Here is a 57,671-nt window from a genome sequence, read left to right as displayed (position 1 = left end):
CCTTCGTCAAGGAATACGGACAGGTCGAACGGGCCTTCGCCGAGGCCGCACATGTGGTGCGCGGTGAGTTCCGGATCGGGCGGCACAGCGGTATCCCGATGGAGACGCGCGGCTGTGTCGTCGAGCCCGTGCCGGGGCGTGACCAACTGTGGGTATGGGGGACTGTCCACGTCCACGACTGCCGTCGCATCATGGCCCGCATGCTCGGGATGCCGCTGACGAGCATCCGGATGCGGCACACCGACATCGGCGGCAACTTCGGCGTCCGCGGTGGGGTCTTTGCCGAGTACCTTCTCGTCGCCCACGCCGCCCGCAAGCTGGGCCGTCCCGTGAAGTGGATCGAGGACCGCGTCGAGCACATGGTGGCGATCGCGCATGCCCGCGAGCAGGTGCACCGGATGGAGGGCGCTTTCGACGCCGAAGGGCGCCTGCTGGCACTGCGCGACGAGATCTGGCACAACCACGGCGCCTTTCTGCGTCAGGCCGAGCCGCTGGTCAGTGACATCACCGCGGGCATGGTCGTGGGTCCGTACCGCATCCCGGCCTACCGGGCGGAACTGCATGCCGTGATCACCAACAAGACACCCCTGGCCGCCTACCGTGCGCCGGGGCGCTACGAGGGCACCTTCGCGCGCGAGCGGCTGTTCGACCTCGCTGCACGAGAGATCGGCATCGACCCCGTCGAACTGCGGCTGAGGAATGTACTCACTGCCTCTGACCTGCCCTGGGAACCGGGGCTTGAGATCGCCTTCGAGCCCTATCTGTTCAACTCCGGGGATGTCCTCGACCACATGCGCAAGGCGCTCGACGCGGCTGACTACGAGGCGTGGCGGGAGGAGGCCCGTCGGCTCAGGGAGGAGGGACGGATCGTCGGCAACGGGATCGGCCTCCTCATGGACAAGGCGGGCCTCGGCCTGTACGAAACCGCCGACGTGGAGGTAGACGGCACCGGGCGGGTCCGGGTCCTGACGGGAGCGTCCTCGGTGGGCCAGGGCATCGAGACAGTCCTGGCCCAGATCGTGGCCGACGAGCTCGGCGTCCAACCGCAGGACATCGACGTCATGCACGGCGACACGGATCTGGTGCCCGACGGGGTCGGCTCCTGGTCCAGCCGCTCCACCGTCCTCGCCGGAGGCGCGGCTCGCGCCGCCGCCCAGAAAACCCTGGCCAAGGCTGTGCGCGTGGCCAGCCGGCTGCTGGAGGTGGACACCGCGGAGCTTCAGGCGACGGGTGGCCGGATCGAGGTTGTCGGCAAGCCGGACCAGTACCTCACGCTCGCCCAGATCGCAGAGCGCTGGGACGGCTGGAGTGCCCGCGCCGTCGGAGACGAACCCGGTCTGCATGCCTCGGCGGTCTACCTCGACGAGCACATGAACTACCCCTACGGCATCACCCTCGTCCAGCTGGAGATCGACCCGACGACCGGCGGGCACACCATTCGCCGGTTCTTCGTGAGTACCGAAGCGGGAAAGATGATCAATCCGCTCACCACTGAGGGACAGATCATCGGTGCTGCGGCTCAGGGCATCGGCGGCGCGCTGTTCGAGGAGTTCCAGTACGACGAACAGGGGCAGCCGCTGTCGACCTCGTTCATGGACTACCTGCTGCCGGGAGCCGGAGAGGTGCCGGCCGTGGAGTTCTTCGTCACGGAGGACGCCCCCACTCCGGACAACCCGCTGGGCGCCAAGGGTCTCGGAGAGGTGGGGCTGATCGCGGTGGGAGCCGCCGTGGCCGGGGCCATCGACGACGCGCTGGGCGGCGAGTTCCGCGTGCGGCGCATTCCGGTCCACCCCCAGGACTTGTTCGAGCTCGGCCGTGAGGCCGGGAAGCGGTGAACGGCGAGGCGCCCGGTCTCCGGGAGGGCAACTGCCCCGGGGACGTCCCCGCCGTGGTGGCGGATGACCCGAGGGTGGTCACCTTCTGGTCCGACATCGGCTGTCCCTGGGCCTCGCTGGCTCTGCATGTGCTTCGTTCCAGGGCGGTCGACATGGGCGTGCCGCTCTTCATCGACCACCGCGCGTTCCCACTGGAACTGTTCAACCGGCGCCCGACACCGAAACCGGTCCTCGACATGGAGGTCGTCGCGATCGCGGGCCTCGTCCCCGAAGTCGGCTGGCGGCTGTGGCAGGAGCACGAGGCCACCTATGCCGTCACCACCCTCCCGGCCATGGCCGCGGTCCAGGCGGCCAAGGACCCCGGAGTGGGAGGACTGCGGGCAAGCGACGAGCTGGACGCGGCGCTCCGCGAGGCGTTCTACCGGGAGAACCGGTGCATCAGTGTCCACGCCGAGATCCTGGCCGCGGCCGACCGGTGTCCCTCCGTCGACCTTGCGGCGCTCGAGCGGGCCTTGGAGAAGGGCGCGGGGCAACGGGCCGTTTTCGAGCACTGGAGGACCGCCCAGGGCCCTTCTGTGCAAGGCAGTCCCCACCTCTTCGTGAAACACCGGTACTCCGCGCACAACCCGGGGGTCGACTACCACTGGACGGGACGGCCGGGACATGGCTTTCCACGGTTCGAGCGCTACGACCCGGGCTGGGCGGACGACGTACTGGAATTCGTCGCTGCCGGACCGCAGGCCGGCTGATCAACGACGTCCGGCCCAGACCTCTCGGGGCAATACACCTAGGGCGCCTTGGGCCCGTCGAACGGCACCGCACACCAGATCGTCTTGCCGCTCGGGCCGTATCGGGTTCCCCAGCGTTCCGTGAGCTGGGCGACGAGGAACAGTCCGCGTCCGCCCTCCTCCTCGTACCCGACCCGCCTCAGGTGGGGCGAGGTATGGCTGCCGTCCGACACTTCGCAGATCAGGCCCAGAGCCTGGTCCACGATGAGTCGCAGCCTCACGGGAGCTCCGCCGTACCGGAGCGCGTTGGTCACCAGCTCGCTCACCACCAGTTCTACGACGAACGCCGTCTCCTCCAGGTCCCACGCGGCCACCTTCTCCATTGCCAAGGCACGGCACCGCGCAACTTCCGCGGGATCGTCAGGTACGTCCCAGCCGGCCACCCGGCTGTCGCTGAGCCGGTGCACGTGGGCCAGCAGGAGGGCTGCGTCGTCCCGTGAGGAACCCGGCACCACAGGAGACACCGCCCTGTCGCAGGTTTCCTCCAGCGTGCGGGCAGATGCGCTGAGCGCATCGCGCAGTCCGCGCAGACCGACCTCGATGTCCTGGTTGTAGGCCTCCACCAGGCCGTCGGTGAAGAGGGCCAGGAGGCTGCCTTCGGCAAGGTCGAACTCGAAGCATTCGAATGGCAGCCCGCCCAGTCCCAGGGGCGGCCCTGCGGGTACGTCGACGATGTCCGCCCGGCCGTCGGGTGTCACCACTAGCGGTGGCAGATGTCCGGCACGAGCGACGGCGCAGCGCCCCGAGGTCTGGTCGTAGACGGCGTACAGACACGTCGTCGCCACGGCTTGGTCCTTCTCGTCGCCCAGGGACTGGGCGACCACGAGGTCGTCGAGCCGTGCGAGAAGCTCGTCCGGGGGCAGGTCCAGAGCCGCGAGCGCGGCCACTGTGGTCCGTATACGTCCCATGGTGGCCGCGGCGTGTATGCCGTGCCCGACGACGTCACCCACGACCAGTCCGACACGCGCCCCGGAGAGAGGGATGACGTCGTACCAGTCCCCACCCACCCCGACCTGCCCGGGCGCGGGCAGGTAGCGGTGGGCGATGGCCACGGCCGGAGTCTGCGGGAAGCGGAGCGGGAAAAGGGCACGCTGGAGCGTCAGCGCGGCGTCGTGCTCACGGGCATAGCGGCGTCCGTTGTCCACGCAGACAGCCGTACGGGACACCAGTTCATCGGCGACCTCGAGATCGTCATGACCGAAGGGGTCCTCCGGTGGACGCCTCTCGAACATCACCAGACCGAGCACGGCCCCGCGCGCTCGCATCGGTACGGCGAGCACGTGATCACACGCTTCTGGACGGCCCTCGCTCAAGCAGCGTGCCTGCAGAGAGTCCGGCGGATACTCCACCCGACGCGGCAGGGTGACCCCGGCTCTGCTGTCGTCATGTGCCCGTTCTGCCACGCGTCGCAGGTCGAAGGCCGCGCCGCCGCCCCACTTGCCGGGTTCCCCGCCGGCGAGCACCGGTGCGACCAAGTCCACTGTGACCGCGTTGGCGAACTCCGGAACGACCAGATCGGCCAGGTCACTCGCCGTACGGACGATGTCCAGACTCTGTCCGATGCTGCCTCCGGCACGGCTCAGCATGGCGAGGCGTCGGCGCATCACGTAGCGGTCGGTGACGTCGACGGTCGTCTCGCACACCCCGAGGATCTTGCCGTCGGGGTCCTGCATCCGGAAGTACGAGCAGGACCAGAAGTGCTCGTGATGGGGGTCGATACGGGTGGAGCTGCGATAACTGACGTCGACGACGGGCGTCCCGGTCCGCAGCACCTGCTCGATGATCTTCTCCAGGGGCGATATGGACTGCCCGTCCTCGTCGATGACCTCGCCCTGCGGAAGCAGATCCCTGATGTACCGTCCGCTGATTTCATCCACCGTCCAGCCGAAGTGCTTCTCCACGGCCGTGTTGAACCATGTCACCCGAGCCTGAGTGTCGTACACGGCGATCATGACGGGTGACTGTGCGGTCAGTCCGGCCAGTAGCGCCTGCCCGGTGGCCCACTGACTGAGCTCTGGTGTCTTCGCCGCGGAGAGCAGCCAGGCGGGTCCCTGTGCGCCGGAGTCCAACGGAGTGAGCGTGATGCCGATGCGGACAGCCTCACCGTCCCGACGCGACGCGCACCGGACCACGTACGTCTCCTGCGACTCCTCACTGCCGACGAGCCGCAGGCCGTCGCCGAGGAGGACTCCGACATCGCGTCCCAGAGCCTCGTCCGACCTATAGCCGAACAGTTCCTCGGCCGCCGGACTCCATCCGATGATTCTCCGCTGTGCGTCCAGGACCAGTGTCGCCACCGCAACCATCCCCAGGGGACCCTGTGTCGTTGGGAATCCGACATTCGAGCGCATACTGTAACGATATGACTTAACTGACGGCGGGGTTCCGTTTGGCGAGGTCGTGCGACGCGACCTCGCCAAACCGTTTCCGCTCGGAGTGTCAGTGGTCCTGCCGCTTCCCCAGGATCTCCTCCACCACCCGGTCGGCGGTTTCAAGCGCCCCCTCGATATAGCCCGGGAAGCGCAGGGAGACATCGGAGCCGGCGAAGTGCACGGAGCCGTAGGCCTCGCCGAGGGCCTTGTGCACCTTGCTGAACTGCCCCACCTTCGGTGATACCCACGCCCCGAGGAACAGCGGGTCGCTCGACCAGTCGTGGCAGTCGACGCCGACGACTGTCGCCTCCGGCAGGTAGTGGTGGACGGCGGCCTCGACCGCCTCCCGGTCGGTGGGGTCGAAGGAACTGGAATCCGTGAAGGCGACCAGGATGCGCCCGCCGTCCTCGGCGGGCATGTAGTCGTAAAGGGTGGGGAAGACGCCGTCGCCGGTGCAGGAGATGCCTTCTGGCACACCCGTGACCTGGACGAGGATCTTCAGCCCTCGGCAACCGTGCCCCTCCGCCACCACCGAGGCGCGGTCCGGCGGGAGCGGTGGATCGAATCGGATGGTGCGCCAGGTGTTCAGGGGGGTGGCGATGACCACGTCGCGGGCGACCAGCACCTCTCCGCCGCGGACGACGACCTCGGCACTCCGGGCACCCTGGTGGACGCTTTCGACTACGGCTTGCATCCGTATGTCCGGCACCTCGGCGGCCATTGCCTCGACCAGCGCCGTGGTCCCGTCGCTGATGACCTCGTCGAGGGACAGAACCACACCCAGCACGCTGTATCCATGTGCGGCGACAAACTGCAGGGCCCAGAGCGCCGACGCCTCGGTGACCGGCTGGCCCATCATGTTCCAGCCCCAGGAGAGGATGAGCTGGCGCGTGACCGGAGGGAGCTTCAGGGAGTCGATGTACGTCAGGAGGGGGACGTCGAGGTCCTCCAGCCCCTGAGTGTCAAGGCCTGCCTCGACATCGATCCGGTGCGCGTCGGACAGCAGGCGGTACAGGCCGGCCTCGGCCTCCGCGGCCTCCTCGACGGGGATGGGGAACGCCGAATCGTGACTGCCGGGACCCAGACGGTTACGGAAGACCGTCGCCCCGGGGGCAGGCTCCGTCCTGACGCCGTACTGGTCGAGTTCCGCCGCCAGCCGGGGGTGGTGGTGACGGTGGATGTACGCGCCGCCGATCTCCACCTCCAGGCTGGGGGACGTGGCCGAGCGGCGGCGGTACGCGCGGCCGCCCAGACGGTCACCGCCCTCCAGCAGGAGCACCGACTGGCCTGCTGCAGTGAGGGCCCGGGCACACCTGAGGCCGGCGAAGCCCCCTCCGACGACGATGGTGTCGTAGGTCATCGGCCCTCCTCGGCCTGTTCGCCGGAGCGCGACACCAGGCGCCGCGCTCCCATGATGATCATCATGGCCACGATCGATACAGGCGCTACCCATGTCATGTCGTCCAGTGTCGTCCCCGTGGGATTGACGATCGAGTTGAGGTAGAGCCAGCCCGTGGCGGCCGCCCCGATGAGACACGCGATCGTCTTGACCACGGTCAGTTCGCCGTTGCGCCGGAGGACGACGATCGCTCCAGCGCAGATGAGGATGTAGGGAATGACCCAGAGGTAGGGGAAGAGGGTGGCCAGGTACTGGTACATCTCCAGCGGGCTGGCGTCTGTTATCGCGATCAGAGCGACGGGAAAGGCCAGGGCCGGGACGCACATGACGGCGATGGCAGTACCGGGGGTCTGGGTGCGTGGGGCCACGCGGCCGATGGCCTTGGGCAGGAGACCGTCATTGGCCATGGTCGCCCACACGCGCGGGGCGTAGTTCATGAAACCGACTAGAACGGAGAACGAGGTGACGACGAGCGCGATGTCAGAGGCCTCAGCGAGGAAGCCGAGACCCGAGTGACGGGCCATGGCGGCGATCGGCGACTCCCCGGCGGCAACCTGGTCTCCGATGGCGCCCAGGGAGGGAACCGTGAGCAGGGTCCCGAGTACGGCTATACCGCCGACGAGGAGGGGCACCAGGATGATGATGCGGGGCACCGTGCGGATCGGGTCCTTCGTCTCCAGCGCGGTCGCCGCGCTGCTCTCGAAGCCGACGAGGAACGTCGTGCTCAGCACGAGGCCCAAGGTGAATCCACTGAACGAGAAGTCACTGAAGGTGAACTGTCCCGCGAAGTCGAACCCGTCGGAGAAGAGGTTTCCGATCAGGACGGCCAGGACCACCGGACACGAGAGGAACAGCAGCCCGATGCTCAGCTTCGCCGAGGCGTCGAGACTCCGGTAGGCGAGAACTCCCGCGGTTGCGATGGCGACCGTATAGATGATCACCTGCCCTGTGAATCCGTTGGCACCGGACACCCCGAACACGGAGGAGAGCATGCTCCCGACGTAGAGTCCGAGAACGCCCAGCATGACCATCAGGCCGACCACGTATCCGACGGCGAGGGAAGCCCCTGCCACGAACTTGGCGCCGCCGCCGAAGACGTGACCGATGTAGGAGTACAAAGCCCCGGAGACCACGTGGCGCTGGGCGAAGGGCACGATGGCCACTCCGATGCAGACCATCACCAGTGCTCCGGCCGCGGCGGACAGCCAGCCCGAACTGCCGGCGACACCCCCCATGAAGACACCGACCGTCGCCGCGGTCAGAACGGGGCTGAAGACCACCACGGCGAGGCCGAGGGCCTGGTTCATCGTGAGGGTGGCCGACCTGAGGCCGTCAAGTCCGTCCTGCGGAGTCTCCGGGTGCACGGTTCCGGGCGATCCCGGTTCCGCCTCGTTCATTACCATGACTTCTCCTGGTGGACGCTCGTGCGATTGTTGCCCGCACCACATGTGTGATGCGGGTAAATATCGGGGGCATCCGGCCGCATGGCATTTACGCCATCCGTATAGATCCGGCCATCGGTTTGTGGTTCTCGACACAATGGAGAGCACACCGGGTGTCGCTCCTCGACATGTGGACGGCGGGTCAGCCTGGGTCCCAGGGCGCGAGCGTTTTCGTCCGGTGGGCGTCATGGGCTAATGAGATTGGGAGGCACCCGGCCGCAGCTCAGTCGTGACGGGCGAGCTTGACCGCTGCGACGAGCAGGATCACGGCCAGCGCGGGGATGAGCACGAGGTCCGGGAACACACCGAGGAGCAGTCCGCCCAGCACGGCCCCGGCAACCGAGCCGACGGCCATGACCGCCGTGAAGCGGAGGTTGGCGCCGAGGACGGCGAAGCTGCCGTCACGGCTGTAGCGGGCGAACGCGACCAGCATGGTCGGCAGGGACACCAACAGAGAGAGACTTCCGGCCGTCTTGATGTCCTCGCCGAACAGCAACACGGTCGTCGGGATCAGCAGCTCGCCGCCAGCCACTCCCATGATCGCGGCGACGACACCGATCTCGAACCCGGCCGCGACTCCGGCGGGGATCTGGGCCCACAGCGGCAGCGCGAGGGTGTCCAGGGTGGTGGTGTGGGTGACCACGAGCGCGCCGGCCATGAGGATCATCAGGGCCGCCAGCACCTTGTAGAGGGTGATGCTGCGCATGCGGACCGCCCAGGACGCGCCGGCCCAGGCGCCCAGCAGGCTGCCGGCCAAGAGGTTGGCCGCAACGGGCCAGCGGGTGGCGACCTCGGAGGCCGGGACCGCGGCCAGCCGGGCAGGCAGCGCCACCAGCACCACGACCAGGCTCATCGCCTTGTTCAGGATGACGGCCGAGAGCGCGGCGAATCCGAAGAGGCTGATCAGCAGCGGCAGGCGGAACTCGGCACCGCCCAACCCGATCATTCCGCCCAGCACGCCGATGGCCGCTCCCGCACCGAACACCGCAGGTGCTGAGTGCGTCGGCCGGAGGAGACGGAGGGTCTGGTCCGTGCTCATGTCAGGCATCCTCGCTGGTGGCTGCCTCTGCTGTTACGGCGCGCTCCGACCTTCGGGGCAAGCCACCGGGCGTCCGCTCTTGATTCGTCGGACCTCCGAAAACCGGCTGCGTTTGGCGATGTCCGGTGCTGTCGAAACTCGTGAGCATCTGGTGCCTGTCGCTGCGCTCGAACCCCTTCCAATCCGCTGTCAGAGCGGTATGCCGCGCGTGAGTCCGCGTCGGTGACGCAGGCCGGGGCCGACTCCGGCGACGAAGCGGGTCATCGCGGCGAGCGTGCCCGCCAGGGTTCACCGTGTGACGATCGGCCAGGGCGGGCCGCAAACAGAGAAATACCGGTGACCCTCAATGATGAGCCAGCCTGACAGCCGGGGTGCACCGCCGAGAGATGCCGCCTGCCCGGTCGGTCTGCTGCAAGGTCGCCTCGGCGGGGCCTCGAGCGGTGCGGGCACGGCGCTCGGACGCGAGGATGATGCCGGTGGTGGGGGAGATGCTGGCTGCGAACGCTCAGACCCAGCTGGTCGGGTCGAGGCGACTGAGGGTGCGGGCGAGCGGATTGGGAGTGCGGCCTGCATTCTCGGCCGCTTCGATGCGCAGCAGCGCGGACTTGACGAGTTGACCTCCCAGGAACCGGAACGGCTCCGGAGGGAGCCAGCCCTGGGGTGGCCGCACGAGTCCGCACTGGCTCCAGGCGTCCTGCTCGCGTAGAACCAGACTCGCGAGGATCTTGCCGCCCAACCGCGCGGGTCCCACTCCGTCGCCCGAGTAGCCGGCGCCGTAGAAGACACGCTGATGCCCGGGAAGCGCCTCGAAGAAGGGCAGCGAGGTCAACGAATACTCGACGGGAGCCCGCCAGGTGTCCTGCACCCCGGCACTCGTCGCCATGGGGAGGATGCGGCTGAGCTCCTGGCTCAGCGGCGTCCCCTTCGGCGCCGGTCCGAACATACTGTCGGCGCCGCGGGCACCAAAGCCCAGGCCGACGCCGCCCTTCCCGAACAGCAGACCGCCGTCTCCGGTGGTGCGCCAGTAATTGAGGAGACGAGTGGAGTCGGACACTCCGATGCCCTCCAGGCCGGCCTGTTCGAGGAGCGCGCCGGAAAGCGCCCGGGTGACCAGGTTGTCGCTGGCCGTGACGACCATTCGCTTGCGGACGGCCGGGAAGCCGGCCATCCACGCGTTGATCGCCAGGACCACTCCGTCCGCACGGACTTCTCCGGTGTCCGTGTGCACCGCGGCGGAACCGGGTTCTTCGGACACCATGCGCACGGGCGTGTCCTCGAAGACCTGCACACCCAGGTCGAGGGCTGCTCGGCGCAGGCCCCGGGCGAGCAGGGCCGGCTGGAGAGTGGCCGCGGTCGGATCGAACACTCCTCCCCGTGCGCCGATGCCTCCCAGGCGGAGAGCCTCTGCAGGACCTACCTCCCTGAGTGGGCTCTCGGACACGCCGTCCAGGGCCGCCAGCGTGTCCGTCCAGGCGCCGTCCTGCGCCGGTGACGTGGACGTCCACAGCCACCCTTCGCGGCGGATTCCGGCGTCGATGCCCTTGGCTTGGCAGAACTCGATGATCTCGTCGACGGCGTCGGAGGACGCTTGTGCCAGCCGGAGTGCCTCCTGCCGCCCGACGAGGGCATCGAGGAAGAAGTACTTCGGCCAGAGATTCATCAGGTAACCGGCGTTGGCGCCACTGGCGCCACCGCCACAGAGCTGCCCCTCGATGACCGCCACCTCGACGCCGGGCTCCCGGGTCTTCAGTTCGATGGCGGTCCACAGCCCTGTATAGCCACCACCGACGACGCAGACGTCGACGGCGTGCCTGCCGCGCAGAGTTTCGCGGGCTCCGGGGCGCTCATCGGCGAGGGCCTCACGCATCCAGTACGACTGCCACGGCCCCCGCCGATAACTCATGCGCACGGCCTCATCCTCCGGAACCGGAAGCGGACATCGCGTCCAGCACCTGCTCGGGTGTCGCCGGCAGTGCGTACAACGACGTGCCGAAGCAGGAAAGGGCGTCGTTGACCGCGTTCAGAACGGCCGCCGGTGCGGCGATGAGGCCCGACTCTCCCATGCCCTTGATACCGGCGGGCGTGTGAGAGGACGGGGTTTCCAGGTGGTGGATCTCGAATGGCGGCGCCACGTCGAGGGTGGGCACGTGGTAGTCGAGCAGCGTGGTGGTGGTGAGCTGACCGGCGCTGTCGTAGACCAGCCGTTCCAGCAGTGCCGCGCCGATTCCCTGGACCACGCCCCCGCGCAGCTGCCCTTCGACGATCTCGGGATTGATCATCTTTCCGCAGTCCTCGACGGAGAACACCTTCTCCACACGTGCGAAGCCGGTTTCCGGGTCGATCTCGACGATCACGGCATGTCCACCGTTGGAGAAGAGCGGCCGCGCCGGGTCGTAGGCGAGGGTCACCTCCAGCGTCGGATCGAACCCGTCGGGCCACACCGACTGATCGAAGTAGATGGACGCGGCCACATCGGCGATGTTCACCGCGGAGTCCGGCTCCCCCTTCACGGCGGCCTTGCCTTCGGCGAGCTCGATGTCCGCGGCGTCCGCCTTGAGCATCTCCGCGGCGACGCTGACGAGCTTGGAGCGGATCGCGTCGGCCGCGCGCAGTACGGCGCCGCCCGCGACGACCGCGCTGCGGCTGCCGACCGTGCCGCTGCCCCATGCGTACGAGGTCGAGTCCCCGGACCGTACAGTGATGTCCCGCACCGGAATGCCCAGGACGTCGGCCGCGACCTGCGCCATGGTCGTGCGGTGTCCCTGCCCTTGGGTGGTCAGGCCCGTGGAGACGGTGACGGTTCCGTTGGGCTCCATACGGACTGTCGCGGTGTCGTGGTAGATGTCGCCCATGCCGTGGGCCAGGCTCATGGCGGTGCTCTCACCGCTGCTCTCCACGAACACGCTCAGCCCGAGGCCGATGTAGCGGCCCTGCGCACGCAAGTCCGCCTGGCGCCGGCGGAACGCCTCGTAGTCGACCATCCGCTCCAGTTCGTCGATCGTGCGCAGCCAGCTGCCCTCGTCGTAGGTGATGCCCTGCGCGTTGACCCAGGGGAACTCCCGTACGACGTTGCGGCGGCGGATTTCGAACGGGGACAGCTCGTAGGCGCGGGCGGCCTCGTCCATCAGGCACTCGCGGGCGAGTGTGCCCGCCATGTAGCCGACACCGCGGTAGGCCCCGATCGGGCACTTGTTGGTAGCTGCCGCCTCATAGGTCAGGTCGGCGACGGGGATGTCGTAAGCGCCGGAGGGGGTGACCATGGCGGTGCACCAGGGTTCCACGGCCATGGACCACGGCGGCTGGTGGTAGGCGCCTCCGTCCCCCGTGGCCCGGATGCGTACAGCGGTGAGGCGGCCGTTCTCGTCGCCGGCGTAGGCAATGTCGACGAACTGCTCGTGCGCGTGGGTAGCCGTCATCAGGTTCTCGCGACGGTCCTCGACCCACACCACCGGGCGGTCCACCTCGCGGGCCAGCAGCGGAATCAGCATCTCCTCGGGGAAAAGGTGCGCCTTTTGCCCGAATCCGCCTCCGGTGTCCGGGGTGATCACCTCGCAGTGGTTCTCGGGAAAGCCCAGGTAGGCGGTCAGGCAGTACTTGACGTAGTGCGGCACCTGGGTGGAGGTCCACAGGCGCAGCTCCTGCGTCGTCCAGTCGTAGGTGGCGGCACAGCCCCGGGTTTCCATGGGCAAGGCTGCAAGTCGGCCGGTGTGGTACGTGGCGGACACCACCTTGTGGGCGTTCTCGAACGCCTTGTCGGCGTCCCCGTACACCGCGCCGCCCTTCAGCGCCACGTTGTCGGTGAGGCCTTCGTTGGCGACCGGGCCGCCCTCCAGGGCGGGGCGGGGGTCGAGCACGGGAGGCAGTTCGTCGTAGTCCACCGCGATCAGGTCGCAGGCGTCCTCGGCGATGTAACGGTCCTCGGCGACGACCACCGCGACCGCCTCGCCCACGAACCGCACGTACTCCTGTGCCAGCAGGGGCATGATCGTCGGCACGCAACCCGCGACGCTGAGTTCTCCGACGAGACCCTCACAGTGCGCAGCTGCGTCGGCGCCGGTCCACACGGCGAGGACTCCGGGCAGTGCGGTGGCCTCGGAGATGTCGATGCCGGTGATGCGGGCGTGCGCGAGGGAGCTGCGGACGAACGCGGCATGGACCTGCCCGGGCAGTCGTACGTCGGCCAGGTACTGCCCGCGACCGGTCAGCAGCTTGCGGTCCTCTTCCCGAGGAAGACGCGCGCCGATGTTGCGCGCCGTGACCGCTGGGGCCACGGTGTGCGCGAAGTTCTTGTCCGAGGTGGTCATGCCCGCCCCTTCTGCGCCGCTTCGTCCACGGCATCGACGATCGGCCCGTATCCCGTGCACCGGCAGATGTGTCCCGACAGGGTTTCGGCGATGTCCGTGCGGTCGGCGTCGGGTCGCTGCTCGAGCAACCCGGTCGCCGACATGAGGAAGCCCGCCGTGCAGAACCCGCACTGCAGCCCGTGGTGCTTCTGGAAGCACGCCTGGAGTGGGTTGAGCTCCCTCCCCTGGGACAGGCTCTCCACCGTGCGCACCTCGGTGCCCGTGGCCTGGGCCGCCAGCATCAGACAGGCCCGTACGGCTTCCCCGTCGACCAGCACGGTGCAGGCACCGCACACGCCCTGCTCACAGCCCAGCTTGGTACCCGTGAGGGACAGATCGTCGCGCAGGAAGTCGGCCAGCGTGCGCCGGGCCGGCACGGACCGGAGGTACCGGCTGCCGTTGACGGTCACGTCGACCGTGACCTGCTCTGTGGGTTGCGTCATCTCAGCCAGTCCTTTCGGCCAGTTCGCGCAGGCCCCGGCGCAACAGGTTCGTGGTGAGCGTCCTGCGGTATCCGGCGGAGCCGTGGATGTCCGCGCTGAAGGTGAGTTCCTGGGTCGCCGCCGCGACGGCCTGGTCCGTGGCCGCACCCGGCTCGGTGCCGTCCAGGAGCTCTTCGGCCGCCGTCGCCCGTGACACCGTGCCGGTCGCTCCGGCGACGACGATCCGGACGTCGCGCATGACGCCGGTGGACAGATCGCAGCTCAAAGCGGCGATCGAGAGTCCGTAGTCACCGGCGCGACGGGCGTGCTCGCCGAACCACCAGCCTCTCGGCGCCAGCGGTACGTGGAGGGCGGTGATGATGTCGTCCGGTTCCAGCACGGTCATGAACGGACCGACGAAGAAGCCGTCCGCCGGAACAACGCGGGTGCCGGCCGGGCCGGCCACCTCGACCGAGCCGCCCAGAGCAAGCAGCACAGTCGGCCACTCCGCCGCCGGATCCGCGTGGGCGACCGCACCGGCCATCGTGCCGCGCGCCCTGATCTGGGGGTGGGCGATGAGGCCGGCAGCCTGAGAGAGCATCGGAGCCTTACGCGCGACCAGTTCCGACGTCTCGATGTCCGCGTGTGTGGTCAGGGCGCCGATACGCAGGTAGTCACCCTCCGCTTCGATGCCGCGCAGCCCGGGCACCCGCCCGATGTCCACCAGCGTGGTCGGGGCGGCGAGCCGCAAAGCGAGCAGGGGCAGCAAGCTCTGGCCGCCGGCCAGGACCTTCGCGTCCTCGTCTGCCGCCAACAGGACGCAGGCCTCCGCCACGCTGGTGGGCGCAGCATAGGCCAGCACAGGGGGTTTCATGGCTGGACCTCCGTGGCAAATGGTGACCGCGTCGTGCACCGACGCTCGTCCGAACAGGGGAAGTGATGAAGACACGACGGCCTTCCGGATCCGTCCATCGCCACGGACCAGGTGCGGTTCCGCAAGGCTTCGTGCCTTCTTGTGAGCGGTGGCGGATGGCTGGCTGCGACCGACGTGCTGTCAGGCGCTGCCACGTCCCAGCAGCCAGCCGATCACCAGGCAGACCAGGGCGAGACCGGCGTAGGTGACAGGCTTCGGCACCCGGAGGATTCCCGCGCCGCGGGTGAGTGCGAGGACGTCGAGTACCTCGCCTTCAGACGATGCGGCATTTGTCGGCGCTTGCCGTAGGGCCGTGCTGCCCGCCACCGTGGCGGTTCCGGTCGTGCCCCGCTCGCTCGCGGCTGTCACCCCCTGAGCGGGAGTGATCGCTGTCTCCTGCGCCGCCTTGTCGGCCTCGAGCATCGCGGCCAGGCGCTCCGTGAACGTCTTCAGCAGCGCCGCACTGACGTCGTTGATCACACCGCGGCCGAACTGCGCGACCTTGCCGGACAGAGCCAGCTCGGTACTGACGTTGACCTGGGTCTCATCTCCCTTGTCGACGAGCACCGCGACGACGGTGGCCGAGGCGTTACCGCCGCCGCGCGCCTCTCGGCCCGAGGCGGTCAGCACCGCCCGGTGGCCGACTTCGTCCAGGTCGGTGAAGCGGGCGGTGCCCTTGTAGTTGGTGGTGATGGGACCCACCTTGATCTTCGCCTGGCCGAGGTAGTCGTCGCCCTCCCGGCCGGTGATCGAGGCGCCGGGCAGGCAGGGCCCCACCCGTTCGAGATCGGTGAGAAGCTTCCAGGCGTCCTCGATGGGCAGGGGCACCTTGAATTCGTTGTTCAACTGCACGGCATGGTCCTTTCTTGTGACGGGGTTCGGTCAGAGGCGCCCGGCGTCGGCCAATCCGAATCGGTTGGCCGGGTCACCCGGTGCGAACAGATCCCCGTTCTGCAGTACGCCGCCCATGCGGCGTACCTTCTTCAGGTAGGCCCGCCCGACGGCCAGTCGTCGCGCCTCCCACTCGGACAGCCCTGCCCACGGGTCGTCCGCGGATTGGGTCAGCGCCGTCGCCAGGTCCCAGGCGTCCCCGGCCGCCTTGGCAGCTCCTGCCGCCGCATGCGGCCGCGGGGTGATCGCCGCGTCTCCGATCAGCACGAACCGTCCGACCCTCATGGTGGGCACGTCGCTGTCGGCGATCACGGTGACGAACGGTTCCGCCGCCGCGTGCACCAGTTCCGCGAACGGCTCCATCAGCTCTTCCTTGGCGCGCTGGCGGAACTCGGCGAGGACCTCCGATCGCAGGCCCGCGTGGTGGACGGAGACCGGTCGGCGTATGCCATTGACGTCGGTCATCAGTTCGTCGAGCGCCGGGCCCTCATCGACGTTCCAGTACCACTGGAAATTGAGCCCGCGGGTCACCGAGCCGTCGGCACCCGTCACCGGGATGGGGTAGGCGATGAGATGCCCGTCGTCGAGCAGCCCGTAGGTGAACGCCTCGTCGAAGTAGGCCCACGTCTCGTCGGACACTTGGTCCCGGTCTGCTACTCCGCGCCATGTGACATAGCCGGAATACTCGGGCTGGAGCCCCAGCAGCCGCAGCCGCGCGGTGGAGAAGCCCCCGTCGGCGCACACCACGAGGTCGGCTTCGACCCGTTCCCCGGACGCGAACCGCAGCTCGGCGTGGTCGGCGTTCTGGTCGAGGCCGATCAGGGTCCGTCCGCAGTGGTAGCGCTCCCGCCCGAAGGACGACAGCAGCCCCTGGTAGAGGGAGTTGTACGAGGTGAAGCGCCAGTCGGCCGGCACTTCTCCCTGGAGCACTCCACTGTCGGCCCGGCGGTAGCGCATCACGTCCGACGACACGCTGATCTGCTCGAGGGTGGTGGGGGTCCGCTCCAGCAGATAGCGCACCAGCTCGGGCTGTACGACGATTCCGGTCCCCAGGCCCGACAAGGGCGCCAGTGACCGCTCGTACACGTCCACCTCGAAGTCGGCCTCGCGCAGCAGGGCCGCTGCGTGCAGCCCCGCCAGAGATCCGCCGACGACCGCGATCCTCATGACGTGCCGCCGTCCGCTGTGGAGGCGGGACGCAGCGGCAGCGCCAGCGGGCGCAGGGGAGCTCCGCTGGCGCCGCGGAGACGGATCGGCGCCGCGATCAGACAGAGCTCGGTGTGGCCGTCACGCGAGAGCTCCTCAAGGTTCAGCAGCTCGATCATCGGCACACCGGCCTCGGCGAGGAAGTGGCAATGACCGGGCAGCCAATTGTCCTCGTGTTCCGAGGGGCCGACCTCGATGCACTCCTGGTCCGCGCCCACAGCCGCGATCCCCTGAGCGGTGAGCCAGCGTGCGGCCTCCAGCCCGAGGCCGGGCGGGTTGCCGAGAACCTTGGACTTGTCGGGCCAGTACGCCATCCGGCCGGTGCGGATCAGGGCCACCTCACCCTGCTTGAGCTCGGTGCCGGCCGAGTCCAAGCAGGCGCGCAGGTCGTCCACGGTGATCGCGTAGGACGGAGGCAGACACTCCACGCCCTTGAGCCGGGCCACGTCGAAGAGGACGGCACGCGTGATGATCGGCGGAATCTGCTCGGCGCCGCCCTTGGTCCAGTGCCGGCTACCCAGGTGCTCCTCGGGGGTGAAGCCGTTGTAGATCTGGCCGTCCACACCGAAGTGGTTCAGCGCGTCGATGTGTGTTCCGGTGTGGGTGTACATGAACACCACGTCCCCGGAGTAACAGACGTGGCGGTTGGTCTCCTCGCCGACGCCGTTGAGATTGTCGACCGCCGTACCGGCCGGCGTGTGACTCATGTAGATCTGGTAGGCCGGGTCCCCGGCGGCCTGGAAGCTCGGCATGCCCACGAAGTAGTCGACGCTGAGGTCGTACACGTGGCGGCCGTCGGCCCGGGCCAGTACCTCGGCCTGTGCCAGGGGCGAGAGCAGGTTCAGTGCACCGAGCTGGTCGTCGGGGCCCCAGGGGCTCGACGCGACCCGGATTCCGGCGCGGGACGGCGAAGGAGTGGTGGTCATGCGGCCGGCTCCTTCTCGAAGTCGACGACGGCCCGTTCGGCGAGCTTGGGCAGCAGCTTGGCGACCACCTCGGCGTGCAGCGGGTCGACGGAGTAGTCCTCCAGGCCCTGCCAGTCGTCGAAGTCGTTGATGAGCACGCCGTCCCACGGGGTGCCGTTGTCGCCGGGGTCGCCGGTGTGCTTGCCCAGCTCCCAGCTCCGCAGGCTCGGCAGGCCCTTGAGCGTGTTCAGTAGGGCGACCACCTCTTCCGGGTCGTTGCCGTCGGCTACCTGCCACATGAAAACGTGCCTGATCACGAGTGTTCCTCCTTGGGCGGGGTGTCTCATTCCTTGGGCGGGATGCGATCAGTTTTCGGTCTGCAGGGCCGGTGACACAGTGCACCTCGGTACAAGAGGCGGCGCCGTTTTGTCGGAGTGCGGAAAGACGGAGGCATCACGTGTCTCAGCCCTTGTCGCTCGGCGGATGTGGACAGGAAACCGCTTCGCATTCGGTCCCGGCGGACTCGCCGGCCAGGGCGAGCTGTGCGGCCTCGACGATCTGCTGGTAACCCGTGCACCGGCAGAGGTTGCCGGATATGACCTCGCGTACCTCGTCGTCCGTGAGCTTGACGCCTTCGTCCACCACCGGTTGGAGCGTCATGAGGAAGCCGGGTGTGCAGAAGCCGCACTGCAGGCCGTGACAGGCACGGAACGCCTCCTGGAGGGGGCTGAGCTGCCCGCCCTCAGCCAGGTCCTCCACCGTGCGGACACTGTGCCCGTCGGCCTGGACGGCCAGCATCAGACAGGCTCGGACCGGCTCACCGTCGAGCAGGACGGTGCAAGCGCCGCACACGCCGTGCTCACAGCCGACGTGGGTTCCGGGCAGCCGCAGGTCGTGACGGATGAAGTCGGACAACAACAGTCTGGGCTCGACGCTGCGCGCGTACCGCTGCCCGTTGACCTCGACCTCGATGTGCCTGCTCATGCCAGCGCCTCCTTCGCGGTGTTCGTCGCGCCGCTCAGGGCACGCGTCGCCATCTCGGTGATCACGGTGGTGCGGTAACCGACGTCCCCGTGCAACGTGGGCGGGGGGCTGATGTCCGCAGTCGCCTCATGTGCCGCGGCGCGAACCGACTCAGCGGTGACCGGCGATCCGACCAGGGCGGCACGCGCTCCGGCGCCCGCCTCAACGGGAGTCCCCCCGGCACCGAGCAGACCGATCCGGACGTCGGTGCAGACACCGTCCGCGTCCAGTTCGACGATGGCTGCCGCACCCCCGATGGCGTAGTCGCCGTGCCGTCGTGCGAACTCGCGGAAAGAGCTCGCCCGGGCCCGATCGGGCCGCCGCGCACTGATCGGCAGGGATACCTCCGTGATGATCTCGTCCGGCTCCAGGGTCGTCGTGTAGATGGACAGGAAGAAGTCTCTGGCGGCGATCTCGCGCTCGCCGCGGATCGAGCGGGCCGTGAAGCGCGCGTCGGAGAGCAACATGACGAGGGGTACCTCGGCGGCGGGGTCCGCGTGCGCGACGGTGCCGCCGATGGTTCCGCGGTTACGCACTTGCGGGTGCGCGACGAAGCGCATGGCCTGGGCAAGGAGGGGGTGATGCTCCGCGACGTCAGGGCTGTGCTCCACCGTGCTGTGGCGGGTCAGTGCCCCGATGCGCAACGTGTCGCCGTCGACGCGTACGTATTCCAGATCAACGAGGCGATTCAGATCGACGAGCACCGCGGGGGAGGCGAAACGCAGGTTCAACAGCGGTATAAGGCTCTGGCCTCCGGCCAGTGGCTTGGCGTCGTCGCCCGCATCGGCGAGCACGGCGAGGGCGGAGTCGAGCGACTCCGGTGACTCGTATGCGAACGGTGGTGGCTTCACGGTTGCCTTTCCGATGGGGCTGAGAACGAGGCGCGTGGGGCGGCACGCGCACCCCACGCATGTCGGTTGCTGCCCCGAAGGTGAAGAGGGGCGGTGGATTCGCCCACGGTGCGGCATGCCGCCGGGGTCGGGGAACTTCGCTTTCCGTCAACGGCGGCATGCGGTTGTGCCGATTCCTGAGGGCTGTTACAGCAGCGGCCCTGGAATCGGCAGCTCGCCAGGTGCTTCCGGATCTGCATCACGCTGGGCCTCCAGGAGTTCGAAGAGCCGCAGCGCAACGGAGAGCTCGTCCCGACGCGCGGAGACCGACACGTCGAGCCATTTCTCGATGGAACGCAGTCGGTAGGCAACCGTGCGCTCGTGCACGCCGATGACCGTGGCGGTCGATGCCGCGTTCTGACCGCTGGCGAAATAGGCACGCAGAGTGGTACGCAGCACCCGGGCCCGCTCACCGGTCGCGTGCAACGGGCCCAGTTCCTGGAAGACGAAGTCGCGCGCTGCCGTGAGATCGCGCAGCACGAGAGCTTCCAGGGCGACATCGTGGTACCAGGTCACCTGCCGGGAGCACACCCGGGCGACCCGGTGCGCCTGTCGGGCCTGGCGATGACTGAGCCGGAAGCCCTCGACGTCATTGGCGTACTGGCCGCAGGCCACGTACGTGTCGGGACCAAGATCCACGTTGGACAGGTCCTCGTCACCGGTGGGCTTGGTGCCGGGGCGGCCGATCCAGCCCAGCACTGTGTCGTCGGAGCCCGCGACGGTGAGCACCTGCCAGCCGAACGCCGTCGCGATCCGCTTCACCGCGGCTTCCGGCGAACTGCCCCAAGCGATGAGGGCGAGGTGCCGTCCGCGCAGCTGATAGCCGAGCGACGCCGTCTCTACCGGAAGTCCGGCCAGGATGTCGCGAACCATGGCACGCCGTTTACGGTCGCGCCCCTGAAGGTAGAAGGCGTTGTATTCCTTCTGATAGGCGTCGATCACCGAGGCGGCGACCTTGTCGTTCCAGTCGAAGTGGAACTTGCTGACACGCCGGAGCACGGCGAGCCGCTCCTCGTCGTCCGGAATCTGCGCGTTGGCGACTTCCAGGAACACGTCCCAGAGGTACGCCTGTGCCACTCGGGAGGTGTGCAACAGCGCGTGGAGATCCAGGTTGGCCTGCGCGGCAAGCCGTGCCTCGCGCAGAGTGACCTCGGAGGCCTGGTCGGGAGGCTCGCGGTTCTCCGTGAGCCCGTCGAGGATGCTCCGGAGGGACGAAACGATCGTCTCGGTCTCGGAGGCCGCGATGCGCGGGTCGTCGTGTGCGTAGTACTCCGGCACCTCTTCCCTCAGACGGTGCTGGATCGCGTCAGCCACGGCGGGAAGACGCTCCCTTATGGCATCAGCCAGGTTACGCAGGTTGTCTTCCAGGGCCACTCCCGAAGCGTAGGCTCGTCGTCCTCATAGCGTCCACCGGTACATTTCGGCGAATCGCGCTCGGCGCAATCAGTCGCAGAGCACCCAGAATTCCTTGAACCTCGACTTGAAAGTCCAGGTGGAAAGGTGCCCCTTGGGCAGGAAGGCGCAGTCACCTGGCCCGACCTCGATGGCACTCCCATCATCGAGGACTATGCGTGCTTCTCCCTCAATGACGTAGATGATCTCGTTGTATTCGAGCGTGTACTCCGTGACGGCGGGGTCACACTCGAAGAAGCCGGTGCCTCGGGCGCCGTCGCTGTAGTCCTCGAACAACGTGAACCCACGGCCGGCGGGGTTTCCGGACCGGATCGTCACGCCTTCCGGTTGCCAGGTCTCCAAGGGTGTTGTTGCCGGCGCCGACATCGCACTGGGCTTCGACATGAACATCTGCTCCATTCACCGGGCGGAAGGTGCTGCCCGGTAAGGAATCCGGGCGTCATTCCGTCAGCATCGCTCACGACCGCTGGCGCCCGGATCTGCGGATTCCACCAAAGTGGGAGATGCAATTTATGAGGTTCAGTAAAGATGCCGACCTCGATGGTCACTCGCGTCAGGGTGCGGACGCGGACCACGGCGGCGTTCAGGGCATCTGGCCAAGCATGTCGCCGAACACCGGCGCCTCGCAGGACCGTGTGCTGCTGGACGTCATGCCTGCTGCGCCGGCCGAGAGTAGTCGCGGCGGGTTGACCACCGTGTCCGTCGCCGCCCACGCAGGGGCGTCAATTGCCACTCTGTACCGCCGCTGGTCCCCGAAGGGTGATTGCCGCCTCCGCGACCTCTGCCCCGGAGCTGCCCAGCACCGGCAGGCTGAAGGGTGACCTACGCGCCCTGCTCCCGGACATGGCCGTCGCTCTGACCGGCGAGGCCGAGCGGCTGATGCGGAGTCTGATCGGCGGGGCTGCGCACAACACCGTCCTGGCCGAGTCCCTCGCGACGGCGCCTTTGACGCCCGTACGCCGACGCGTCGACGGGATCGTGTGTCAACGGCCATTTGTAATCCCCGGTGGCGGCCAGATGTCCCTCGCACTCATGGCCGACTCGACGTCCCCGGTGGCGGCCAGATATCTCCCCGCCGTTCCGAGGGCTCGTTCACCTCAGTGGCATCACGCCCTTTCCGGTGGTGGCCTCGGTGAGCCGGAACGATTCACCCTGCGTGACCACGACGTGAGCGTGGTGGAGGAGGCGGTCGACTGTGGCGGTGGCCAGGGTCTTCGGCATGATCTCGTCGAAGCCTGACGGGTGGAGGTTCGAACTCACGGCTAGGGCCCGCCGTTCGTAGGCGGCATCGACCAGGCGGTAGAAGCCCTCGGCGGCGTCCGGTGAGACGGGCAGGAGCCCGATGTCGTCGACGATGATCAGGTCGGTGCGGATCAGCCGCATCATCGCCCGGGCCAGGGAGTCGTCGGCGCGATGACGGCGGACGAGGGCGCCGAGGTCTTCGATGGTGAACCAGGCGACGGTCAGGCCGGCTTCGACCGCGGTCTGCCCCAGCGCCTCCGTGAAGTGCGACTTTCCGGTGCCGCTCGGGCCGCAGATGCAGAGATTCTCCCGGCGGCCGACCCACTCCAAGGTTTTCAGCGAGTCCTGGACCTGGCGAGTTATGGACGACTTGGTCTCGTCCCAGTCGCCGAACGTCTTGCCCGCGGGGAACCCGGCCCGCTTGCGGCGGGTCCGCAGGTTCGCGGCGTCCCGTCCGGCGGCCTCCTCGGCCAGCAGAACGCGGACGACCTCGGCGGGATCCCAGCGTTGGGCCTTGGCGGTGGGGATCAGATCGCTCAACGCCCGCCGCAGGTGCGGGAGTTTGAGTCGCTTGGTCAGCTCGATGGCCTCGGCCAGCGGGTCGCCGTGGGCGCCGGAGATGGTGCGGATCGGGGTGGCCATCAGTGCTCGTCCTTGTCGTTCGTGATGCCGAAGCTGGACCAGGCGGCGGTGCCCGGCTGGAGGCTGTGCTGTTCGGTGGCCCGGCTGGGCTCGATGGATTCGAGTCCGGCCTGGTAGCTGAGGATGGAGATCAGGTCGTTCTCCGCGAACCGGCCGGCGATCGCCGCGGCCCCGAGCGCCCGGTCGACCTCGGCGACCGAGTGGAGCTTGGCCAGGGCGACGGCCTCGGCCATCTTCGGCTTGAGACGTCGGGCTCCCGCGGATGCCGCCTCGATCAGCCAGGAGGCGGCGCCGGGGCCGAGCGCGAGGAACGCGGCCTCCTCCGCGGTGGTGGCCCGCGGGGTGCGGTCGGCCTCCTTGTTCTCCCGCGGCGGGTAGTGCTCGGTCTTGATCGAGGGGTGGCCCGGGGCCGAGCGGTCGTGCCGGGCGACTTCGGCGGGACCGTCCTCGCCGACGGCGGTCACGATCAGTTCGTCGCCGTGGAAGCGGGCCCAGACGCGGGTGTCGACCAGCTGGTGCGGGACCGAATAGCGCACGCCCTCAACGGAGATGGTGGACTCCCAGTTCACCCGCCTCGTGGTGCCGAAGGCGACGGTGAAGGGCTCCTTGGGCAGCGGATGGAGCCGCTGTTGCTCCTCGAGCAGGGCCTCGGCGGGCTTGCGGCGGCTGGCCCGGTGGACCCGGTCGTTGACCGTGTCGCAGAACTCCCGGCAGGCCGCCTCCAGTTGGCCCATCGTCTTGTACTGCGGCAGCAGGTTCGCGGTCGTGGGCACCAGGTCCGCCTTCGCGATGCGGACGGTGGCCTCCGAGCCGCCCTTGGTCTCGGGATCGGCGGGCAGACAGGTGCGGATCGTCATGCCGTAGTGCCGTCCGACCTCGACGATCTCGGGGTTGCGGACCGCGATGTTCGCGATGTGCTCGGTGGTGACGGTCTTCTCGTTGTCGGTCAGCGCATAGGTCGGGACCCCGCCGATCCGCCGCAAAGTGGCATCCAGGCAGGCCACGATGGTCGGCAGCGTCTTGTCGAACACCGGGATGACGACCCTGAACCGCGACCAGGCCAGCCAGGCGCACCACAACGATGTACGTCTTCCGCCGATGCGCGGTCCTTCACCCCAGTCCCATTGCAGCCAGAGCGCCGGCTCGGTGATCCAGGGCCGATAGACCCGGTGATGCCCCGAGCGCAGCCGAGCTTTCACCTCGGCGACCGCTCGGCGGGTGGTGCGGTCCCCGCCGGTGAAGCCCATCGCAGTGATCCGCCGGTGCACGATGTCCGCGCGTATCCGCCCCTTCGAGGCGGCCACCAACTCCTCGATTTTGTCCATGAATTCGTCGATCGGGCGGGCCCGGTGCTGACGCTCGGCGGGTCGCTCGCCCGCCTCCCGCAGCTTCACATAACGGGCCACCGTGTGGTGGTCGACGCCGGCCAGCTCGGCCGCGGCGCGGTAACTCCCCGTGAGGTCGTACGCCTCCAGGATTTCCATGATCTCCCTGCTGTTCTTCACACCGGCCAGCTTCGCTGGCCAGTGTCCGTCCAGGTCCGGGGAGGTATCCGGCCGCCAGTGGGGAAGCTCGCGGCCACAAAATGCTAGATAAAAGACCGCCTACGGGGAGTATCCACAGGCCGCCGTCAATCGTGGAACGAGTCGTCCACCGCGGCGAGATCGCACCATGACCGCCTACTGCACTTCCGCTGCGCGCTGTTGGGAACCAGGGCGACCGCGGAAGGTCCTCCGGTGGCCGTGCGGCGTCGGCAACCATGACACGCAGCATGCGGGTGCTCGGGGGCGACCAGGCCGCGTCCACTCGCGCGCGGGGGTCCCTCGCCGGGGTGCTCGCAGGGGCGTGGCCCTCAGACTGCTGCCCGCTCCTGGTCCCCTTGCAGTACCGGACCCGGCGCCGTGTCCCGGGAGAACTCCAGCTCGCGGCGCAGCATCCGGAACCACATGAAGACCACGAAGCCGGCGAAGACGAACCACTCACCGGTGTAGCCGAGATTCTGGAACGCCTTCAGGTCCAGGCCCGTGTTGGCCGGAGCGGTCGCGGGCACTGCTTTCATCCCCGAGTCGGCCTTGTCGAGGGTGATCCAGGCGTCGTACAGCTTGTACGGCACGAGGTTCACCAGCGAGGCTGAGCTGATCGCCGCCGTCTGCCCGGCAGGCAGCCCGCTCTGGGCGCTGATCCCGTTGTCGCCCGGGGTCTCGGACGCCTCCAGCACGCCGGTGACGGAGACCTCACCGGCGGGTGGGGCGGGCGCCTTCGCCGCATCCGCCTTCCCCGGCAGCCATCCCCTGACCACCGGCAGAGCCTTGCCGGAGCCGGTGCGCAGCAGGGAGAGCACGTAGAAGCCGTGTTTGCCGTCCAGTTCCCGGCCGGGCACGAGGAACTGCTCGCCGTACCTGCCGCTCGCGGTGACGCGGCGGCGTCCCGCGGTGCTCCTGTCGACGGGCAGCATGCCGTCCAGCGGGCGTGCCGTCTCGTGCCTGTCGGAGGCCGCTTGTTCGGATGCGGTGCGACTGTCGTGCACCCGCCCCTCGAAGCGGCTCAGTTGCCACGACCCCATGAAGACGCAGAACGGGACGGCGAGCAGCACGAAGACGTTGATACCCCACCAGCGAGGTGTCAGCAGGAACCGGTACACGCCTTGACAGTACGGCTTCCGGTGCCGGGGCATGTGCGCGGGGTTCAGCGCGGGGTGGCCCGGCGTCCGGTCAGCCCTTGGTGGCGCTCAGCGAGTCCATGAGCGGCTGCGTGGGTGGTCCAAGGGGAAGCGATGGAGTCCGTCGCGCGCTCGAAGTTCCCGAGCCGGGCGCTGACGGACACGGCGCGCCCGAACAGCAAGGACGGGCGCTCATGAGGCAGTTGGCCTGGGCCTCGCCGACCTCGGCCGTCAGCGGCAGCGCGGCGAGGAACGCGCGTGCCTGACTGCAGGAGCAGCGGGCGGACTTGGCCGTCACCCCGCGTTCCCTAACGCAGGTAGGCGGCGTGATCCGCCGTCAGTTCCTCCAGTGCACCGCCGCCGGAAGGCCCAAGACTCTGGTGCTCGGCGTCGGCGATCAGAGCGCGGGGACTCCGCCAGGTGCGTCCGCGGCCGGCCAGCGGCGATCCCGTAGAACCGGGAACTGCGAGCGGACCGTGTCGACCACGTCAGCGTCGACTTCGCAGAACGTGAGCCCCTCCTCGGTTCCCGCCTCGGCGAGGACCGTCCCCCAGGGATCGACGACGCGGCTGTGACCGCCCAGCACAACCCCTCCTTCCTGCATTCCCACCGCATTGCAGGCGATCACCAGGACCTGCTCTTCCACCGCCCGGCAGGTCGTGAACAGCTGCCAGTGTTCGCGGCGGGCCGCGGGCCAGGCTGCTGGCACCACGACGGTCTTCGCCCCTAGATCGACGAGCCCCCGCCACAGTTCCGGGAAGCGCAGGTCATAGCACGTCGTGGCGCCCAGCGGGCCGAACGGTGTGCGGGCCACCTCGAGCGCGTCGCCCGGGGTGAGCAGCTCGGCCTCGCGTGAGGCGTAGCCGAAGACGTGCACCTTGCGGTAGGTGTGGGCGATCGTTCCATCCGGGGCGACGAGCACAGCCGTGTTGTACAGGCTTCCGTCAGGGCCGCGCTCCACGATGCTGCCCACATGCACATGGGCCCCCAGGTCCCGCGCCCATCTGCGACCGGCAGCGACGGTGGGGCCTTCCAGGGGCTCGGCGCGTTCCTCGTAGGACTCGAACGCGAAGTAGCCGGCGGCCCACAGTTCCGGCAGGACGACCATGTCGGCGCCGCGGGCCTCGGCGACCATCCGGCCGACCCGTGTGCGCCTGTCATCCGGTGACTCCTCAGCGGGGCTGGCCACCTGCAACAAAGCGATTCTCATGAGGGTCCTTCCGACTCGTCTCTGACAACCCGACCGGACAGGTCGGACAAGTGAAGGGAAGCCGGCGTGCTCGAAGGATGCGCAGCAGCTGCACGGGCCGTCTGCTCGACATCGCCACAGCTTCGAGCGATCCCTGGCTTCCTGCTCAGGCTGTTGCCTGCGCGACCGCCTTGTCGAACGCGGTGGGATCGAAGTAGACGTGCTCGGAGACGATCCTGCCGTCCAGGACCGTGTCCACGAGCGTGGCGTACCAGCTGACCGGGACGCCGCCTTCCGGCGCGCCGGGGCCGACGTACCGGGCCCGGCACAGCAGCTCCCCGACGACGTTGGTGCTGGTCGCGACCAGTGTTACGAACTCCACCTCGACCTGACCGTCGGCGAACAAGGCGTTGTAGCGCTGCACGTGCTCCCGGAAGGCCGCCTTGCCTCGGACCGGCTCGTTCGGGAACGGCATGTCCGTATAGACCATGTCGTCGGCGACGCAGTCGGTCAGGTCGTCGAGGTCGGTGCGCGCCCATGCGGAGATCAGGCGCCGGAAGAGGGCCTCATTGTCGCGCGCACGCTCCAGTGCCTGCTCGGCGTCCATCTCGGTCCGCGCTTCCCCGGACGGTCGCAGCTGCGCTGCGTGCTCCGCCAGAAACGCGTCGATGTCGCGTGGCGGACGACCGGTCACCCGCTCGACCTCACCCGTGACGGTGGCCGTCTCCCCCGCGATGATGCTCTCGGCGATTCGGGTCATGTAGGCGACGAAGCCCTCGTCGAGCCCGTCGGCGCGCATGCGTGTCTCGGCCTCACGGAGGCTCTCCTCGACACCCGTGACGGGGCTGTCGGCGGCCGCGGTGATGCGCTCGGCGAGCTGGTCGAGGGTAAGTGCATCAGGTCCGGTGAGGCTGAGCGCCTGCCCAGCCGCCCCGCCGTTGACCAGCACCTCCGCCGCGACCTCCGCGATGTCGCGAGCGTCGATCCACGCGGTGGCCGAGCCACCGGTGGTCATGACGATGATCCGGTCATTGCGGACCATGGGGCCGAAGAAGTACTCATCGACGATGTCCTGCATGAACCAGCTCGGGCGCAGGATCGTCCACTCCAGGTCGCTGGACTCCACCACCAGCTCCACTTGCCGCTCGGTGATGTCGTCGGGCCGGGTCTGGGCGGCGCACTCGGAGAGGAACACGAGGCGAGTGGCGCGGGCGGCCTTCATGGCGTCCAGGAACCTGCCCACCACCTCGACGACGTCCGCGGACGTGGGCTGCACGAGGTATACACCGTCCACGCCCTCGAGCGCGGGGCCCCACGTGGACTCGTCGTGCCAGTCGAACCGCGCGGGATCGGCCCCCTCGGTGTCGAGTTGCTCGGGGCTGCGCGAGGCGGCCCGGATTTCGGCGCCTCGGGAGACCAGGCCTGCAACGACGTGTCGCCCCGTCTTGCCACTGGCGCCGATGACCAGGATTCGGCTCATGGTGAGTCCTTACGTCGTGATGCACATGACCGCACGTCTCGGCGGCGAGTGCCCTGAGTTTGATCGGGGTCCTGCGGCTCGGGGCTGCCGGACGTCCCCGCATGACGATGCCGTACCTCAGGGCCGGGTGAGTTGTGCGATACCGCAGAGGGCTGAGGCGACTTTACGCATCCGTACAAGTCGGGCCCCAAGTCGGCTGGCGACGGGTGGGCGGCGTGGAAGACTCATGGCGGTCTTCGTCGCGCGGCCCTCCGCGTGGTCGGCAAGGACGAGGACATCGGGCATTCTCTCGGACGGGTCGCCGCCCGCCATGTCCGCGAGGTCGGTGGTGAGCGCATGCGGCTGAGTACGGCGTCACGGTCGGCTCCGGTGAGCCTGCGCAGGCCGCGGTCGAGGGAGGCGTCGGACGCGCTCGACGCCGACGCGGCCAGGCACCGGCACTGTTCCGCATGCCTTTCGCCCGCCGGCTCACGCCAGCTGAGGTGGGTGGGATGCACGCGCCTTGTGCCCCCGCACGAAGAACGCGGGACTGTTTGGCTCCTCGGCGCATTGAGCTGATTGGCGCCTGCGGCAGATCCTGAGACCTCCGTCAACCGGCCCTGCGGAGCGACGATCGGACACATGCGGCCACACGCCGCTCGTCGTGATCAACCCCGCCTGCACTGAGCAGGACTTCTGGCGGTACCGCTACTCCGACGACCTTGCCCGAAGCAGTCCGGCAGCGTCGGACTGCCATGACCGGATGAGCGAGAGGGAAGACTTCTCATGCACGACCACAGCCCTTCCATCACAGATCTGACCCTCTGGCACGACGAGGCGGATGGTGACTGGGGTCCCAAGGAAGTCCTTGACCGCGACCACGAGGTCGACGTGGCGATCGTGGGCGGGGGATACACCGGGCTGTGGACGGCCTACTATCTCGCCAAGACCGACCCCTCGCTCCGTATTGCGGTGCTGGAAAGCCACTTCGTCGGGTTCGGAGCCTCGGGCCGCAACGGCGGATGGTGCTCCGCCATCTTCCCCGCAAGCCTGCGGAAGGTCGCGGGCGTCAGTTCCCGTGACGCGGCCGTCCGTATGCAGCGGACCATGAACGACACCGTGCGAGAAATCCGGGACGTCGTCGCTGCGGAAGGCATCGATTGCGACTTCCAGGCCGGTGGCTATCTGTCCGTGGCAAGGAACCCGGCCCAGTGGGCACGGGCGCAGCGGGAGGTGGCCGGCTGGCGAGACTGGGGCTTCGGGGGCGATCACATGCGGCTCCTGAAGACCGAGGAGCTGAAGGACCGAGTGCGCATGTCCGACGCCCTCGGTGCGACCTTCACCCCGCACTGTGCGGCGTTGCAGCCGGCCAAGCTGGCCCGCGGCCTGGCCGACGTCGTCCGAGCCGCCGGGGTGCGGATCTACGAAGACACCCATGTGCGGACGATCACCCCCCGCAGGCTCGACACCAACCGTGGCCGGGTCACGGCAGACGTCGTCGTCAGGGCCACCGAGGGGTACACCGCCCAGCTCCCGGGCGCGCGGCGCGACGTGGTGCCGATGTATTCCTTGATGGTGGCGACGGAGCCTCTGCCTGACGCCGTCTGGGAGGAGATTGGATTGCATGATCGCGCCACCTTCAGCGACAAACGGCACCTGCGCATCTACGGGCAGCGCACGGCGGACGGCCGTCTCGCCTTCGGCGGGCGCGGCGCTCCGTACCACTTCGGCTCCCGGGTGGAATGCACCTTCGACAACGATCCCGCCGTCCACGCCATGCTCCGTCACATCCTGGTGGAGCTGTTCCCGGTTGTCCGTGGCGTGCGGTTCACTCATGCCTGGGGCGGCAACCTGGGAATCCCCCGGGACTGGCTCCCCTCCGTGACTTTCGACCGCAGGACGGGGCTCGCTCAGGCGGGCGGGTACGTCGGGGACGGTGTCGCCACCGCGAATCTCGCCGGTCGTACGCTGGCCGCCGAGATCCTCGACCTGGACAGTGACATCAGGTCGCTTCCCTGGGTCGGCCATCGCTCACCGAAGTGGGAACCGGAGCCCCTGCGCTGGCTGGGAGTGAACGCCGGTACACTGGCCTTCACCGTGGCCGACCGCACGGAACAGCGTTCGGGCCGCCCCTCCCGCCTCGCCACAGCCTTCTGGCGAGCTCTGGGCCACTGAACCCAGCGGGACACGGGTCGCGAACCTGACCGGTTGCCGGCAGAGCGACGAGCCGGCGGCGGTTCCCTCCTTCGCATGAGAACCCAGGTGCCTGATGAGCATCACGATCAAGGAGCTGGTTGCTCTTCCGTCTCTCCGGACCCGGTTTCTGGCTGGGCGTTCCGGAGAGGACCGGGCAGTGCAGTGGGCGCACACGTGCGAGCTGCCCGATCCGTGGAACTGGCTGGGTACGGGGGACCTGCTGCTGTGCGACGGGTACAGCTTTCCCGCCGAGGCCAAGGAGCAGGTCCGTTTCCTGGAGAACTTGGCGCAGGCAGCCCTGTCCGGCATAGCGTTCGCGGAGGGCCTGCACGCGCCCGCTCTCGCGCCCGAGGCAGCGGCCGCGGCGGACGCCCTGGAGTTCCCCGTGCTCGAGACGGCATACGCGGTCCCGTTCGTCACTGTCGCCCGCATGGTGGCCGACAGCAACAGCCAGGAAGCCGGCACCCGGCTCACCAGGATCATTCGCCTCTACGACGTCCTCCGCCGGGCTCACCAGGCCAACTTCCGCGGCAACGCTCTGCTCGACCAGCTCGGCAACGAAGCCGGCGCTCGCCTGTACGTCGTCGGCGTCCACACAGGGGAACCCCTGCTGCCGACCAGATACCCGTTTCCCGCACCGTATCGCCAGGCACTGTTCGAAGCGGTCAAGTCGCGGGGCGGGCCTTTGCCGACCTTCCTGCGCATGTCCGCCGCCGACGAGTCCCTCCTGGCGCTTCCCCTGGCAGCAGGCCATCGAGCCGTGCTGGTCGTCCAGCCAGTGACGCCCGGTGCTGCGCCCGACCTGGTGGTGCTGCAGCACGTCGCCACCATCGCCGACCTGGAGGTGGAGCGCCGAGCGGCGAGCACGCTCCGGCGCAGGGAGAGCGGCGCACGCCTGCTGGGCCAGCTGGTGGACGGAGCCATCGATCTGGAGGCGGCCGAGACACGGCTGTCGGCCATGGGGCTGGGAAACCGGCCCTGGCGGTTGGTATGCGTCGGCGGTGACACGTCGGTCTCAGTGGAAGACCTGCATGCCTGGCTCAGCGCCAAGGCAATCCATCATTTGGCGATGCAGCGCCACGATGAGCTGCTGATTCTGCTGGCGGACGCGCAGACTACCGAGGAACTCTTCGGCTTTGACCGTGATCGGGAAGTCCGGGCCGGCATCAGCCACGCCGTGCACAGCCTCAAGGGTGTGGGGGACGCGGCCCGTCAGGCCCGCTGGGCGATGGAGGCGGCGCGCGGCGAGGGACGCTGCGTCGTGATGTACGGGGACCAGTCCGCCGCGTTCCTGCCGAGGACGGTGGCCGAAGGAGAGGCGGTCGTCGCCCGGATACTCGGCCCGGTCATCGCCTACGACGCCGACAACGACTCCCGGCTCATGCACTCGCTCGAGGTGTTTCTGGACAGCAACCGCTCCTGGAAGGAGGGGGCCGACCGGCTGGGCATCCACCGCCAGACGCTGGCCTACCGGATGCACCGGGTGGAGGAGCTCACCGGACGGAAGTTGCACAGTCTGCAGGGCCAGACCGAGCTCTATTTGGCTCTGCAGACGATGCGGATGCTCAACGGCGGGTAGACGGGCGCCGGGCTCCGCGTGTGATGCGGGCGGCGGGCAGGAGCCGGCGGAGGAGTCTCTTCGGTTCCGTGGTGGCCAACTCGCCGTCCAGCAGAAGGGTTCAGCCTCGGCGACGCCCGGAGGAGCATGCCTTTTCGGACTTCTCCCTTTGTGACGGCTTCTGAATCAGGGCTCATGGCCCCATGCCGATCCACTCGGCGCCATCACCGGAGATCTCCTTCTTCCAGATCGGTACTTCTTCCTTGAGTAGTTCTATGCACGCACGAGCGGCCTCGAACGCCTCCGCCCGATGCGGAGCCGCTGCCGCGAGAACCACTGCAGTTTCACCGATCTCCAACCGTCCCGTGCGATGGGCGATCCCGACACGAACACCAGGGGCAATCGCCTCACACCGTCGAATGACGTCAGCCAGGACCTTTACCGCCATGCTCGGGTAGGCCTCGTACTCCAAGCGAGTCACCGAACGCCCCTGGTTGTGGTCGCGTACGGTACCGATGAACACCACCGTGCCACCGTGCCCCGGCCCCCGAACGGCGTTGAGTACCTCATCCACGCTCAACGGTTCACCGGTCAAGCGGCAATACGGATCCGCACCGCCCGCCACCGGTGGAATCAACGCCACCACATCACCATCGACCAGGACACGGCTGGACGCGGCGAAATCTTCGTTCACCGCCACCCGCACATGACCACGAAGTTGCGCCAACCCGGGGTACGACTCACACAGGTGATCGACAAGGCCTTCAGCCGTCGTGCCATCGTCCACGGTCACCTTCTCCTCGCGGACGGCGGCGAGCCGTTCCCGAAGCGCCCCGAAGTACTTCACCACGATCCGCACGTCACCCTCCGATCGCCGACATCGGCCTGGCCGGCTGGAGAAAGTCAGGGGCATCGATGCCGGCGCCGGCCTTTTTCGCCCACATCGCGGCCTTCCATCGTTCGGCGAGTTCGGCATCGGTGGCACCGGCACGCAGGGGTCCCCGGAGGTCGGACTCCTCCCGCGCGAACAGACAGTTGCGCACCTGGCCGTCCGCAGTCAGCCGGGTCCGGTCGCAGGAACCGCAGAAGGGCAGCGTCACCGCGGCGATGATGCCCACCCGGCCCGGGCCTCCGTCCACCAGCCAGGTCTCCGCTGGATCACTGCCGCGCTGCCGCTCGTCCTGGCTCAGATCGAACATCGGCGCCAGCAAGCCGAAAATCTCCGTCGCGGTGACCATGCGCTTACGCGTCCAGCCGTGCTGGGCGTCCAACGGCATCTGCTCGATGAACCGGAGCTCGTACCCTCGGTCGAGGCACCAGCGCAGCAGTTCCGGTGCCTCGTCGTCATTGACGCCTCGCATGAGAACCGCGTTCACCTTGACCGGCCGCAAGCCCGCCGCGTCGGCCGCTGCAAGCCCGGCGACCACGTCCGCGAGCCGATTCCGTCGTGCGAGTGTGCGGAACGTCTCGGGCCTCAACGTGTCCAGGGAAACGTTGACCCGGTCGAGGCCGGCTTCGCGCAGTGGCCCGGCAAGCCGCTGAAGCCCGATACCGTTGGTGGTCAACGACACATGCGGCCGCGGTTCCAGCGCTGCGACACGTCCCACCACCTCCAGCAGGTCGCGCCGCAGCAGTGGCTCGCCACCGGTGAAACGAATCTCCTGGATTCCCAGCTGCGTCACCGCGATGTGGATCAGCCGGACGATCTCATCCGCGGTGAGCAACTCCGGCTTGGAGAGCCAGTCCAGGCCTTCTTCAGGCATGCAATACGTGCAACGCAGGTTGCATCGGTCTGTCAGCGACACCCGAAGGTCTCGCGCTATCCGGCCATATGTGTCGATGAGCACCGGTTCTCCCTGGTCGTCACGCGCCATAGCAACTGGCCGAATACCTTGTACGGCCAGGGAAACTGCCGTAGAGCCGGCAGTCGGTCACCGCGCGCACCAGCAGCTCGACCACGATCGAACATCCCGTGCTGCGAGACTCCGTTGCCGCAATGACAGACATCCGTATCTCCTCGTGCAGTGGTTCCTCAACCAACCTCGCGGCCTCGGTCAATCTGGCGTCAGACCCGTCGGCCACTTCGTTCCTCCGATCCCGGGGGCGGGATTCGGGGGAGACGAGCGCTCTTCTCTCCGCTCTCACTCGGCCTCAGGACGGTCGGCGCAGCAGCGGTCAAGCGGGGCAATGAGTAAGACACGCGGCAACTCCGTCGGCGGCGCGATGGCCGCTGTCGACGGCGCCCTCCATCCAACCGTTCAGCGTGGCGAGGGAGACGTCACTACCGGCGAAGAAGACGCGTCCCTCAGGTTCGTTCATCGTCTTCGCGAACCGCCGCGCCCACCCCGGCGGATTGATGCGCCAGGTCCCGTCGCTGAATGGGTCGGCGTTGAAGTCGTGCGCATCGACCTCCAGCACACGGGCACCGTCCAGGACGGGATCCAACGCCTTCTGCACCTGCTCGCGGTCGGTCGGGTCGAGCGGATACAGCCCTTCCGCGCCGAACGCCGACATCAGGGCCAGGTTGCGGTCGATCTGGTACTCAGTGACCACCATCTGCAGTCCGGCACGCCACCCGAGGGCGAAGAACCCTTCGGGTGCCCCCTCCACCAGGAAGTTGACGCGGTAACCGCGACCCGGGTGGTTGGCCGCGAGGGCATCGACCTTCGCGTCGCTCAGGGCCGGTGAGAGATCGATCTGCCGGATCGTGTTCGTAGGGACCGCCACCACACAAGCGCGAGCCGAGAAGGTGTCACCCTCGACGGAGGTGACCAGGACCCCACTGTCGTCCTGCCGCACGGAGCGGACGGGTGTGGAGAGACGCAGGTCGATCCCCGCCTCGTCCACCATCCGGTGCAGCAGGTCCGCCGTCCCGTTCGCGAACTTGTCCACCAGCACGCCATGAAAGGCGTTGTAGGGGCTCTTTCCCAGCGTGGCGATGCAGCCGAGGGTGTGAAGGGCCGAGAAGTCGTGGGGGTGCCCACCGACGTAGGTCGACAGCGCCGCGGTGTAGAACTCGTAGGTTGCCGGCGGCAGCTCCAGCGGACCGAGGAACTCGGCCCACGACACGTCGAGGTCTGCCAAGGGCTGCATGTGCAGCGGCAGATGGGTCGAGATCCGTTCAGCGGCGCCGGCGATCGCCAGCCACCCTCGTTCGAGCGCGGTGATCTCGTCCGGCGGGACGGGGAACATGCTGAGCCGGTCCCCGACGAGGAAACGGTAGTGGGTCAGGTCCGGGCTCTGCATGAGCGGTACGTCGTACCGCTGCACCTCGCGGGCGATGTTCGGCATGTAGTCGGTGGCGATCCAAGCGCCACCGAACTCCATGAGCTCCTCACGGTTCTTGAACTTCCGCGAGTAGGTCCGGCCACCCACGCGGTCGCGTGCCTCGAGAAGGGTCACCGAGAAGCCTCGGTCCCTCAAGTCGCGCGCTGCGGTCACTCCCGCGTACCCCGCACCGATGACGACAACATCGTTCTCGTTCGTCATGTTGCTGCGTTTCCTCTCGACATGTGCCCAGGCGCTGCCGACCAGCACCAGCACACGACCACCGACTCACACCAGCCCCGTGACCAGCCACTTCAAGCTGGCGGGGGATGCCCGCTTCCTCGACTGTGCGGCTCACCGGCATCACGGCTCTTCAGCGGCGGAAAACCACTGTCTTGCCGCCGTTGATCACGACACGGTGCTCCGCATGCGCGGTCACCGCCCGCGCAAGCGCCATCGCCTCCAGATCACGGCCGATCTCGGTCAGGTCCGTCGCGGAGTGACTGTGATCGACACGGACGAAGTCCTGTTCGATGATCGGCCCCTCGTCGAGGTCCCCGGTCACATAGTGCGCGGTGGCCCCCACGACCTTGACACCCCGGGCATGGGCCTGGAAGTAGGGGCGGGCTCCCTTGAAGCTGGGGAGCAGACTGTGGTGGATGTTGATCGCTCGCCCGTGCAGTTCCCGGCACAGAGGGTCGGACAGGATCTGCATGTACCGGGCCAGGACAACCGTCTCCGCAGAGTAGGCCGTGACGAGTTTGCGCAGCTCGTCCTCGGCCCACGGCTTGGTGTCCGGGGTGACGGGCACGTGGTGGAAGGGGATCCTGTGCCACTCGACGAGCTCCCGTAGATCGTCGTGGTTGGAAACGATCGCGACGATCTCCGCGCTGAGCGAGCCGGTGCGGACCCTGTGCAACAGGTCGTTGAGGCAGTGCCCTTGCTTCGACACCATGACGAGCAGGCGGTGCCGATGGCCCGGATCGTGAAGCGCTGCCTTCATGCCCAGCGGTTCCGCAACGCGCTGGAACTGCGAGCGGAGTTCTGAAAGGTCCGCTGAGCGGTCGGCGACGGCGTGGACCCGCATGAAGAACAGACCGGTCTCCTGGTCCCCGAACTGCTGGCTTTCGCGAATGCTGAAACCGCGCTCGGCGAGGAAGCCGGCAACCGCCGCGACAATGCCCGGCCTGTCCGCACAGGACAGCGTCAAGACAATTTCGTTCATCAGGACTTCGGCCTTTCGGACTTCGGGTCGTACAGGGGGCGCAGGGATGCGGCTGCCGGCACCCGCCGGCCCGCGACCTCGATCTCGTAGGAACCCTCTTGGAACCAGTGCCGGTGGACGGCCTCGGGAGCGCTCACCCAGCCGAGGGCGACCGCTGCGCCTAGCGTGTGGCCGTACTGGGCGGAGGCGACCCGGCCCACGAGGGCTCCGTCCCGGAAGATCGGTTCGTCGTGGAAGATGAGGGGGTCGGGCTCGCTCAGCAGGAACTGGACGAGCCTGCGCGAAATCCCTGCGTCTTTCGCCTTGAGCAGTGCGTCCCGGCCGATGAAGCCGCCCGGCTTGTCCCACTTGACGGTGAACCCCAGCCCGGCCTCCAGCGGATTGTCCCCGGAGGAGATGTCGTGTCCCCAGCTTCGGTAGGCCTTCTCCATGCGCAGTGAGTTCATCGCGTGGTAGCCGACCGGCTTGATGCCGAGGTCCTGGCCGGCGTCGAACAATACGTCCCACACGTGCTGCGCGATGTCGGCCGGAATCAGCAGCTCCCAGCCGAGTTCGCCCACATAGGTCACGCGAGTGGCGCGTACGAAGCCGAAGCCGAGGTCGATCTCGGCCGAGGTGCCGAAGGCGAATGCGCCGGTGGACAGATCCGCGTCGGTGAGCGGCTGCAGGAGCCGACGGGCTTCAGGGCCCATGACCGCGAGCATCGCCATGGTGCCGCTGACATCGGCGACGGTGCAGAAGTCGTCGTCACCGATGGCGCGCTCCAGGTGCGCCAGATCACGATTGACCGTCGCCGGGCCGGACAGGACGAGGAACCGGTCCTCCGCGAGCCGCGTGATCGTCACGTCCGACTCGATCCCACCGTGCTCGTTGAGCCACTGGGTGTACGTGATGCGGCCCGCTTCGGTGTCCACGTCGTTGACCGACACCCGCTGAAGCACCCGCACCGCGTCGCGGCCCTGGACGAGCAGCTTGCCGAAGGACGAGGTGTCGATGACCCCGACGCCCTCACGGACGGCGCGATGCTCCGCCGCCGAATACTCGAACCAGTTCGGCCGGTCGAAGGAGTACTCGTAGCGCCGCTCCACACCGGGAGGGGCATACCAGTTCGCCCGCTCCCAGCCGGCCAGTTCACCGAAGACCGCACCGGTTTCCTCGGTCCGGCGGTGCAGTGGGCTGATCCTGAGGGGCCGAGCGGTGGTGCGCTGCTGGAACGGCCAGTGGACCTCGTACGACTCGTCCAACGTCTCCAGCACCCGCCGCTCGAGGAACCTGCGGTTCGTCTCGTGCCGCTGCACCCGGCCGAGGTCGGTCTCGGGCATGTCCAGGGGACTGCGTCCGTCGATGATCCAGTCGGCCAGCACCGACCCCGCTCCCGGCCCGGACAGGAAGCCCACCGAGTTGAATCCCGCCGCGACGAAGTAGTTACGCAGCCGAGGGGCCTCTCCCAGGTGGTACTGGCCGTCCGGGGTGAAGCTCTCGGGCCCACAGAAGTGCAGGCGGATGCGGGCATCCTCCAGGGCGGGCATCCGGTGCATGATCTTCTCGTAGAAGGGACCGAGATGGTCCCAGTCCTCCGGGAGCTGCACGAAACCCTTGTTCTCCGGGATCCCGCGCGAGCCCCAGACGTAACTGCCGGGCTCGAAGAAGCCGACCATCAAGGCTCCGGCTTCGTCCTTGATGTAGGCGTACTCGTCGCCGCTCTTGACCGTGGGCAGGTTACGCGGGAGGTCCGCGATCGCCTCGGTGACGACGTAATAGTGGGCGAGGGCCTGCAGGGGTACGTCGACACCCGCCTTCGCGCCGAATTCCCGGCCCCACATTCCCGTCGCGTTGACCACGTACTCCGCCTCGATGTCGCCCTGGGCGGTACGCACGCCCGTGACCCGACCCTGCGCGATCGTCACGTCGAGAGCTTCGACGCCCTCGAGCACCTGCACGCGGCGCTGCCGCGCGCCCCGGATCAATGAGATGGTCGTGTCGGTCGCGCTTCCCCGGCCGTCTCCGGGGAAAAGGAGGCTCCCGTGCAGTCCGTCCGGGTTCAGCAACGGATGGAGCTCCAGCGTCTGCTCGACATCGAGGAGTCGGGCCTCGATCCCGTTTCCGCGGACGACACTGGCCTGATGCCGCAGTTCCTGCAGCCGTTCGGGAGACGTGGCCAGGTTCATGGTGCCGGTCTGCACGAAGCCGGTGGAAAAGCCGGTGTCCCGCTCGAGAGACTTGAAGATCGCGAGGCTGCGCTGCACCACCTCGCGGGTTGCGTGGGTGCCTCGCGCCTGCGTCACCAGGCCGGCGGCGTGCCAGGTCGTGCCCGATGTCAGCTGGTTCTTCTCCAGCAGGACAACATCGGTCCAACCACGGCACGCGAGGTGGTAGGCGGTACTCGCGCCGATGATTCCACCGCCGACGATGACAACCTGCGCCCGTTTCGGCAACTTCACGTCCATGACCGCCCTCCATTCGAAGATCCCAATGTGAATGTCTCCGCTCCCGGCCGCCATGTGTCGGTTGGCCAAACACACTGCCTTCGGTTGTTCGATTGCGTAGTACCGCCACCCACCCGCCTTGGGCACAGTCGAGCCCGCACGAGGGTGCGCAGGCGACGAGTGATGGGGAGCGGAACAGCCGGTGAACAGCACAGCAGGCGTCATCGACGGCAACCTCGCTGCAAAAGAGATCAAGGAGGAGCTGAGGAGCCGCATCGAACGCCTGGCAACAGCAGGTGAGCCGCCCGGTCTCGGCACCATCCTGGTCGGTGACGATCCGGCGTCCCGCTCCTACGTCGCCGGAAAGCACCGCGACTGCGCGGACGTGGGGATCAGGTCCCTTCGCGTGGAACTGCCGGCGAGCGCGTCTCAGCGGCAGGTGCTCACCGAGGTGGAACGCCTCAACGAAGACCCGCGGTGCTCCGGATTCATCGTGCAGCTGCCGCTTCCCGCCCAGATTGACATGCACGCGGTGCTGCAGGCCATCGATCCCGACAAGGACGCCGACGGCCTCCACCCCGCGAATCTCGGCCGGCTGGTCCTCGGCCGCCCCGGCACGCTGCCCTGCACACCCCGGGGAATCCTTGAACTGCTCCGGCGTGAAACCGTCCCCATCACCGGAGCGCAGTTCTGTGTGATCGGTTGTGGGACGACGGTGGGGCGCCCGCTCGCGCTCATGTTGACCCGGCCCACCGAACACGCGACGGTCACCCTGTGCCACGAAGCCACGATCGACGTGGCTGCGCACACCAGGGTCGCCGACGTGGTGATCGCCGCCGCCGGCGTCGCCCACCTGGTCAAGCCGTCCTGGATCAGACCGGGGGCGACCGTACTGTCGGTCGGCATCACCCGCACCATCGAGGGCATCCTCGGGGATGTCCATCCCGACGTCGAGCAAGTGGCCGGCAAGTGGACGCGGGCGACGGGCGGAGTGGGCCCTATGACGCGGGCCATGCTGCTGAAGAACGTCGTGGAGCTGGCTGAGCGGCGCGGAGACTGACCGCAGCCAAGGCGAGGACAAGCATCGGCCACTGTGTCCCTCCCTTCGTAGCGTGAAGACCGTGACTGCAGGGGAAGTTGGGAGTGACCTTCCCCTCGTAGCGTAGAGGCCCCGACTGCAGGGGAAGTTGAGGGTCGTGGCAGGCAAGAGGCGGAAGTTCGCTGCGGAGTTCCGTGAGGGGGCTGTGCGGATCGTCGCCGAGACCGGCAAGCCGATCGTGCAGGTCGCGCAGGATCTCGGGATCAACGAGACCACGCTGGCGAGTTGGGTGTCGCGGGCTCGCAGGGCCGGCGGGGCCACGGCGACGGGTGAGAGCGAGGAGCTCGCACGCGGCTGCGGCGGGAGAACGCCCAGCTGAAGAAGGACAACAAGGAGCTGGCCATGGAGCGTGATGTGCTCAAACGCTGCATGGTCTTGTGGGTGAAGTAGCTGTGGCGAACCCGGCGTTGCTCGTCGGGGTGATCAGAGACCAGAAGACCGTGCACAGCATTTCGCACCGCACCTCCTGTCGAGCCCTGGGCGTGTCGGAGGCGTGGTTCTACAAGTGGCGCCGCAGGCCGTCCGAGCCGACAAAACGCGAGACCAGGCGAGCCGTGCTGGCCGAGCGGATCCGCTACTTCTTCGACTGCTCCGGCCGGACGTACGGCTCGCCGAGGATCACGCTGGATTTGTGGGAGGAGGGCTGGCAGGTGTCGCAGAACACCGTCGCCGAGATCATGGCCGAACTCGGTCTGCAGGGCCGCAAGCCGCCTCGCCGGCGCCGCTCGCTCACCCGCCCCGGCAAGCGGAAGACCGCTCCTGACCTGGTGCGACGCAAGTTCGACGCCATCGCTCCCAACGTCTTGTGGTGGGGTGACATGACGGAGATCGAGACCGGCGAGGGCAAGCTCAACTTCCCCTGCAGTCGGGGTCTCTACGCTACGAGGGGAAGGTCACATCCCGGGCGGGGGAGAGATCGTGGCCGGAGACTGCTCCGATGCGACCGGATCAGCGAACACCCGCTGCGCGGTTGGGCGCGTCATCCGCCGGCCCCTTCCCGGCCGCAGCCGGACCGTGCTCCCTCCCTGCGCCAACCACGGTTCGACGGATCCACGCGGGCCGGAGGTGACTCCGGCCCGCGTCACAGCCTCAGCGGCACATGGGGGAACACCACCGGGCCGCGCCGTTCGACACCGCGCTAGGCACGGCAGGTAATGTCCTTGCTGGGCAGGCGGCCCGTGACCAGGTAGGTGTTGACCGCCTTGGTGGCGCAGGCGGGGGTGCCGGGGATGCCGTACACGCCGTGATCCCGTCCGCCCTGGACCATGACGAGGCGTGAGCCGCGCAGGGCGCGGTGCATGGCCCGGCCGCTCGCCGCCGGTGTCTGGGAATCCCACTGGTTCTGCAGGACGAGCGCGCCCACCGTGTTGTTGACGCGCGTGGCCGGTTCGGCGCCGCGCGGCCAGAAGGCGCAGGGAGTGATGTTGGAGGTGAAGTCCCCGTAGAGGGGGAGGCGGGCACCGTCGCGGAGGGCGTCGTGCCGGTAGCGGGCCGGGTCACGCGGCCAGGAGGCGGAGTTGTCGGCGCACATGATCGCCCAGTGTTGCGCCACGAAGTTGGCCTCGACGGAGTCCGCAGGGCCGTCGGCCGGCTGCGGATCCGGGCGGGTGGTCCGGGCCTTGCGGAGACTGACGACGTCGCGTGCGGCCTGGTAGGGCTTGTCGAAGAACATCAGCCGCAGTGACTCGCGGATGTCGGCACCGGTGACGGCCCGGTCTGCGTAATCGACGTCGCTGCCGTTGTACTTGAGCGGCGTGCGGTCCGCGCGAGTGACCAGCCGGAAGAACGCGGTGCGGACCTCCGCGGGAGTGTCACCGAGGTGGTACGTACGGTCCCGACGGGCGACCAGACGGGTCCAGTCCCGGAACGCGGGCTCGACGCTCTCGGCCAAAGCCTGGTACGTGCCCCGGCCGAAGCGGTTCGGGTCCACAGAGCTGTCGAGGACTATTCGGTCGCTGCGGGCCGGGAAGAGCTGGGTGTAGACGGCGCCGAGGTAGGTGCCGTAGGACAGGCCGAAGTACGAGATCCGCTTCTCACCCAGGACGGCGCGGATGACGTCCATGTCCCGTGCGGTGTTACGGGTGGTCAGATGCGGCAGCCGGGCGCGGTCCCGGGCGACGCACTTCGCCGCGAAGTCGCGGGCGAGAGCGGTGTTCTTGCGGAAGGACGCCGGCCGGTACACGCGCGGCCAGGTCAGCTCGTTCTTGGTGAGACCGCATTTCAGGGGACTGCTGGCGCCCATACCGCGCGGATCGAAGCCCACGAGGTCGTACCGGTCCCGGACGCTCTTGGGCACGACCTGTTTCAACGACACGGGATTCTCCAGACTCTCACCCCCCGGCCCTCCCGGGTTGGACAGCAGCACACCACGCCGTTTGCCGGGCACGCTCGTGCGCAGCCGGGAGATCTCCATGCGCAGCGTGGGTCCGGCGGGCCGCGTGTAGTCCAGGGGCACCTTGACGGTCGCGCACCGGAGATCGGCGGGGTAATCCCCGTCGGCACCGCAACGGTGCCAGGCGAGGCGCTGTTCGTAGTAACGGTCGAGGGCGGAGGCCGGGGAGCGGTCGGGTTCGGCCGTTGTCGCCTGGGCGGTGGGAAGGCACAGGCTGACGATCAGTCCGGCCGCGACGAGGGCGGCCTTGGGCGCGGTACGCATGACAGAAACTCTGCTTCCCCACCCGACCGCCCCGCCTCGGCCGAACGGTCAGAAACGAAGGCGATCGCCGGGGGCCCTCAGCCGAAAGACCGATGGACACACGCACGGGCCATGACTGCTGGCGCGTCTCCTGTATGAGCCCCCGTCCGAGGCGCTTCGATGACCTGGTAGCCGGCCTCGGCGACGGTGCGGGCGAACTGGGCGCCGAAGGTCCCGATGCATTCCATGACCCACAGTGCGGCGAGGTTGCCGCCGGTGCGGCGAGCGGCCCAGGCAACTGCCCGGGGCATGCCGGATTTGCTCGTGGGGAACTCGGCTGTATCGAGCAGTTCGCCGGTCGGCGCGGCCAGGACGGCCAAGACATGGTTGCGGGCGTGGGTGTCTACGCCGATGACGTACGGATGGCTGTGCGCGACGATCGTCACCGTGGTCGGGTGCCTTTCACCCCAGGGACCAACGGTTCGGCCGCTGACGGCCGGCGTCGGTCTGGGCAAGAGTCACTCCGGGCCAGGACTGTGACGGGCCACGCCGTGAACGGCGGGCAACCTCCTGATCAGGACACCGAGGTGGGCCAGGGCGGCGCCGGCTCCCACCACGTCGGACAAGTCCACTTGAGGGCACCTTCTGAGGCCACCGTTGACAAGAGTCACCACACGGCGGGACGACCGACACCACCCTGGCAGCCGATCCCAGACCGGCCCACCCCGAGTCTCACAGCCGTTGACAGCTGCAGCGCGGCGCAGCCAGGTCCACTGAGACCACGCCCGTAGAACCAGAGCGTCCGGGTCCCGAGGCCGCCGGTCATGCCAGTGACGCGCCACCACCATCGGACACAGATACGCGGTACCGCTGGCGCGGAATGGCAGAAACGCACGCTCGACGGGTCGCGGCTGCCGCACATGGCAGGGACTTCGTCGGGCCCCTCGCGCACACTCCCGTGCTCGGTGACGATCCCATCGTCACCACTCGCGTACTTCGGCCAGGCCCTGGCCGTGGTCGACCTCGCCCTCAAGTGCGACCAGGTCGGGGCGGCTCAGCCGAACGGCCACAGGCCGGGCCGCTCGCTGCATCCTCGGCCGATCGGCCGAGGCTCAGCTGGCCGTTCCTCCCTACAGTGACCGATGTGAACCTCCTGCCTGCGACAGACGACCTCACCACGACGCGGACCCGCCGACAGAGCTGCCTCCTTGCGGTGGGTATCACCACGCTGGTCCTGCTGGCCGTCACGGACCTGCTCATCGCCGTCGGTAACGGCAACACCCTCTGGTCGGTGTTCCCGCTCCTGTCGCTCGGCCTCGCGGCCGTCCTCTGGCCCTCCGCCCACCGGCCCGCGTGGCTCACCCCCCAACTGCGCGCCGCCGTACCAGCGGGTGCCTCCCTGGCACTCACCGCCGTCGCCACGACGACCGAGCGCATGCGCACGTTCGGCCCGGGTGAAGTAGCGGTCCTGCTCTGCCTGTTGCTGATCGCCGTCCGTACCTGCCCACCACGGTGGGCGGGACTGTGCGCCGTACTCACCGGCGGGGCAGCCATCGCGGCGCCGCTGCGCTTCGACGCAACCGACGCCCAGGACGACCTCCTGATGCTCGGGTTGACACTGGCACTCGTGATACTGACCGGCATCGTCGCCGGCATCGGCGGCTACCTGCGCACCCTGGACGACAGGCGCGGCGCCGCGGTCGCCGAGACCCGCCGCTCGGAACGCCTCGCCATGGCAGCCGACCTGCACGACTTCGTCGCCCACCACGTCACCGGCATCCTGGTCCAGACACAGATGGCCCGCATGATGGCCACCGGCGAACCCGACCGCCTGGACCCAATCCTGGCGGGAATCGAGCACGCCGCGGCCGAAGCCCTCGACTCCATGCGGTTGACCGTCGGCATCCTGCGCGGGGGACCGGAGGGAACGGCCCGGCTCGCACCGGGCGAGAGCCGCCCGGTGGGCGACCTGAGCGCCCTCGCGGAACTGGTCGACCGATTCGGCGGTCCTAGCGGTCCGAAGGCCGAACTGCACCTCGCCCCCTCAGTGCCCCGGAGCCTGCCCCACGAAGTGCAGGCTGCCGCCTACCGCGTCGTCCAGGAAGCCCTCACGAACGTACGCCGCCACGCCGCCGACGCCACCGAGGTCACTATCTCCGTCGCCCACACCGACGACACCTTGCACGTGACGGTGCGCGACAACGGCCGCGGAGGCACCACCATGCCGTACACCGCCCGCGGCGGAGGCTTCGGCATCGTCGGCCTCACCGAACGCGTCACCGCCCTCGGCGGCACACTGCGCACCGGCCCACGCCAGGACCACGGCTGGGAGGTCGTGGCCCTCCTCCCACGTGACGCGAGCAAGTTGAGGCTTTGACGGACTGCCGGTCCTCATCCAGGTCATGCCCAAACCAGTCCGGCGGCGGCTTGCGACCACCCCTGTCGGGTCATCAGACCAGGGTCGGTCGGTCAACCCGTCCGGGGCATCGATGAGGTCTGTCGCACCGATCGGTGAGGGGCCGGACAGCAACGGCTGGTCCCGCCCCCCTATGCCGACGCGGTATCCACTGCACCCTCCCGTGCCACCCGACGGTTCGGGGGGTACATGAGTAGGGACCGCAGCTCCCAGGGCCCGCGCGGAACAGGGTGTTCCGCGCGGGCACCCGGATCAGCGGCGCAGCATGCGCTTTATCCGCTTGCCCTCGGCGGACTCTTTCAGCGTGTTCCACAGTTCGGCAGAGCCGGTGTAGGTGTACACGCCCGGAGCGCCCTGCCCCGCGCAGCCATCGCCGTACGCCACGATGCCTATCTGGTACACACCTTTGCGGCCCGGTAGCTTGCGGAAGAGCGGCCCGCCGCTGTCACCCCCGCAGGCGTCCTTCCCTTCCACTCCCGCGCACATGTGAATCTTCTTGTTGTAGCCCGGGTAAGACGCCTTGCACTCGATGTGCGACACGATCGGGACGTCCACCGCGCGCAGGCGATCCGGATGGACCGGCACTTCGTTGTCGATGTCGCCCCAGCCGGCGACCGTGGCCTTCGCGCCCGGACGGATGAGCGCGTCCGTGCCCTTGGTCGGCAGGTTGACCGGGGCGATGCCGTCTACGGGTTTGTCCAGTTCCAGGAGCGCGAAATCGTAGTCCCCGTCGTAGCGGGGGTGGATGGTGATCTTACGGACGTTGCGCAGATGGCCCTGCTTCTTGTCCGACAGCAAGGTCCGACCCACGATGACCTCCATTTGCTTGGACGTCACGTCATCGACGCAGTGCGCGGCCGTCATCACGACCCCCGGATTGATCAGGCTGCCGCCGCAGAAGTGCCGGTCGCGCGGGTTGCCCTTGCCCTTGTCCAGCAGCGCCGCCATGAACGGGTACGAGCCGTTGGGCTTCTGGACGCCGCCGATGATCTGCACGACCGGGCGCTCACGATCCGTCGGCGTCGCGGCGTGAGCCGTGCCGACGGACACGTTGACGAGCCCGAGTGCCGCGCCGGCCGCGACTGCGGCGGAGGCACTCCGCCGAGCCGCCGCTCTGTGGGCGCGGGCGTTGAAAAGACGCATGGGAGTCTCCAGTCTTCGAATGAATCACCACCTCGGTGGACCCGTACTCGCGATCCAACTTCTCCTCAGCGCAAGGGAGTGCCACACACAGAGTGGTATGGCGCCCCGTCAGGGGGCACTTGGGAATGAGGTTCGCTCCCGATCACACCTCGCACATACGCCGTACACCGCAGTCACACGGACGGCAGGGTGCCGGCTCCCACCAGCCACCGGTAGAAGACTTGCCGGGCGGTCATTTGGGAGGTGTTTGTGGTACGCGTCAAGCACGGACCGGACCTGCTCGATCACACGGGGTCTCCGGCCACGGAGCGGTGTGGGAGACGGTGCCGCGCCCGGGTCACAGCACCGGCGCGGACATGCTTTCCGAACGTTCAGGGATGCTCCACCGGTGAAGGGGAGGAGCCTGTACCTGTCCCGGTGACGAGACCACAGGGTGGTAGCCGATATGTCCGCCACCCTGTCGTCGCGGCCGGGAATGATCAGCGGGCGACACCGATTGTGCTGATGCTCGGCGGACTTGACCGACGCATCTGACGAGTGGGGATCCGGCCCTGATCGCGCGCTGTGAGGACCAGCCGTACAGCAGTTGACAGGGAGGCCGGCCGACTCGTCGGCCGGCCTCCGGTGCAAGGGGCGTTGTCAGCAGGCCCCGAGAACGCCCATCACGTGATGTTCCAGGTGGTCGTGTTGGGCGCGATGTACGAATTCGTCACCAGGAAGGAGGACGGTCCGCAGTTGTTGCTGTGCCATTCGAAGCGGACGGTGTCGCCGCTGTTGACGTGGAAGCTGTTGTTCTGGAAGCTGCCGCCTGCGGTGAAGGAGTACGGGCCTCCGATGCGTCCGGAACCAGAGGCGGGCTCGTCCGTGATGTACACGCAGTTCGCGCCCCTCGGTATGGCCGAGGTGCTGACGTTGATCTGGGTGATGGTCGCGGCGGAGGCGGGCGAGGCCGCCAGTGCCACCGCCGAGGCTCCGGCCACGAGCGTGACCGTGGCGAGGCGGCGTGCACGATTAGGGATGCTCATCGTGATTCCTCATTCAGGGTGTTCTGGTTTACTGAGAGGGACCTCAGAACCAAAGGGTTCTGGGAGAGGGCGGGGATCAGTCTTCCCGGCACCCGCTGAAGTTGTCGGACCAGCCGCCGGTGGCGCAGAAGACGACCTTGGGGTTCTGCGCCCGAACGATTACGGCGGAGAACCTGTTCTTCGGGCTGGGCCCGCCGTAGGTGAGGCGGTAGGCGACGCCGGGCCCGATCCGGGACCCCTGGCACGCCCGGTCTGTGAACGCTTCGACGGTGATGGCGTCGCCCTCCCGGACCGTCAACCCCGAGTTGAGGTTGTTGGTGTTGTTGACGACCATGCAGTTCGAAGCCCCTGGAACGGTGACCCTGACACTGTTGGTACCCGTGGGCAGGCCGATGTGCCCACCCTGGACGTGGAGGGGAACCCCGGCCCCGTCGGGCTGGACCAGGGCGGCGGAAGCGGTGCCGCCGGATGCCACGACCATGCCGAGCCCCGCGCCGGTGGCGAGCAGCAGGGAGAGAGAGCGCTTCAGAGCGCGGCTTCGGGGTTGCGTTGCAGCTGACACAGTCAGCCCTTTCTGGTGTGGGGGATTGCTTGATGCCGAGGCCCGTTGGGGGACTCGCCGCAGCGTGCTCACAGCATTCCGATGTGAAGCCGGCGCCAGTAGAGGCAAACGTCATCGTGTCCCTGACCAGTCACCGCCATGCGCGGAGTCTTCCTCCTGGTGGTCGCGATGCCGTGGTCCGACGGGAGAGAAAGGCGAAGGGGCGGCGCACACCGGGCCGGTGATGCCACGGGCAGTCGCGTCCCACGACGTGGTGTGAGCGTGCGGAATCCACGACTTCGCAGGTTGAGGGGCCTCCACGTGGCTATCGGACAGACTTCGTTCCGCCTCAACGTCTGAGGACCTTCTCGGGAGTGGCGGCCGGTGGCCACGACCGGTGGCCGCGCTCCCGGACGTTATGGGTACACTGCGGATCGCTGCTCTGACATGGTGCGGCTCCTGCGGTATTGCGGACTGTGCGGGCAGGTCGCAGTCCGGCCGTCTGCCGCAGGCTGTCCGTACCGACCCACTCGTTCTCCGCCGTCACACGCGTCCAAGAAATGCGCAAAGGGCAGAAAAGCTCCTGGTTACCCGCCACCGCGGGAAAACCCTCCCAGCCGGGCGGGGCCGCGAGGCACACTGGCCCCATGATCAACAATGCGCCCCTCAAGGAGCTGGGCGAGTTCCTCAAGGCCCACCGCGGTGAGCTCAGCCCGCTGACCGTCGGCCTGCCCGGCACAGGCCCGCGCCGTGTCCCGGGCCTGCGCCGGGAGGCGGTCCCCGACTGACCCCGCCATGCGCACCCTCTACGCCGGCAACTGGCGCAGCGTCGCCCGAAGCACGGTGGCCATGCCGCGGATGGAGGCCGCCAAGTACCCGCAGGACACATCCTGGCCTCACTGGTCGAGGAACTGTCGGTTAGGGACGACGACTTCCGCACTTGGTGGGGCGGCCGCCAGGTCGCCACCGGAACCGTCGGCACCAGGACCCCTCCAGCACCCCCGTCGTCGGCGAGCTCACCCTCGATTGGGACACGCTCACCGCCAGCACCGACCCCACCAGCGCCTCATCACTGGGACCGCGGAACCCTGCACCGCGAGCCATGACGGCCTGCTCCTGCTCGCCTCCTGGCCGCCGGCAGCCGCGGCCCAGCGCACGCAGCGCATGACCTCCAGTCAGAAACCGTCGGAAACGGAGTCGTTCGCCCAATGGAGAAGCTCACAGTCGCCCTGGTCTGCCGCAACGGCCTGATTGCCGACGCGGTCGGGGACGTACGTATCCGTCCGGTACGCGAACCACGCGACATCGGCCCCCGCGACGACGTCGTCCTGTTCCACGGCGAGCGGATGGCTCAGGAACTGATCCGCTTCCGCCTGGAACGGCCGGCCCAACTGCCGCCCGCAGTCTTCCTGGCACCTCGGCTCGACTGGAGCGATGTGTCATCCGCCCTTGATCACGGCGCGGTCAGCTACGTGTTGGAGAACCGCTACGGATTCCTCCTCGCCGAGGCGATCCTGTGCGCCCCTCACGGGGCGAGCGTTCTCGATCCGCTGATCGCGGCCGAACAGGTCAGGGTGGCGGCACCGCGCAGGAATGTCATTTCCTCCCCGGAATGCCGCGCCCTTCTGTCGCCCCGCGAACAGCAGACCATGAACCTGCTGTCGTGCGGGTTCACCGTCCGCGAGGTCGCCCGGCACATGTCCCTGAACGAGAAGACGGTGCGGAACTACCTGAGCCGCATCTACGAGAAACTCGGAGTCAACTCCCGATCCCAGGCCATTCTGCGCTGGGTCCGACACGGTTCGGACCACCGCCTGCGAACGTGATCGTCTCCCGATGGCTGAGCCAGCGCAGGATCGCCTCCGACCTGGTGTGGACGCCCAGCTTCCGGTAGACCCTGCTCAACTGGTTGCGGACCGTCGGCCGGGTCACGCTCAGTTCCTCGGCCACCTCCGGGACCGACAGCCCTGCGGAGATCAGCTCCATCAGCCGCCGCTCCGCCCGCGTGAGCGCGTAGCGTCTGCGCGCCCGTGCCCTGACCTCGGCGGCCGCCTGGATCTGCCGGGCGGCGATGACCGGGTCAAGGACACATCCACCGTGCACGGCACACAGCAGGGCGTGCGGGAGCATTACTCCGTAGCGGTTCTCCAACAGATATCCCCGGGCCTGGCTTCCCAGGGCCAGCGAGACATCACTCCAGTCCAACTGCGGCGCGAGAACGACAACCGGCGGCAAACAGCCCTCCCGGGCAGCGGAAATACGCAGCAATTCCAGGGCCATTCCTGATCCGTGCAGGAGGATGACGTCGTCGTCATCGCGTAAATCATCCGCATCGTTCATCACTCGAGCAGGAATGTCGTAAAGAAGTCGTGGTCTGGCCCTATAGTGACTGAATACGGAAATCGACATCCCGGCCAACTGTGAACGGTTCACCGGGGGATGGAAACAGCGGGACATCATGGTTCTCCGCAGGCTCAGGGAAACGGAACGTCGCTCCGGCAGCGGTCGCTCGTGCTGCGGCCCCGACACAGGGATTCCGGCAGCTTCTGCTGCCGCTGGTCGTGTCCCACGACGCGGTGAGTCAAGGGCTTCGCGTTCCGGTATGAGGCCCACGGCGGTCTCCGTGAGGTGACAGCTCGCGAAGCATCCCTCGAGGCGGTTTGAACACCCGATCCGGCGGAGCCACCGTCCAGGCGCTCACCTCACACCCAGGTATTCACTCTTGTGTCACACGCGGGTAGACGGCGCCGCAGCACGAGCCGGTCGCGGATTCAGTCATCCGCTCCCGATACCACGAGTCCCGACTCGTAGGCGGAGAGCACCAATTGAGTCCAGTCGCGTGGCGATCGCCGAGTTCAACAGACCTCGCGCCGCTCCCGAGCCGTGAGGCCGTTCAGCCGCAGGCGGGCATCCCTGCGCGCCAGCGACGGCGCCGGGACATGTCCGCTTTGAGGCGGCGGGTGACGGACGGGAGGAGTTCACGGGGCATGCCCTCGACGTGTGGCCGCCGAACCGTGTCTTCCTCACCAGCCACCGCATGCGCGTCCACGTCGCGTCCAGCGACTTCTCCTGTTGGGACCGCACTCTCAACACCGGCGATTTCCCCGGCGGCGGTTCGGACTCCCGTCCGGCTCACCGGGAGATCGCCCACGACACCGTACGCCTCTCTCGCAGCTCGCTACACGACTCGGCGTCGGGTCGGGCATGGACTGCAAGGCCCACCCCGGCAGCAATGGCGGAGCCTCGGCAGGTGAGCTATGGCGACGACGTGTGTGTGCCGGCTGCCCGAACACGCCACTTCGGACGGGCCGTTCCCCGAGGGAGGGGGTCGCCACTGAGGGGTGCGCTCGGCCGCACCACCACGCCGGGGCGCTGCCCCACGAAGGACGGCCAGGGCTCCGACCATCGGGGCGAGGAAGGCTCCGAAGACGGCAAACGCGAGGACCACCAGCATCACGGCGCACAAGCCGGTCTGTTCGCCCCAGGAGGCCCAGCCGCAGTGGTTCGACCTGCACGCCAGCCCGTACCGCACCGGAGCCACCGCGCCGTGCGGCCCCGGCAAAGACCGACGTGCTGGACACGAGCACCATCGGTCGCTGAGTACCTGCTCGCGGCCGTACGGCGGCCTGCTCTCCCTACTCGGTCTTGATGGCCGTGAGCATGTTCAGCCGGGCCGCGCTGCGGGCCGGCCACATGGCGGCCAGCAGGCCGATCAGCGCCGCCAGCAGCAGGAAGAGCGCGAACCGGCCCCACGGCAGCACCAGCGCGTATCCGGGGATGTCCGCCTTCGTGGTCTCGCCGACGGCCCAGCCCAGGAAAGCGCCGAGCCCGATCCCGATCACCGCGCCGAAGAGGGAGATGACCACGGCCTCCAGCCGGATCATCCGGGTCACGCCCCGCCGGTCGAGCCCGACGGCTCGCAGCATGCCGACCTCCCGCTGCCGTTCGAAGACCGACATCGCGAGGGTGTTCACCACTCCCAGCACCGCGATGACCAGGGAGATCGCGAGCAGCCCGTACATGATGTTCAGTCCGGTGTTGAGGTACCCGCTGAACTCGTCGCGGATGTCCTGCCGGTCGCCGATCTTGATCGTCGGGTTCCCGGCGAAGGCAGCGGTGAGTGTCTTCTCGTTCGTGCTGCCATCCGTCTTGACGAAAATCTTCGAGATGAACGTCTTGTCCGTGTGCGGTTCGGTCACGTCCGTGGAGACGACGACCGGCAGGACGACGATGTTGCTCTCGAAGATGGCCCCGACGGTCAGCCTGCCGCTCTTGGAGTCTTCGTACTCCACCGGCAGGGTGTCCCCCACCTTCCAGCCGTTGGACCGCGCGAGGTCCTCGGCGACGGCGATCTGCCCCTTCGTGAGCGCATCCTGCGAGCCGGAGACCACCGGAAGGTGGAAGGCCTTTTGGAATTCCGCCGGGGTGACGCCGGAAACATCCTCCTGGATGCCGTCGATCTCCATCCACCCTTGCTGCTCCTGCGACACCGCCGTGACGCCCTGGGCCTTGCGCAGGGCGGCGACCGCCGAGGCGTCCAGGCCCGCGCCGCTGTCCGTGACCATGTAGTCGGCCTTGACGATGTCGGTGGTCATCTTGTCGACGGCCTGGCCGAGGGTGACAAGGAGCACGGTCAGAGCGCTGACCAGCGTGAGCCCGATGGCCAGCCCGGAGGCGGTGGCGCCGGTACGGCGCGGGCTTCGTACGGCGTTCTGGCCCGCGAGCGTGCCCGAGACCCCGAAGCCGCGCCGCAGCAGCGGCCGTACGAGGGCGATCGCGGGCCGGGACAGCAACGGGATCAGCACGATGACACCGATCACCGCGAGGAAGGCACCGAACCCGACGAGCTTCGCGCCCTTGGAGCCGCCAGTCCCGGCACCCGCGACCACGACCGCCGCACCGAGCAGCGTGACGAGGCCGCCGAAGAGGTTCCGCAGCACCAGGGACCTGGTGGTGGCCGGCAGGTGCGCGCTGCCGATCGCCGCGACCGGCGGGATCTTCGCGGCGCGACGGGCCGGCAGCCAGGCGGCCAGCATGGTGACCAGGACACCGATGACGACCGCGACCAGGACGGTCGTCGACGTGACGATCAGCGGCCCGTCCGGGATCTTCCCGCCGCCGAGATCGATCGTGGAAGTCGCTACGGCGGCCATGGCGGCGCCGAGCCCGAGCCCGGCGGCCGAGGCGACCGCGCCGACCACCATCGCCTCGATCAGCACGGACCGGGTGACCTGCCTGCGGGAGGCGCCGACCGCGCGCAGCAGAGCGAGCTCCCTGGTGCGCTGGGCGGCCAGCATGGTGAAGGTGTTGGCGATCAGGAAGACGCTGACGAAGAGCGCGACACCGGCGAAGGCGAGCAGGATCGCAGCGACGAACGACGCATCTCCCGACACCCCGCCGGCCAGTTGCTGACCCGTCTGGGCCACCGCGTAGTCCGGAAGCACCTTGCCGACGGCGGCGGCGAGCTCGGCGTTCGAAACGCCGGGGGCAGCGGTGACGGTGACAGACTGGTAGACGCCCGGCCGGAGGAAGAGCCGCTGAGCGACCGGCGTGTCAAACAGCACCAGGCTGCCGCCCGCGGCCACCGAGGTGTTCTCGGTGGTGAAGATGCCGGAGAGCTCGTACGTCTTCGCCGGGCCCTTGAGGGCGACGGGCACGCTGTCGCCGACCTGGTAGCCGCCCTTCTCGGCCGAGTCCTTGTCCAGCGCGACCTGCCCGGCCTCGGTGGGCCCGCTGCCGTCGGTGAACTCGTAGAGCCCGTCCTTGCCGTCCTTCCCCGGCGCGAAGTTGGCGCCCTCGCTGAACGAGGCACTGCCTATGAGCCCGCCGTCCTTGTCAACGACGAAGGCGGTCCCGGAGACCCGCCCGGCGGCTTCGGCGACCCCGTCGAGCCGGGCGACCTCGTCAAACGTCTTCCCACTGATGCCCGGGAACTCGCCGGAGTAGTCGGTGTTCGCCGCGACCTCGACGTCCACGTGTGCGTAGCTCTTGGCCTCCTGGTGGCGGTAGGCGTTGCCGTATGTGTCGGTGAAAACCAGGGTGCCGGAGACGAACGCGACGCCGAGCATGACGGCGAGCACGGTCATCAGCAGTCTGGCCTTGTGCGCGAGGACGTTGCGCAGGGCTGTGCGGAACATGGTGGTGTGGTCCTGGTGAGGTGAGGTGAGGTGAGGGCGGGGGTGGGGCTGGCCGGAGTCGGTCTGCGTCGGCCACTCTCGGTCTGCGTCAGCGACTGTCGTGGGGCGGTGGCGACTTCGGGAGCGCCTCGGCTCGTACGGCTCAGTTCCGCTCAGCTCGTTCGAAACTTGGTGTCGAAGGCCTTCATGAGGTCGAGGACCCTGTCCGCCGTGGGTTCGTACATCTCGTCGACGATCCGGCCGTCGGCGAGGAAGATGACCCGGTCCGCGTAGGAGGCGGCGACGGGATCATGGGTGACCATGACGACGGTCTGCCCCAACTCCCGTACGGAGTCACGCAGGAACCCGAGAACCTCGGCACCCGCACGTGAGTCCAGGTTTCCCGTCGGCTCGTCCCCGAAGACGATGTCCGGCTGGGAGGCGAGCGCCCGGGCGACGGCGACACGCTGCTGCTGGCCGCCGGAGAGCTGGGCGGGGCGGTGGCTGAGCCGGCCGGACAGGCCGACCATCTGGATGACGGTGTCCAGCCACTGCTTGTCCGGGGCCCGGCCCGCGATGTCCATCGGGAGCGTGATGTTCTCGAGCGCGGTCAGGGTCGGCAGCAGGTTGAACGCCTGGAAGATGAAGCCGACCTTGTCTCGGCGGAGTTTGGTGAGCTGCCGGTCCGTCAGGAACCCGAGCTCGATGTCGCCGACGCGGACCGAGCCGGAGGAGAAGCTGTCCAGCCCGGCCACGCAGTGCATCAGCGTGGACTTGCCGGAGCCGGAGGGCCCCATGATCGCGGTGAACTGGGACTGCCCGAAGCCGACACTGACCCGGTCGAGGGCGACCACCTGGGTATCGCCCTGTCCGTAGACCTTGGAGAGCTCGGTGGCGCGGGCGGCCACGGTGGGAGTGGCGGTGCGGGGGTCGGCGGGCGAGGCGGTGGTCACGGGGACTACTCCGATCGACGGCAGAGGCAGCGCGGGGCGCAGGCAGCACAGACGGCCGCAGACGGCCAGAGACGGCACGTGGACGCAGAAGTCCAGGCCCCACCCCGCTGGGGACTTCTCCATCGTCCGGTCCGTACAGGCATTGCGGATCAGCCGAAATACTGACCACCTGGGTCTGATGCCAGGGCCAGTTCCGTCAGCCCCGGGTATGCCGTTGCGTCAGCTCCGAGAATGACTCCCGGTAGAAAGTGCCTGGGAGATGGGGCTGCCATGGGGGCTGGCATCCGCCTCACCGGCGAGACGCGCCTCATACCGGCAGGTCCCACCTCATCGCCGTCTCGGCCATTCGGCCGATGCACAGCCAAACCGAGCGATGCCCAAGCTCTGGCCACCATGGCGGACTCGTTTGAGAAACCGTCAGCCGTGTCGGGAAGCCGCGCGTCGATGTCAACTGGCTGACTACGAGGTTCAAGTGCTGGACATGCCCCACCTGGCCCCACTTTCACGCGCTGCCCGATCCACGCGGCCCTTCGCCGTACGCGCACGCATGCAGCCGACGCTCTCCCTCGTTCCGGCCGATCCGGCGAAACCATCCAGACTCCACGACCCAGCGGGCCATCTCCCGCGCCCGAGACTGGCGATCAGAGCCTCGGGTGGATGCCCGGGCGATGAGGCAGTCTTCGGGCGTGGTGTAGTGCGGAACTCGGGACGGGCAGCCGCAGGAACCTATGGAGTTGCCAGTCATGGCGCTCGACAAGACGTGCGGGACGTACGTCGAGATCCTCCAGGGTACGCGGGAAGGCACCGAACATGGGGACGACTCGGCGCCAGGCGCCTACGGTCCTGAGATCGTCAACCGCGGCAAGAACGCTCATCCTTGCATCAGGCGGCTCGCTCCACGGCCACTGTTCACGGACCGCTCAAACCCGTCGACAAAGCCGCGACGGGCGGACAACACCCCGGGAAAGCCACCCCGACACGCGTGCTCTATGGGCACACGTCCGAGCCAAGACAACACAGGTCGATCCGGAGGCCCTCCGCCTGCACGCACGGGGCATCGGCATGCGTACCGAACGGCGCCTGGGCATGTCGCGACGGCTGTTCCCCGCCTGCGAGCAGCTCCCACCGTGAGGATCAGCAGATCGCCACCGGGCTGTTGCTGGACTCGTCGTGGGCGTGGGCGTGGGCGGCGATCAGTCGCAGTTGGTCAGTCGCGACTCGGTCCTCAGTAGAGCCGGCAAGTCGGCGCCCCATGTGCTTCGGCGCATTGGGCGGCTTCTATAGTGACCGAATCGGGGGAGAAAAATACCGGGCCTGGACCCCGGATGCCCCTTTTGGGACATCCGTCTCGCCCATGTGGCCCCTGGCGAGAGGACGATCATGAGTACGGCGAGCGCGCGGCTGCCCGAGCGCCGCTTCGGCCGCTCCACGGACGAAAGCGCCGACCGCACACTCAAAGTCGTCGGCAGTGTGCTGGGCATGGTGCTGCTCGTCGCGGTCAGCTGGTTCGCATACCATCAGGTCGCGCAGGACAAGATCAGCGGCGAGATCATCACCTTCGAGTCCACGCACGACGCGGTCAAGGTCCATCTGGAGGTACGCAAGGACGCGGACGCCACCGGCTACTGCACGCTGCGCTCTCAGTCAGCGGACCACGCCGAGGTGGGTCGCGCGGACTTTCGGTTCGCCGGGCAGGCCACGCGTATCGACAAGGTCGTCACGCTGCGTACGACGTCTCCGGGTACCACCGCGGAGCTCCTCGGCTGCCATGCTGACTGACGTCGCTCTTCTCCCGTAGCGGCTGACTCGATTGGCCTGAAGTGTTCGGCCAGCAGGCGCGCGGTTGCGGGCACGTTCTCGGCCCAGTCGTCCAGGTGCGCCGTGCCGCCGATGTGGACGATCAGGGGGTGGGACGGCGGGCGCCCCTTGACCTGGAAGACGCGCGCGACCGCGGCGGAGTCCTCGGCGTTGGCGCCCAGACCGTAGACGGTCTCGGTCGGGAAGGCCACCAGGCCCCCAGCGCGCAGCACGCCAGCCGCCTTCTCGACCGCAAACGCCACCTGGGCTGCGACACCCTCGGCCTGCTGCTGACCGTGCTTCACTGACAGTGACCGTGATTCGCACCGCATTAGTGGAGGGGAGTCCGCCGCGCGGTTCGACGCTCGCCGAAGTAGGGGCCGTCTTGTTCGTCCAGACGGAGGCGAGCTGTAGCCCAAGTCAGAGCTGGCCAGTTGGCTTGGTCCGCAGTGGCAGTGGTGCAGCGAACGCTGCACCACCCTGGATCGAGCGGGATCGAGTAGGGCTCAACAGGATCGAATCAGGGGTATAAATCGGGCGCTTTGGTAAAGCCGCAGGTGAGAAGCGTCACCTGGATAGGTTCGAGTCCCACCCGCCCCACTTTCAGGTTTTGGTGCAGGAACGTTTTCACCTGCGGTGCAGTGTCCACCCCCTCTGTACGGAGGGGGTTCGTCGTCTCTGAAGATCGTTAGCTCGATCGACGCTCAACCGAACTGTTGCCGATCATGGACGTGGAGCGGCCGCAGCCGGGTCGGGGGTCCCAGCTGGGGCAGCGGGGTCCGCCCGCCCCCAGGAGCTGCACCACCTGCGCCAGCGGCTGAACGCCACGTCACCGGGCACTGGCCCCAGCTGGCGCGCATCCAGGTCCGGTTCCGCTCTGGATTCGCCCACGTGGACGGCGAATTGAAGGACGGTGAACGGCTTCCCCTGTGGCGTCTGCGCTTCGCGGGCGGGCTTCGCGCTCTACCTCGCCGGCCGCGACGGCTACCAGTACAACATCCTGCCCAGCGGTCTTCCGGCCGGCAGCCCTGAGGAATGCCTGGACTGCGCCTGCGGCCTCTACCTCGGCCAACCGGCGGGCTGCCCCCTCCACGAACTTCTGGGGAGCAGCACTAGACGAGTAGTTCCGATGTGGCTCAGTGGTCGTAGGCGATCAGTGACCTGGTGATGGGTGCGCCGATGGTGCGGTTGTGCCAGATCGC

General features: G+C 68.2%; 46 protein-coding genes and 2 pseudogenes (1 of these 48 running past the window's edge). 13 read left to right on the top strand and 35 right to left on the bottom strand.

All coding sequences use genetic code 11. The features are described from left to right. Positions 1–1,835 carry the 3' portion of a xanthine dehydrogenase family protein molybdopterin-binding subunit gene (locus ACZ4UU_RS40805; RefSeq protein ID WP_471908496.1) on the top strand. Its footprint begins 517 nt before the window's first position, so 1,835 of the gene's 2,352 nt are visible here — the last part of the coding sequence; its start codon lies beyond the left edge, outside the window; the stop codon is at positions 1,833–1,835. Next, positions 1,832–2,584: a DsbA family oxidoreductase gene (locus ACZ4UU_RS40800; RefSeq protein ID WP_471908495.1), complete on the top strand. Its 753-nt coding sequence runs from the start codon at positions 1,832–1,834 to the stop codon at positions 2,582–2,584. Before ACZ4UU_RS40805 ends, ACZ4UU_RS40800 begins: the two co-directional genes overlap by 4 nt. Positions 2,585–2,622: 38 nt before the next feature. Here ACZ4UU_RS40800 and ACZ4UU_RS40795 read toward each other — a convergent pair whose 3' ends face one another. From ACZ4UU_RS40795 to ACZ4UU_RS40720, 16 genes are all read right to left on the bottom strand, one after another. After that, positions 2,623–4,929: a SpoIIE family protein phosphatase gene (locus ACZ4UU_RS40795; RefSeq protein WP_471908494.1), complete on the bottom strand. Its 2,307-nt coding sequence runs from the start codon at positions 4,927–4,929 to the stop codon at positions 2,623–2,625. A 133-nt stretch (positions 4,930–5,062) separates the two neighbouring features. Further along, positions 5,063–6,355, bottom strand: a complete 1,293-nt coding sequence (locus ACZ4UU_RS40790) for a flavin monoamine oxidase family protein (RefSeq protein WP_471908493.1) — start codon at positions 6,353–6,355, stop codon at positions 5,063–5,065. After that, positions 6,352–7,797 carry an APC family permease gene (locus ACZ4UU_RS40785; RefSeq protein ID WP_471908492.1) on the bottom strand — a complete coding sequence of 482 codons (1,446 nt, stop codon included), beginning with the start codon at positions 7,795–7,797 and terminating at the stop codon, positions 6,352–6,354. Before ACZ4UU_RS40785 ends, ACZ4UU_RS40790 begins: the two co-directional genes overlap by 4 nt. Before the next feature lie 262 nt (positions 7,798–8,059). Continuing rightward, a complete protein-coding gene (locus ACZ4UU_RS40780) occupies positions 8,060–8,875 on the bottom strand; it encodes a sulfite exporter TauE/SafE family protein (RefSeq protein ID WP_471908491.1) in 816 nt (271 codons plus the stop codon). A 505-nt stretch (positions 8,876–9,380) separates the two neighbouring features. Then, positions 9,381–10,778: an NAD(P)/FAD-dependent oxidoreductase gene (locus tag ACZ4UU_RS40775; protein ID WP_471908490.1), complete on the bottom strand. Its 1,398-nt coding sequence runs from the start codon at positions 10,776–10,778 to the stop codon at positions 9,381–9,383. 10 nt (positions 10,779–10,788) lie between these two features. Next, the gene (locus tag ACZ4UU_RS40770) at positions 10,789–13,179 is read right to left on the bottom strand and encodes a xanthine dehydrogenase family protein molybdopterin-binding subunit (protein ID WP_471908489.1); all 2,391 of its coding nucleotides are present in this window, start codon (positions 13,177–13,179) and stop codon (positions 10,789–10,791) included. Beyond that, positions 13,176–13,661, bottom strand: a complete 486-nt coding sequence (locus ACZ4UU_RS40765) for a (2Fe-2S)-binding protein (protein ID WP_471908488.1) — start codon at positions 13,659–13,661, stop codon at positions 13,176–13,178. Before ACZ4UU_RS40765 ends, ACZ4UU_RS40770 begins: the two co-directional genes overlap by 4 nt. A 1-nt stretch (position 13,662) precedes the next feature. Next, positions 13,663–14,514, bottom strand: a complete 852-nt coding sequence (locus ACZ4UU_RS40760) for an FAD binding domain-containing protein (protein ID WP_471908487.1) — start codon at positions 14,512–14,514, stop codon at positions 13,663–13,665. A 180-nt stretch (positions 14,515–14,694) separates the two neighbouring features. Continuing rightward, complete coding sequence (locus tag ACZ4UU_RS40755) at positions 14,695–15,405, bottom strand: SRPBCC family protein (protein ID WP_471908486.1); 711 nt, start codon at positions 15,403–15,405, stop codon at positions 14,695–14,697. 30 nt (positions 15,406–15,435) lie between these two features. Then, entirely contained in the window at positions 15,436–16,611 is a 1,176-nt protein-coding gene (locus ACZ4UU_RS40750; protein WP_471908485.1) for an FAD binding domain-containing protein, read from the bottom strand. After that, positions 16,608–17,576, bottom strand: coding sequence for a cyclase family protein (locus tag ACZ4UU_RS40745; protein WP_471908484.1), 969 nt, complete (start codon positions 17,574–17,576; stop codon positions 16,608–16,610). The genes ACZ4UU_RS40750 and ACZ4UU_RS40745 overlap by 4 nt, the downstream gene beginning before the upstream one ends. Then, entirely contained in the window at positions 17,573–17,872 is a 300-nt protein-coding gene (locus tag ACZ4UU_RS40740; protein WP_208299125.1) for a Dabb family protein, read from the bottom strand. The genes ACZ4UU_RS40745 and ACZ4UU_RS40740 overlap by 4 nt, the downstream gene beginning before the upstream one ends. 145 nt (positions 17,873–18,017) lie before the next feature. Continuing rightward, entirely contained in the window at positions 18,018–18,539 is a 522-nt protein-coding gene (locus ACZ4UU_RS40735; protein ID WP_471908483.1) for a (2Fe-2S)-binding protein, read from the bottom strand. Next, complete coding sequence (locus tag ACZ4UU_RS40730; protein ID WP_471908482.1) at positions 18,536–19,429, bottom strand: FAD binding domain-containing protein; 894 nt, start codon at positions 19,427–19,429, stop codon at positions 18,536–18,538. Before ACZ4UU_RS40730 ends, ACZ4UU_RS40735 begins: the two co-directional genes overlap by 4 nt. Positions 19,430–19,615: 186 nt before the next feature. Beyond that, positions 19,616–20,782 (bottom strand): PucR family transcriptional regulator, encoded by a 1,167-nt coding sequence (locus ACZ4UU_RS40725; RefSeq protein WP_471908481.1) that lies wholly within the window; start codon positions 20,780–20,782, stop codon positions 19,616–19,618. Positions 20,783–20,911: 129 nt separating this feature from the next. Then, positions 20,912–21,265 (bottom strand): cupin domain-containing protein, encoded by a 354-nt coding sequence (locus ACZ4UU_RS40720; RefSeq protein WP_471908480.1) that lies wholly within the window; start codon positions 21,263–21,265, stop codon positions 20,912–20,914. Positions 21,266–21,724: 459 nt separating this feature from the next. Here ACZ4UU_RS40720 and ACZ4UU_RS40715 point away from each other — a divergent pair. Further along, positions 21,725–21,802: pseudogene (locus tag ACZ4UU_RS40715) on the top strand (TetR family transcriptional regulator); the annotation flags it as partial. Positions 21,803–21,973: 171 nt separating this feature from the next. Here the strand turns inward: ACZ4UU_RS40715 and istB are convergent. From istB to ACZ4UU_RS40690, 5 genes are all read right to left on the bottom strand, one after another. Further along, positions 21,974–22,765 (bottom strand): IS21-like element helper ATPase IstB, encoded by a 792-nt coding sequence (gene istB / locus ACZ4UU_RS40710; RefSeq protein ID WP_030619034.1) that lies wholly within the window; start codon positions 22,763–22,765, stop codon positions 21,974–21,976. Next, on the bottom strand, positions 22,765–24,270 hold the full coding sequence (gene istA / locus ACZ4UU_RS40705) for an IS21 family transposase (RefSeq protein ID WP_471908479.1): 1,506 nt from the start codon (positions 24,268–24,270) through the stop codon (positions 22,765–22,767). The genes istB and istA overlap by 1 nt, the downstream gene beginning before the upstream one ends. Before the next feature lie 347 nt (positions 24,271–24,617). Then, on the bottom strand, positions 24,618–25,406 hold the full coding sequence (locus ACZ4UU_RS40700; RefSeq protein ID WP_471908478.1) for an SURF1 family protein: 789 nt from the start codon (positions 25,404–25,406) through the stop codon (positions 24,618–24,620). A 415-nt stretch (positions 25,407–25,821) separates the two neighbouring features. Beyond that, positions 25,822–26,634 carry a carbon-nitrogen family hydrolase gene (locus ACZ4UU_RS40695; RefSeq protein WP_471908477.1) on the bottom strand — a complete coding sequence of 271 codons (813 nt, stop codon included), beginning with the start codon at positions 26,632–26,634 and terminating at the stop codon, positions 25,822–25,824. 145 nt (positions 26,635–26,779) lie between these two features. Continuing rightward, on the bottom strand, positions 26,780–28,093 hold the full coding sequence (locus ACZ4UU_RS40690; protein WP_471908476.1) for an NAD(P)H-binding protein: 1,314 nt from the start codon (positions 28,091–28,093) through the stop codon (positions 26,780–26,782). Positions 28,094–28,858: 765 nt separating this feature from the next. Here ACZ4UU_RS40690 and ACZ4UU_RS40685 point away from each other — a divergent pair. Beyond that, positions 28,859–30,247 (top strand): NAD(P)/FAD-dependent oxidoreductase, encoded by a 1,389-nt coding sequence (locus ACZ4UU_RS40685; protein WP_471908475.1) that lies wholly within the window; start codon positions 28,859–28,861, stop codon positions 30,245–30,247. A gap of 94 nt (positions 30,248–30,341) precedes the next feature. Beyond that, a complete protein-coding gene (locus ACZ4UU_RS40680; protein ID WP_471908474.1) occupies positions 30,342–31,847 on the top strand; it encodes a PucR family transcriptional regulator in 1,506 nt (501 codons plus the stop codon). A 172-nt stretch (positions 31,848–32,019) separates the two neighbouring features. Here the strand turns inward: ACZ4UU_RS40680 and moaD are convergent, their stop codons facing one another. From moaD to ACZ4UU_RS40655, 5 genes are all read right to left on the bottom strand, one after another. After that, positions 32,020–32,685 carry a molybdopterin converting factor subunit 1 gene (gene moaD, locus ACZ4UU_RS40675; protein WP_471908473.1) on the bottom strand — a complete coding sequence of 222 codons (666 nt, stop codon included), beginning with the start codon at positions 32,683–32,685 and terminating at the stop codon, positions 32,020–32,022. 1 nt (position 32,686) lies between these two features. Further along, on the bottom strand, positions 32,687–33,673 hold the full coding sequence (gene moaA, locus ACZ4UU_RS40670) for a GTP 3',8-cyclase MoaA (RefSeq protein WP_471908472.1): 987 nt from the start codon (positions 33,671–33,673) through the stop codon (positions 32,687–32,689). Between the two features lie 328 nt (positions 33,674–34,001). Next, positions 34,002–35,363, bottom strand: coding sequence for a flavin monoamine oxidase family protein (locus ACZ4UU_RS40665; protein WP_471908562.1), 1,362 nt, complete (start codon positions 35,361–35,363; stop codon positions 34,002–34,004). Positions 35,364–35,466: 103 nt separating this feature from the next. Beyond that, the gene (gene purU, locus ACZ4UU_RS40660) at positions 35,467–36,318 is read right to left on the bottom strand and encodes a formyltetrahydrofolate deformylase (RefSeq protein WP_133930911.1); all 852 of its coding nucleotides are present in this window, start codon (positions 36,316–36,318) and stop codon (positions 35,467–35,469) included. Continuing rightward, the gene (locus ACZ4UU_RS40655; protein ID WP_471908471.1) at positions 36,318–38,765 is read right to left on the bottom strand and encodes a GcvT family protein; all 2,448 of its coding nucleotides are present in this window, start codon (positions 38,763–38,765) and stop codon (positions 36,318–36,320) included. The genes purU and ACZ4UU_RS40655 overlap by 1 nt, the downstream gene beginning before the upstream one ends. Positions 38,766–38,946: 181 nt before the next feature. Between ACZ4UU_RS40655 and ACZ4UU_RS40650 the strand changes: the two genes are divergently transcribed. The 3 genes from ACZ4UU_RS40650 to ACZ4UU_RS40640 all read left to right on the top strand — a co-directional run bounded on the left by ACZ4UU_RS40650 (position 38,947) and on the right by ACZ4UU_RS40640 (position 40,985). Then, on the top strand, positions 38,947–39,804 hold the full coding sequence (locus ACZ4UU_RS40650; RefSeq protein ID WP_471908470.1) for a bifunctional methylenetetrahydrofolate dehydrogenase/methenyltetrahydrofolate cyclohydrolase: 858 nt from the start codon (positions 38,947–38,949) through the stop codon (positions 39,802–39,804). A gap of 136 nt (positions 39,805–39,940) precedes the next feature. Beyond that, entirely contained in the window at positions 39,941–40,162 is a 222-nt protein-coding gene (locus ACZ4UU_RS40645; RefSeq protein ID WP_471908469.1) for a transposase, read from the top strand. Positions 40,163–40,220: 58 nt separating this feature from the next. Continuing rightward, a complete protein-coding gene (locus ACZ4UU_RS40640) occupies positions 40,221–40,985 on the top strand; it encodes an IS3 family transposase (protein ID WP_471908468.1) in 765 nt (254 codons plus the stop codon). Here ACZ4UU_RS40640 and ACZ4UU_RS40635 read toward each other — a convergent pair. Both ACZ4UU_RS40635 and ACZ4UU_RS40630 read right to left on the bottom strand, forming a co-directional pair. Then, positions 40,982–42,499 carry an alpha/beta hydrolase gene (locus tag ACZ4UU_RS40635; protein ID WP_471908467.1) on the bottom strand — a complete coding sequence of 506 codons (1,518 nt, stop codon included), beginning with the start codon at positions 42,497–42,499 and terminating at the stop codon, positions 40,982–40,984. The two genes, ACZ4UU_RS40640 and ACZ4UU_RS40635, sit on opposite strands and share 4 nt — an antisense overlap. A gap of 77 nt (positions 42,500–42,576) precedes the next feature. Beyond that, a complete protein-coding gene (locus ACZ4UU_RS40630; RefSeq protein WP_471908466.1) occupies positions 42,577–42,924 on the bottom strand; it encodes a hypothetical protein in 348 nt (115 codons plus the stop codon). Positions 42,925–43,613: 689 nt separating this feature from the next. On the opposite strand from ACZ4UU_RS40630, the gene ACZ4UU_RS40625 reads away from it, so the two are divergent. Next, positions 43,614–44,855, top strand: a complete 1,242-nt coding sequence (locus ACZ4UU_RS40625; protein ID WP_471908465.1) for a sensor histidine kinase — start codon at positions 43,614–43,616, stop codon at positions 44,853–44,855. Positions 44,856–45,146: 291 nt separating this feature from the next. Here ACZ4UU_RS40625 and ACZ4UU_RS40620 read toward each other — a convergent pair whose 3' ends face one another. The 3 genes from ACZ4UU_RS40620 to ACZ4UU_RS40610 form a co-directional block, all read right to left on the bottom strand. Further along, positions 45,147–46,037: a serine protease gene (locus ACZ4UU_RS40620; protein WP_471908464.1), complete on the bottom strand. Its 891-nt coding sequence runs from the start codon at positions 46,035–46,037 to the stop codon at positions 45,147–45,149. A 662-nt stretch (positions 46,038–46,699) separates the two neighbouring features. After that, positions 46,700–47,062: a hypothetical protein gene (locus tag ACZ4UU_RS40615; RefSeq protein ID WP_471908463.1), complete on the bottom strand. Its 363-nt coding sequence runs from the start codon at positions 47,060–47,062 to the stop codon at positions 46,700–46,702. Between the two features lie 76 nt (positions 47,063–47,138). After that, positions 47,139–47,624 (bottom strand): hypothetical protein, encoded by a 486-nt coding sequence (locus ACZ4UU_RS40610; protein ID WP_471908462.1) that lies wholly within the window; start codon positions 47,622–47,624, stop codon positions 47,139–47,141. 626 nt (positions 47,625–48,250) lie between these two features. On the opposite strand from ACZ4UU_RS40610, the gene ACZ4UU_RS40605 reads away from it, so the two are divergent. From ACZ4UU_RS40605 to ACZ4UU_RS40595, 3 genes are read left to right on the top strand one after another with little or no spacing between them, the layout of a single operon-like run. Further along, a complete protein-coding gene (locus ACZ4UU_RS40605) occupies positions 48,251–48,391 on the top strand; it encodes a hypothetical protein (RefSeq protein WP_471908461.1) in 141 nt (46 codons plus the stop codon). Between the two features lie 7 nt (positions 48,392–48,398). Then, entirely contained in the window at positions 48,399–48,854 is a 456-nt protein-coding gene (locus tag ACZ4UU_RS40600; RefSeq protein WP_471908460.1) for a hypothetical protein, read from the top strand. Further along, positions 48,812–49,429: a helix-turn-helix transcriptional regulator gene (locus ACZ4UU_RS40595; protein ID WP_471908459.1), complete on the top strand. Its 618-nt coding sequence runs from the start codon at positions 48,812–48,814 to the stop codon at positions 49,427–49,429. The genes ACZ4UU_RS40600 and ACZ4UU_RS40595 overlap by 43 nt, the downstream gene beginning before the upstream one ends. On the opposite strand, the gene ACZ4UU_RS40590 is transcribed toward ACZ4UU_RS40595, so the two are convergent. The 3 genes from ACZ4UU_RS40590 to ACZ4UU_RS40580 all read right to left on the bottom strand — a co-directional run bounded on the left by ACZ4UU_RS40590 (position 49,362) and on the right by ACZ4UU_RS40580 (position 54,672). Then, the gene (locus ACZ4UU_RS40590) at positions 49,362–50,036 is read right to left on the bottom strand and encodes a LuxR C-terminal-related transcriptional regulator (RefSeq protein WP_471908458.1); all 675 of its coding nucleotides are present in this window, start codon (positions 50,034–50,036) and stop codon (positions 49,362–49,364) included. The genes ACZ4UU_RS40595 and ACZ4UU_RS40590 overlap by 68 nt on opposite strands. 1,202 nt (positions 50,037–51,238) lie before the next feature. Continuing rightward, positions 51,239–53,740, bottom strand: a complete 2,502-nt coding sequence (locus ACZ4UU_RS40585; RefSeq protein WP_471908457.1) for an ABC transporter permease — start codon at positions 53,738–53,740, stop codon at positions 51,239–51,241. A 152-nt stretch (positions 53,741–53,892) separates the two neighbouring features. Then, positions 53,893–54,672: an ABC transporter ATP-binding protein gene (locus tag ACZ4UU_RS40580; RefSeq protein ID WP_471908561.1), complete on the bottom strand. Its 780-nt coding sequence runs from the start codon at positions 54,670–54,672 to the stop codon at positions 53,893–53,895. A gap of 1,380 nt (positions 54,673–56,052) precedes the next feature. On the opposite strand from ACZ4UU_RS40580, the gene ACZ4UU_RS40575 reads away from it, so the two are divergent. After that, positions 56,053–56,451 (top strand): DUF4307 domain-containing protein, encoded by a 399-nt coding sequence (locus tag ACZ4UU_RS40575; protein WP_471908456.1) that lies wholly within the window; start codon positions 56,053–56,055, stop codon positions 56,449–56,451. A gap of 32 nt (positions 56,452–56,483) precedes the next feature. Here ACZ4UU_RS40575 and ACZ4UU_RS40570 read toward each other — a convergent pair. Then, positions 56,484–56,702 (bottom strand): annotated as a pseudogene (locus ACZ4UU_RS40570) (L-threonylcarbamoyladenylate synthase); the annotation flags it as partial. Positions 56,703–57,671: the final 969 nt, after the last annotated feature.

This window comes from Streptomyces sp. NPDC028907 (assembly GCF_055564995.1).
Note: the sequence above shows the minus strand (reverse complement) of the source record. Positions and strands in the feature narration are given on the sequence as shown.

Bases quoted from the DNA above. Each gene is read 5' to 3' on its own strand.
- ACZ4UU_RS40605 (WP_471908461.1), top strand. From the start codon at position 48,251: ATGATCAACAATGCGCCCCTCAAGGAGCTGGGCGAGTTCCTCAAGGCC.
- ACZ4UU_RS40600 (WP_471908460.1), top strand. From the start codon at position 48,399: ATGCGCACCCTCTACGCCGGCAACTGGCGCAGCGTCGCCCGAAGCACG.
- ACZ4UU_RS40695 (WP_471908477.1), bottom strand. From the start codon at position 26,634: ATGAGAATCGCTTTGTTGCAGGTGGCCAGCCCCGCTGAGGAGTCACCG.
- ACZ4UU_RS40680 (WP_471908474.1), top strand. From the start codon at position 30,342: ATGAGCATCACGATCAAGGAGCTGGTTGCTCTTCCGTCTCTCCGGACC.
- ACZ4UU_RS40735 (WP_471908483.1), bottom strand. From the start codon at position 18,539: ATGAGCAGGCACATCGAGGTCGAGGTCAACGGGCAGCGGTACGCGCGC.
- ACZ4UU_RS40575 (WP_471908456.1), top strand. From the start codon at position 56,053: ATGAGTACGGCGAGCGCGCGGCTGCCCGAGCGCCGCTTCGGCCGCTCC.
- ACZ4UU_RS40785 (WP_471908492.1), bottom strand. From the start codon at position 7,797: ATGGTAATGAACGAGGCGGAACCGGGATCGCCCGGAACCGTGCACCCG.
- ACZ4UU_RS40795 (WP_471908494.1), bottom strand. From the start codon at position 4,929: ATGGTTGCGGTGGCGACACTGGTCCTGGACGCACAGCGGAGAATCATC.
- ACZ4UU_RS40585 (WP_471908457.1), bottom strand. From the start codon at position 53,740: ATGTTCCGCACAGCCCTGCGCAACGTCCTCGCGCACAAGGCCAGACTG.
- ACZ4UU_RS40615 (WP_471908463.1), bottom strand. From the start codon at position 47,062: ATGAGCATCCCTAATCGTGCACGCCGCCTCGCCACGGTCACGCTCGTG.
- ACZ4UU_RS40760 (WP_471908487.1), bottom strand. From the start codon at position 14,514: ATGAAACCCCCTGTGCTGGCCTATGCTGCGCCCACCAGCGTGGCGGAG.
- ACZ4UU_RS40765 (WP_471908488.1), bottom strand. From the start codon at position 13,661: ATGACGCAACCCACAGAGCAGGTCACGGTCGACGTGACCGTCAACGGC.
- ACZ4UU_RS40635 (WP_471908467.1), bottom strand. From the start codon at position 42,499: ATGCGTACCGCGCCCAAGGCCGCCCTCGTCGCGGCCGGACTGATCGTC.
- ACZ4UU_RS40620 (WP_471908464.1), bottom strand. From the start codon at position 46,037: ATGCGTCTTTTCAACGCCCGCGCCCACAGAGCGGCGGCTCGGCGGAGT.
- ACZ4UU_RS40775 (WP_471908490.1), bottom strand. From the start codon at position 10,778: ATGAGTTATCGGCGGGGGCCGTGGCAGTCGTACTGGATGCGTGAGGCC.
- ACZ4UU_RS40780 (WP_471908491.1), bottom strand. From the start codon at position 8,875: ATGAGCACGGACCAGACCCTCCGTCTCCTCCGGCCGACGCACTCAGCA.
- ACZ4UU_RS40685 (WP_471908475.1), top strand. From the start codon at position 28,859: ATGCACGACCACAGCCCTTCCATCACAGATCTGACCCTCTGGCACGAC.
- ACZ4UU_RS40790 (WP_471908493.1), bottom strand. From the start codon at position 6,355: ATGACCTACGACACCATCGTCGTCGGAGGGGGCTTCGCCGGCCTCAGG.
- ACZ4UU_RS40690 (WP_471908476.1), bottom strand. From the start codon at position 28,093: ATGAGCCGAATCCTGGTCATCGGCGCCAGTGGCAAGACGGGGCGACAC.
- ACZ4UU_RS40595 (WP_471908459.1), top strand. From the start codon at position 48,812: ATGGAGAAGCTCACAGTCGCCCTGGTCTGCCGCAACGGCCTGATTGCC.
- ACZ4UU_RS40655 (WP_471908471.1), bottom strand. From the start codon at position 38,765: ATGGACGTGAAGTTGCCGAAACGGGCGCAGGTTGTCATCGTCGGCGGT.
- ACZ4UU_RS40745 (WP_471908484.1), bottom strand. From the start codon at position 17,576: ATGACCACCACTCCTTCGCCGTCCCGCGCCGGAATCCGGGTCGCGTCG.
- istB (WP_030619034.1), bottom strand. From the start codon at position 22,765: ATGGCCACCCCGATCCGCACCATCTCCGGCGCCCACGGCGACCCGCTG.
- ACZ4UU_RS40750 (WP_471908485.1), bottom strand. From the start codon at position 16,611: ATGAGGATCGCGGTCGTCGGCGGATCTCTGGCGGGGCTGCACGCAGCG.
- ACZ4UU_RS40720 (WP_471908480.1), bottom strand. From the start codon at position 21,265: ATGTCGAAGCCCAGTGCGATGTCGGCGCCGGCAACAACACCCTTGGAG.
- ACZ4UU_RS40770 (WP_471908489.1), bottom strand. From the start codon at position 13,179: ATGACCACCTCGGACAAGAACTTCGCGCACACCGTGGCCCCAGCGGTC.
- purU (WP_133930911.1), bottom strand. From the start codon at position 36,318: ATGAACGAAATTGTCTTGACGCTGTCCTGTGCGGACAGGCCGGGCATT.